Consider the following 57,671-nt stretch of genomic DNA (forward strand, 5'->3'; position numbering starts at 1 on the left):
TGACCGAAAATGGAGATCCATTGGAGAATGCATTGGCAGAACGGATAAATGGAATAATAAAAGAAGAATACCTGGACTGCTATCAAATAGAAACTATCCAGGAGGCTACTTTGCTCTTAGAAGAAGTTGTCAAGCTCTACAATCAGGAAAGACCACACATGAGCATTGGGAACCTGACACCGGAAGAAATCCATCAAACCAATCAAAAAACAGAAAGGCTATGGAGAAACTATTACCCTAAAAAACGTACTCTTGTAAATCCATTACAGGACTAAATGAAACTGTAAATCTATACCAGTATTTAAACTCTAACCTGTAAACTTTTTTTAGGACGAGTCACCATTCGGACGGGCCCGCCCGGCTGAAGCCATTCGGACAGGGATAGAACAAGCGTTTCCTAAACGCTAGATCTAAGTTCTCCGCCCGGATGACCCGGTCGGACGGGGATTCTTAGCGGGGCTACTTCGTAGGATAATTCTAAAAAATATTCGTCTTGTAGGTGACTAATGATTCGATAAAAAGTCTATCTGATAGGCTCTATAGTCATTTAATTTCTTATTTCATCGCCTCTCTAATTTCCTCCAAAAACAACTTCACTTTGACTTTAGGATCGCCCGCACCTAATGTTTCAAGAGGAATATATCCGCGATAGCCAGACTTCTTAATTAGCGCCATGACTTTGTCTACATCAGTTTTTTGTTCGATACCATTCACATATAGATTCTCTTTTAATTGCCAACTGACTGCGTATGGAATGGCCTTCTCTATTTCCTGATAGGCATCATTACGAAAACTGCCAATATCCAATATCAGTCCAAACCAATCTGAATTGACACGATTTATGATTTCGATAGTCTCATCGGCTGTTTTAAGAAAATCATGGTGGTTTTGTATTGCTACAATGACTCCATGAGCTTCCCCAAACTCAGCACATTCTTTAAGGTCAGCGACCATATAATCAACTACTTTTTCGCGAGGGATAGTACTAACATCAGCTGTTCCGGAGAAAACCCGGATAACAGGAGCTCCTAGCTTTTCGGCTGCTAAAATCCAACTCTTCACCAGCTCAACACTTGCTTTTCGTACGACAGGATCTGGATCAGAAAAATCATTGCGCACACCTGTTCCGCTAATTTCCAGCCCAAGCAAAAAAGCTTTTTGTTTGATGTGATATAAATATTCATCGGAAGGAACCTCAGGATAACCTGGAAAATAGTAAGCTGTAATATCTACCGCATCAAACTGATTGGTAGCACAGTAATCCAACAGATCATCCAAATTCATTTCGCCTTTCATCAACGGGCCATTAAAAGAAAAAGCATTCAAGCTGGTCTTTAATTTCGTTGGAAATCTTTGCTGTGACTCTCCTACCAAAGGGAAACTTGCAAACAAAATAAGAAGGATGGCAATTGTCCTAAGTTTCTCTTTCTGATTTAGTTTCATATTCTTATGATCTATAAATAAACGAGTTATAATTTACATGGATAAGATAAGTATCCTCTGCTAACAGTCTTCACCATAAACACATCTCCACTTAAAGGATATTCCTTCAATTGTTCTGAGCTCATATTTTCCTGAGCCGTAGTGATCAACAGCATATCAAGATTTTCACCTCCGAAAGTACATGAAGTAATGTGCGGTACTGGCAAGTCTATCTTTTCAACCAATTTTCCTGTGATCGGATTCCAGCGGTAAACTCCAGCCCCGCCATAATGTGCCACCCAGAGCATCCCTTCTTGGTCTATGCACATCCCATCAGGGAATCCCAACTCTTCTGGAATCTCGATAGCAATTCTATCAAATTCTATTTTACCTGATTCCAAGTCAAATTTATACGCCTTGATCTGTCTGGTCGGTGTATCGATAAAGTAAAAAGTCTGATTGTCCTCAGTCCAAGCCATTCCATTGGCAATGGTCAGTTCATCCAGTTGCTTCTCTGGCTTCAAATCTTTATCTACTCTATAGAGCGATCCTGATCCTTGCGTGAATTTTGTGCTGAGCGTGCCGATCCAAAGTCTGCCTATTGCATCGCACTTCCCATCGTTAAACCGGTTTAGCGGCAAATCTGACTCCACTTCTACTAGCCAATTAAGCTTTTCAGTATCCAGATCATAGGAGGCGATTTTACGATCCAGAGCAAGAATCATTTCGTTTCCCTTTCCTTCCAGAACTAGCGTCAGCCGATACGGGAAGGATTTGACCAGAGTTTTTTCAGTAGCTAAATGGTACTCAAACAATTTCCCGTTTTCGATATCAACCCAGAAGAAACTTCTACGTGTTGCATGCCAGTAAGGGCTTTCTCCGAGAAAACATTGCGCGGGGATAGTGGTATAGTTGTATCTGTCCAAGGTTGTTTTAATTGAAATAGTTGTAAATAATTTCTCTTCAAAATCATTTCATTCTCAAAGATTTCAAAGGTTCTAAACTGGCCCGTAAATCGGAATGCTGCAATCGTAAATCATGATTGCCAATATTGAGCAATTTTCTTTTTCAAAAATGCGACACTCCGCTGGAGTTGATCCATTCCATCCACGCCATCCTCTATGCTGATCCAATTGTCAAATCCTACGCGCTTCAACTCGGTGAAAATCGCATCATAATCATTTAAGCCTTTGCCAACTTCACCATGACTCAATCTTGCTGCATAGCCAGTCACTCCACTCTCCTCATTTTTCAAATCTTCGATAGTACCATACTTCAAGAAACGATCACTGGCATGCATGGTGACTACTCGCTCCGAAACGTCATACAATAAATCCAGTGGATCTTCTCCAGCCAAAAAAGCATTGCTGGGATCGTAATTCACTCCGAAATTGGGATGCTTTATGCTGTTGACTAGCTTGGTGAAAAGAGCTCTTTTCTGCGCGAACTCAGGATAATCCCAAAAATCGTCCTTGTAGTGATTCTCCAAAATCAAGGTGATTCCAAGTGATTTTGCATAGGGTAGACAGGCTTGGATAGACTCTGAGGCAAATTTTATCCCCTCATCAACGCTAAGTTCGGGACGATATTGACCGGAAAGCACTCGACAATACTTTCCTCCAAGTTCGTCGGTCATTTCTATCCAACGTCTTTGTTTTTGAATTTCTTTGTCTCGAAAAGCCTTATCTGGATGTGTGAAATCAGGGGAACAACACATCATAGGAATGACCATTCCTTTGTCTTCTACCATTCTTCGGAATAGGCGCCAGTTTTCTTCTTTTTCCATTTCCAGAAAACCTGCATACCATTCCAATCCGTCGATTTCGAGAGCGGAGGCAAGTTCTATCCATTCGGAAATTTTCATACTTCCGTCCTTGCAAAGTGCATGCATAAAGGCTTTGGGGAAGGCGGCTATTTGTGGCATTATGTATAGTTTTTCAGGGTTAAATTATTTGTTGGGAATTGTACTCGTGTCTTTAGGAGCGTTTCTTCCAATCATGGGATATTGCTCCAAATCAATGACTTGCCCGCTTATCGGGCCGCTTTCATCTGAAAGCCAGTAAATGGCTGCCGCTGCAATTTCCTCTGGCCAAAGGATTCTCCCCGCAGGTGCATAAAGTGCCGGTAAATCCTCGTACCAAGTGTCAGCCAGACCATGTTCTCTTTTGCGTTCAATTTCCTTCTCAGTAAGCACCCAGCCTGGATTAAGTTGATTTACTTTGACTCCATTTTCTCTAATCAAAGCATCGCCTAGATTTCTTGTCATCGTCATCAAAGCTCCCTTGGAGATGCTGTAGGCCAATAAATTGGGTTCACCACTCCAGGCATTTACCGAACCGATATTTAAAACAGCCCCGTGACTTTTGGTTAAAAAGGGAAGGGCGGCTTGAATCAGCTGAAATGGCGCAATGGTATTTACTTCCAACACTCTATTCAAAAATGCTTTGTCTGTGGTGGAAATATTAGAAGGAACAACAAGTGCGGCATTGTTCACAATTGCGTCCAAATGTCCCCAGGAATTGATGGCCAAATCCACTAATCGCTGAGTGGCGCCATCTACAGATATTTCTTCGATATGCAGTTTTGCATTTTCTCCCCCTAGTTCTTGGACTACTGCTAGCCCAAGGTCTTCTTCCAAACCATGAATGATGACTTTTGCACCTTCAGCAACAGCCTTTCTGGCAATGGCTTTGCCGATGCCCATTGTGCTACCTGTGACTATAATGACTTTATCTCTTAACCGCATCTTACACTGGTTTTAGCACGCTTTTCACGACTTCTCCACTATGCATTTTCTCAAAAGCCTCATGCCATTCTGTAATCGGCCAGACTCCTCCAATGATGGGCTTCACATCTAATATTCCGCTGGCTAACAGCCCAATGACTTTTTCCCAAATCGGCCAGTTGTGGCTGAAACTTCCCTGAAGACGAACATTTTTTTGCACTAAAGGATCCAGAGAAAAGTTGAATGGAGTTGGCCCCCAGCCTACCTTGGTAATTTGTCCATTGGGGCGCACAAGATCCATGGCGATTTTTAAAGTAGCACTATGTCCTGCAGCGTCAATTATCAAATCGGCCCCCAAGCCATCTGTTTTTCTAGCCCAGTCGGAAGCGTCGTTGATGATCGGAGTGATACCGTAGCTTCTTGCTATTTCCAGTCGTCCTCGGTCTTTTTCCAAACCTAAAATAGCGACATCTCCACCACAGATTTTCGCTACTGCTGCACAAAGAATTCCGATAGTTCCAGGGCCGATCACGATCACCCGATCTCCGGGTTTAATATGAGAATTGACCGCGACCGCATTGTAAGCTACCGAGCAAGGTTCGGTGAGACATGCCTCTTCAAATGACAATCCATCAGGCACACGGTGCAAACATCTAGCAGGAACTCTCACGAATCTCGTCATGGCACCATTTACTCCATATCCAAAACCCTTTCGTGTAGGATCTAGGTTATACAAGCCATTCTTGCTCATGGGATTTTGTGGGTCTATGACCGCCGCGGTTTCGCTAACTACTCGGTCTCCCACTTTCCAGCCAGTCACTCGATCTCCGACCACAGCTATTTTACCACCAAACTCGTGACCCAAAACCACTGGATAATTCACTGGCCACGAATGATCTGAAGTCCATTGATGAAGATCGCTACCGCAAACTCCCACATTTTCTACTTCCAAAAGAATATCGTCCTCCCCGATTTCTGGGACGGAAATTTCTCTGATTTCTACTGAGCCTTTTTTCTCTGAAAAATTAACTACCGCGGCTGATTTACCTGATATTGACATGAAATAATGGTTTTAAGAATTGTTGATGGTTTGAGAATGTATGGCAGCGCAAATTTTCCTCAAAGAGGCTTCAAGATCGCCGTCAGCAGTTTTGAAAGCGTCTGCGTCTATAGTCAGCGGCGCACCGAGTACAACAAGTGGCGCACCGAATTGTGGACATTGGATCGCTTGCTCTAAAGTAAGTCCACCTACGGCCTGAACAGGGACTTTTACCGCTTTTACCACTTCTCGTAATTGATCCAGCGGACTTGGCATTCTATGACCGGCAGCTGCAATTCCCCGGCGCTCATCGTAACCAATATGATGAATCACATAGTCACACCCCAGATCCTCTAAAAATCTCGCTCCCTCCACCATATCTGGGCAACCCAAATTGTCTCCCATCACTTTCACTCCATAATCTTTTCCTGCCTGCACCACGCATTTGATTGTTTCAGGATGTGCTCTTGCCATCACTACTACGTGCGTTGCACCAGCTTTTGCCATCATTTCTGCTTCCAAATATCCACCATCCATGGTCTTAAGATCGGCTACGATTGGTATTCCCGGGAAAGCTTCCCGCAATTTTCTGACGCCATGAAGACCTTCGGCGAGAATCAGCGGAGTGCCAGCTTCCAGCCAGTCTACTCCTGCACGAATTGCCAAAGCAGCTGTTTCCAGCGCTTCATCTATGTCAGTCAGATCTAATGAGATTTGTACTATAGGTTTCATTTTGGGTTGGGTTAAAAGTAAAGCAATGAAAAAAAGAGTCCCGATAGCTATCAGGATATGCTCAGATTTTTAAGATAAGGAAATTTGAAAAAGATACTTTCCTGTTTTGGGATGAATGGAAGATTATATTCTGTAAATCAGTGAAAAAATCATTCATGAGATTGTTTACCGCAAAATCGCGAAGGACTCAAAGTCTTTTTCGCAGAGACACTCTACTAATACGTATTGAATCAATCTTTGCGAAATTCTCTGTGATCTTGGCGGCTTTTAGGTAAGTAAAGTCATAAAAAAAAGCCCTATTCTGGAAAAGAAAAGGGCTTGTTGAATGATGTTGTGAAAATTATGACCAGGCTTTCCTGAGGAATTTCAGCCAGTTACCATGCATTACTTTGGTAATGTCTTTTTCGGTAAAACCTCTTTTGCGCAGTAATTCTGGTATAGTATTCAAATCGCTAATCGTATTTAGATCAGCTGGACACTGCTCGGTACCAAAAGCTCCATCCAAATCAGATCCAATTCCAATGTGATTAGAATTTCCAGCAATCTGGCAAATATGCTCCATGTGATCTATAACCGTATTCAATGTCACATTTCTTTCCTTGGGACTTGATTTCCCTCTTTCCCATCCTGAGCTAAGCATCCAGGCATCCATCGCTCCGCCGATCACAGCTCCGCGATCTATTAATGCTTTTATCATTTCATCAGAAAATTGGCGGTTGTGATCTACTAAGGCTCGGCAATTATTATGACTTGCCCAAACTGGGCCGTTGTAAATATCCAGAGCTTCCCAAAAAGCCAAATCGCACAAATGAGTTGCATCTAGGATAATTCCCAATTCATCCATTTTTCGGATAAGTGCTTTGCCTTGTTCGTTCAAAGGGGCAGAAGCATCTGTGCCATGAGCATAACGTCCAGGACCATAATGAGCTGGGCCAAGTGCTCGGAGCCCGTTTTCATAAGCATTTTCCAAATAGTCTACAGATACCATAGAATCGGCACCTTCGAGCGAAAGGATGAAACCAACAGGTTTGCTGGAATTATCCTCTCCATTTTCCCAAAGAGCCAGATGGGAATCCAACTCAGCAAGATTTCTGATTTGCGACATTTCTCCTTTATCCACCATCGCCTGATACCAAGCCAACTGACCTTTAGTCTGAGCCCAAGCTTGCTCTGGAGAATTCCAGCCTGGCAGTGAATTTCCTGGTGCTACATAGCGGGCGATTTGCGTAGCGACGACCAAACCTATATTTCCTTCACGAAGTGCAGGTAGAGAAACTACTGCATTACTACGATCTGGTTTATCAGTAAGACCTATTTCTCTGGCATTAATCTCTGAAACGGGAAGCTTAAGATCACGATTCCATTCCAGTGCATTCATACTCAGGTCTAGGTGGGCGTCTATTGTAAACATGGTTTAAAAGCTTTGAAGTACGAAAACAGTAGGGATTTTATGTAGATCGAGAGGGAATTGTTTCCATTCTTGAGCTGTTTTGGTCAGGATCATTTCGTCCGAACCTGTAATGTTTTTTGCGATGCAAAGCTTGGTCTGAGGAGAAAGAGTCTTTAATAAGTCTTCCAGCAATTGGTTATTTCGAAACGGTGTTTCCATAAAGATCTGTGCTCTTTTTTCTCGAAGAGACTCAGCTTCCAGCTTCTTGATTGCTGCCGTTTTATCCTTTTTGTCTATGGGCAAATAGCCATGAAAAGCGAATGACTGGCCTGAAAATCCAGACCCCATCAATGCCATAAACATGGAGCTAGGTCCCGAAAGCGGCACGACCTGTATGCCTTTTCTATGTGCATGCTCTACTGCCAAAGCACCTGGATCGGCGATGCCAGGACATCCAGCTTCGGAGATTATCCCTATATCTGCACCATTCATAAGCGGCTGCATCAGTCGATTGATAAACTCTGGAGAAGTCCCCTTGTCCAAAATCTCCATGTGAACTTGCTCTAAGTTTACGCCGAGTTTCAAGCTAGAGATGTATCGCCGTGCTGTACGCATGTTTTCCACTAGGTAGACTTTTGTATTTGCAATCACCTCTTTCACTTGGGGTGAAATAACTGCGTCTTGCGTGTTGTCCGCCAGTACATTCGGAATGAGGAAGAGTTTTCCTTTGGGCATTTTGAGGTTGGTTGTTTAAAAAAGAACGGAAAGTTAGGTGAAATGGGGTTTTTGGGATTGGAAACTTTTCTTAATTATGCTGGAAGTGGTGGAGAGCAAGTCTACTTCAAAAACCGTCTGATTTCCTCCACGACCGCATCGGGTTGTTCAGCGTGAAGCCAATGACCTGCATCTGCGATGAATTCCACTTCATTGTTTGGGAAAAACTTGTCGATGTCATCTAAGTCAGATTGCTGCACATAACTGGAATTTGATCCCGCCAAGAAAAGAGTGGGTCCAGTGAAACTTTTGCCATCTGGCAGAGCAGTTCCTACTTCGTTGATATTCTCAGTAATGACAGGGAGATTGATTTTCCACACAAATCCATCTGAATCTCTTCCCAGACTTTTTAGCAAAAACTGACGCACTCCGATTTCAGGGATGTACTTTGCTAGCTCGTCATCTGCATCCTTTCTGGATTGGATTTCTGTAAGATCCAGCGAATTCAATCCCTCCAAAATACTTTGATGATGCACTGCATAATAGCGTGGTGCTATGTCAGCTACGATCAATTTTTCTACTTTCTCGGGATATTTCAAGGCAAAATTCATTGCTGTTTTCCCACCCATAGAATGTCCCATTAGGAAAGCTTTTTTCAGACCTTCATGGTCCATCAGCTCTTTCAAGTCTTCCACCATCACATCGTAGTTCCACTCATCAGATTGGGGAGAATCCCCGTGATTTCGCTGATCTACTAAATAAAGCGTAAAGTTATCCTTAAGCTCTTTGGAAATACTAAACCAATTATCCGCCGAACCAAAAAGGCCGTGAAGTATAATTAATGGCTTTCCAGAGCCTAGTTTTTTAAAATTTAACTGCATTTTGGATTTACGATTTTTGATTTACGAGATCCTTTGAACCTCACACCTCTATTTTTCTATTCAAGCCTCTTTTATATGTGACATAACATCTGGCATCGGGCAACAAACACCAGACAATATTTACTCTAGTTTCCTTCTGTACATCTGAATTGTGTTTTCCAAGCCATAATAAAGCGCATCACAAACCAATGCATGGCCAATAGAAACTTCATCTAGGTAAGGAATGCTTTGTTTCAAAAAGGCTAAGTTTTGCAAGTCAAGATCGTGTCCGGCATTTAGTCCCATTCCCAATTCCCGCGCCAATTCCGCTACTTCTATGTAAGGTTTCACGGCTGCATCACGGTCTTTGTGATAATTGGCAGCGTAAGGCTCGGTGTAAAGCTCTACGCGATCTGTGCCCGTGAGTTTAGCAGGTTCGAAGTATTTAGTCTCCGGATTGATAAAAATCGAAACACGTACGCCAGACTCATGAAGTTCGGCGACGATGTCTTTTAACATGCTCTGATTGGCAATCGTATCCCAGCCATTATTTGAAGTAATCGCCGTCGGTGGATCGGGAACAAGCGTAGCTTGAGCAGGCTTAATCATACGAACCATCTCCATAAAACGCTTATCAGGATAACCTTCTATATTGAATTCAGTGGTTACTACTTTCGCCAGATCGATTACATCCTGATAGCGAATGTGGCGCTCATCCGGTCTTGGGTGTACGGTAATTCCCTGTGAACCAAAGCGCTCTGCGTCGAGTGCAACTTTCACTACATTTGGATTATCAGCTCCGCGTGCATTGCGAAGGGTGGCGATCTTGTTAATATTTACGCTTAGCTTGGTCATATCCGAGTCGAAAAAGGTATTTTTGTCAGTATTATTAGAAGTGTAACGCAAACTTAGGACTAATGAGTTTAAAGCAGAAAATAGAAAGTGAAATTAAATCAGCAATGATTGCTAGAGACAAAATCCGATTGGGAGCTTTGCGATCTATCAAGTCGCTGATACTTTTGGAAGAAACTAAAAGTGGAGCAAAAGCTGACATCACTGAAGAGGACGAGTTGAAACTTTTGACCAAAGCAGCTAAGCAGCGCAAGGATTCGGCAGATATCTATGAGCAGCAAGCACGTTTTGATTTATATGAGGTGGAAATGGCTGAGTTGAAAGTGCTTCAGGAATTCCTTCCAGTGGCGATGACAGACGAGGAAATTTCTGCTGCTATCAAGGAAATTATAGCTCAGACAGGTGCTACAAGTCCAAAAGACATGGGCAAAGTAATGGGTGTCGCTAGCAAGCAATTAGCTGGAAAAGCTGATGGTAAAGTGATCTCTGAGAAAGTGAAAGCTATACTGAACAGCTAGGTTGAGCGCAATAGATATAATCATAGTCGTCATTCTTGGTCTAGGAACCTATGAAGGATACCGTAAAGGTTTCCTTCTTGGTGTTCTGGGCCTTTTTGGTTTTGTGATCGCGGTGATCTTGGGACTATATTTTATGGCGCCTATGAATGACTGGCTCGCCGAAAATGTCACAGAATTCAATCTCGGGTTTCCCATTTTTGGCTTTATAGTCGTCTTTGTACTTACGCTGTTGTTCATCAAAATTGCTGGCTGGATATTGAAACAGGTCATGGATATGGTTCTACTTGGACCGTTAGACGCGATTGTCGGAGCACTTTTTGGAGCGGTGAAAGCAGCTTTTTTTATCAGTTTATTCTTTTGGCAGGCCAGTCTTTTCAAATTGGAGATGCCAAAGAAATGGACTAAGGATTCAGAAATGCTATACTTCATTGAGCCAATAGCACCAGCAATTGTCGCTGCCATTGAACCGTTTTTCCCAAGTATTGAAGAAAGCTTAAAGAAGTTGGAAGAGGTAGTGGAGAAAATCAAAGATGCTACTACTGATTGATAATTTTGATTCCTTCAGCCATATGTTGGCTGATTTGCTGAGACAGACGGGGGAGCAATTACTTGTGCTTCGCAATGATGTCTCGCTGGAGGAAATCAAAAGGTTGGAATTTAATGGCCTGGTCATATCTCCTGGACCAGGCATTCCTCAAAATGCTGGAAATCTCAATAAAATCTTCGCAGCGTATTACGATAAAGTCCCTGTGCTGGGAGTCTGCCTGGGACATCAGGCTATAGGCGAATTTTTTGGAGCAAGCCTGAAAAAGAATGCGGTTCCTACTCATGGGAAAGTGCATCAAGTCAGAAAGACTAATGCTCATCTATACACTATGGAACTACCTGAATCCTTCAAAGTAACCCGTTATCATTCTTTACAATTAGCCAATTTACCAGAGGAACTCGAAGTGCTTTTAGAGACTACGTCTGGAGAAGTAATGGGGATGGCACATAAAAGTTTACCGATTCTTGGGATTCAATATCACCCGGAAGCGCACTTGACTGAATATGGCTTGGCACTGGTGAAAAGCTGGGTTCAAGCTCTGAAAGCAGCTAGTTTGTAGATCTACTTATTTTTTGACAAGCCTACTTCTATAAAGCGTAAAATCTTCCTGCTCTTCCTCTCCCACGTATTTTTTCATCCACCAAATATCCTCTCCGATTACAGAGAAATTATACGGGTTCATTTCTGGCAATGCTAAGGGAATGATATCGCCGTCCTGTGTGAGTACTACTGTTCGCATTTTTGCTTCTTTGGATAGCTCCGCTCTTAACTCTTTTGATGCTTCTTTTGCAATTACTCGCGCTATATCATCTTTATTAGCCGGAGTAGGTTTGTAGCTGATCAACAAGTCATCCCCATATTTTTCAAGATTGAGTATTTGCGAAGGGTATGGAATGATCTTATAATCAAAAATTTGTGCGAAGCTCACCGCTCCCTTTTCGAATCCTTCGCCCGCTGCAAATCCCTCTAAGTTAAGCGCTGTCTTTTCCTTCAAGACAGGAGATTCTCCAGACCAATCATACGTATATAAAATTGGCTCATTTTGAAACATAAGATACAGCAACTGAGATTTTTCATCGTAGGAGAATACAGGTCTAAAATCAGCGAAGAAAAACACATTTCCATTTAAGAATTGAGAGCCCTCTGGGAATGGTAAAAAGGTTTTGGTTTCCTCTGTTTCCAGATCTGATAGAATCAAATTTCTCCTTGTTTGGAGGAATTCAGGGTCATAGTCGCCAGGTGCCTCTTCGATTATGTCCAGTGAATAAAGCAGGTATTCCTTTCCGCCTTTTTCTATGACTTGATAAGTTTTGAAATGCGAAAAAGGTCCTCCTAAACTCCATTGGTTCTGATAAATCCCAAAATTCTGGACTATTTCACCGTCTTTCTTGAAAACTTTCAGACCATTCATAATATCCAAAATCACCAGATTCCCTGCCTTATCTTGTGCGAAGTTTCCACCAGTCATAGAGAAAGCTCCCGGCACATCACCTGTCTTGTCCCATTTACCTGTTGGATTTCCATCCCTGTCGAATAGGTAAACATCAGAAGAAGCTCCATCTCTGAAAATAATACCATCCTCATCAGCCGTTTGAAAAAGAAAAACCCGTGTAAGTATATCATGCACCGTCACTGAATCTAAAACCTCCAGTTCATAGCTGGGCAATTCATTTGAACTGTTTTCAGATTGATTATCCTTTGTCTGACAAGAAAAAATCAGACATACTACTGAAGTAAAAAGCCATTGAATCTTCATAGAGGTAGTTTTAAGAATACTATTATAAGAAATTTAAGTTAGTTGAAGGTGCTGCGTTCTCATTTTTAAACACTTTTATTGTAGCTACTGAAAAATCAATTATTCAACTCCTGCGAAATTCTTACCTTTGTAGCTGATTATGAAATCGAGCAATATTCTGAAAGTGACAAAGAGAAATGATTAAGTGCGCTGCGAGATTCCATCTGACGATTGAAAAACAATTATAAACAGATGAAAAAGAAGCCATTCACAGTTGTCTATGAGGACAACCACCTTTTGATAGTAAATAAAGCCGCTGGTCTATTGGTGCAGGGAGATAAGACGGGGGACAAAACCTTGACGGATTACCTCAAAGAGTACATAGCAAAGAAATACAACAAACCAGGGGATGTTTTTTTACACCCGATTCACCGGCTGGATCGCCCAGTAAGTGGATTAGTTGCTTTTGCCCGTACATCGAAGGGGCTGGAGCGCATGATGGAGATTTTCCGAAAGCGAGAGATACATAAAGTTTATTGGGCACTCGTAAAGAGAAAGCCAAGGGAAGAAAGTGGGAAACTGACCCATTATCTTGTCAAAGACGAACAGAAAAATGTGGTGACTGCACACGATCGTGAAGTACCAGGATCTCAAAAAGCCGAGTTGAATTACAAGACGCTTGGATTTATGAATGACCACTGGCTATTAGAAGTTCGCCCTATATCTGGTCGTCCGCATCAGATCCGCGTTCAGTTGGCATCTATGGGTTGCCCGATTCGTGGAGATATTAAGTATGGCTTCGCAAAGCCAAATCCAGATGCGAGCATCAACTTGCATGCATTCAATTTGATTTTTGTACATCCGATCAAAAAGGAAAAACTCTACTTACGAGCCGCTGTGCCGGAGGAGGAATTCTGGGAGCAGTTCCTAGAATACGAAAGCATCAAGACGAAAGATCAGCACTTGGATAATTCGTTCAGTGGATAAAGAATTTAACCTTTGAGATTTATAAAATCTCAAAGGTTTTTTTATGGGAATTTACAGCAAAGAGCACAATGGTTCGGCAGGCTCACCAATCAAAGGTTTCGCAAAGAGGCTGAGAGATTAGCCCTTAGCTCTTATTTTTTAGGGATAATGACATATTATGGCTGGCTCTGTTTTTTATGGTTGGCTAAAAATCAATTTTAGAATTGTTTAACTTTTGCCTATGAAAAACATCTTACTTATTCTCATCGGTATCTTACTTTTTGCGGCATGCTCAAGCAAGCAAGAACCGAAAACCATCTACATCGTTCGTCATGCAGAAAAGCTGTTGACAGGAAATGATCCAGGGCTTTCTGTCGCAGGAAACGCCCGTGCAGTAAAGCTTTCCCAGATTTTAGCAGATAAGGACATTAAGCATATCTATAGCACTGATTACAAAAGAACCAAATTAACGGCGACACCTACAGCTAGCGAAGCTGGTATTGAGATAGAAACGTATGAGCCGGAAAATCACGATACTCTTATAGATCAACTTAGGAAGCTGGAAGGAAATGCATTAGTAGTTGGACACAGCAATACGGTGGGTCAAGTCGCCAATTATTTTGTAGGTGATGGTGATAATTACCAAGATCTGGAAGATTCAGAATACAATTTTATCTATGTGGTCACGCTAGATAAGGAGGGAAATTCATCTGTAATCACAAAAACATATAAGGATTATTAGGTCGATTCTTTAAACCGGAAAAACATGACTACTGGCTGCTCAAAATCTTCTATACTTCTTATAAAATCTTCAATTTCAACCGTGTAAATCCCCCTCTTTTTAAATCCTTCGATAAAAGAGTCAACCGTTTCTAAGGTCAATCCATGCAGCTTAATAACCGAAACACAATCATTTCCGTGACAATCCAATGGAAATGAGTAAAATGGAAGGCCTTCCTTATCAAAGATGATTTGCTCGCCAAATAGCAATTTATCGGCTTCTTTATTGTAAAATAAGTTGAACTCGCTTTTCCCTATTCTATTAAATTTTACACCCATCCAATCCTTGGTAACTATGTGTGAACCAAAGCCAAAGAATTTACCATCGTTTCTTCTCTCAGCTGTGAAGTCTATAGCAGTACCTTCTAAATCACTTTCTGAGAGACCTGCATCATTCAAATTGAATTCAGCTATTTTTTGAAGCTCACCTTTGGTTCCAGAAAACTTATAAATGGAATTCTCGAATCTTGGGAAATAATAAGTATCTCTATTGTTTTGAAAAAAGTAATCCCTCGATCTATAATCAGAAAAATCACTGGCGATTTTATCTGAAGAATAAACTGACTTAGGCATTAACAAAGAATCAGAGATACTTATATCACTTTGATTGATCGATGAAATATGATCATTTGATAATCCCTGAGTGTACCATAAATAGATGGAATCATTTAGATGTCGAAACTGAGTTGCTCTTATCGGGACTTTCATTTCATGCTGAAATCGGCCATGAAAATCATAAGCTAATAATTTTGACAACCGCCCATCATACAGGAATAGCTGCTCGCCATTGTCATCCAAAGCGATATCATAGACTTCCAAAAATTCACCTGGACCTTCTCCTTTTGGCTCTAAAAAAACCAGCTCATTCCCAGTTTCTCGGTCATATATGGAAACCGTTTTGGTAATATATGAATCAAGAACAAAAATCAGAGTATCATTGATTAACAGCTTATCTATATCCCCGAAAAAATGATTCGGAGCACTATTCAGTTCCAAATAATGAAACGAATCAATCAATTTATCCAAAGAAAGCTGACTTTTTTCAATTTCACTTTTACTAAGGTCAAACGCTACATATCCAGAATCCGTAACTGGTAAATTGCTGATGTTTAGTTCAGAATCATTAATCCAATTAAACTTGTTGTCGGACTTTTCTGGTCCTCGTTTTTGAGAACATGCCGAAATTATAAGAAGCGATAAAAAAAAGAGGCAGATAGAATATATCCGACCCTTCTTAAACTTTCTAAACGCAGTCTTCATTTAACCGCAATCACTACCCCAACACAGGTTACCACCATCTCTACATACATCCTTTATTCCATCCCAAGTTTGTGTATATGTCAATGGACCAGCCGTAACGGTGATTGTAGCCGTACAATTAACTTCATGCTTTTGCCAAAGCCAACCCCCGTTATCTTCTAAAGCTAGAACATTTCCTGAAAAAGCGACGATCATTAACATCGTCAACACGTAAAACAATGATTTTTTCATTTTTTTTAATTTAGGCAAACTATATGATTTAAAATGTAGTTGCAACATAACTAAATCTATTAATAAAAAAATTAATAGTTATTTTTTTTAAAAAAGTTCTATCCCTAAAAAAATGATGCTCTAACACACCTGGATGTTCTATATACTAAGCTTTTTGAGTAAATAAAAAGCTTATTTTAGTATTTTTGGTATAAGTCAAATTGGCATAACTTAAAGATTACAATTCTACTCATTTTTTTGAAGATACATTTTTAACTTATAACTACTCTTTAGCTTTCCCGTTTTTTCCCTACCTTAAAACGGTATTTTTATCGTCTATGAATAGAGAAGAAAACATAAGTCAGCTTCAAAACACAAGTAAAATTTGGGATATTGCCGTGATCGGCGGAGGTTCCTCCGGCTTAGGAGTGGCCTTAGATGCCATTTCAAGGGGCTTATCCGTGATTTTATTTGAAAAATCCGATTTTGCCAAAGGCACTTCCAGCCGTAGTACTAAGCTCGTCCATGGAGGAGTGAGGTATCTTGCCCAAGGAGATGTAGGGTTAGTTTTCGAGGCGCTTAAGGAGCGGGGAAAATTACTACAAAACGCTCCACATTTGGCTCATGATCAGCCCTTTATTATCCCGATTTTCACAGCTAAGGATCGGATAATGTACAGTGTTGGCCTGAAGATCTACGATTGGATGTCTGGTCGACTAAGTTTGGGTAAATCTGAATTCATCTCAAAAGAAGAAACGCTAAAACGACTTCCAGGCCTAAAATCTGAAGGCCTTTATGGCGGAGTAGTCTATCACGACGGTCAGTTTGACGATGCAAGACTTGCTTTGAATCTCGCCCAGTCAGCAGACGAAGCAGGCACCTGCGTGTTGAATTACGTCAGCGTGAATAATTTGGTGAAAAATGAAGCTGGTAAAATCACCGGTTTGCAGGTTTCGGATAAGCTATCCAGAAAAAAATATGAAGTGAACGCCAAAATGGTGGTCAATGCTACGGGTGTATTCGCGGATAAGATCCTGCAAATGGATAATCCGGAAGCACCTAAAATGATACAGCCAAGCCAAGGAATACATTTGGTTTTGGATCTTGACTTTTTGGGCGGAAAAGATGCTTTGATGATCCCGAAAACAAGAGATGGAAGAGTACTTTTTGCAGTGCCATGGCATGGGAAACTTGTAGTTGGCACTACCGATACACTTCGTGAAAAACCAAAATTAGAACCAGAAGCGCTGCAAAAAGAGATAGATTTTGTACTGGAAACTGCTGCCGGTTATTTGGCTAGAAATCCTACTAGAGCAGATGTAAAGTCAGTTTTTGCAGGTCTTAGACCTCTTGCCAGACCAAAAGAAGGTAGCACCAAAACCAAAGAAATTTCACGGTCTCATAAAGTGATCTTATCAGAAAGTGGCTTGGTCACTTTGACTGGTGGTAAGTGGACGACCTTCCGAAAAATGGGTGAGGACACAGTGGAGTATTTTACCAAAGTCACTGGAGAAAAGCTCAAGGACAGTAAGTCTCTGGATATGAAAATCCACGGAGCTACATCCCGTGTGCCGGATGGACACTGGGGTATTTATGGCTTTGATGCCCAACCTATTCAGGACCTAACAAAAGAGAACAAAGAATGGGGAGCACAACTGCACCCTGACTTCCCAAATATCGAAGCCGAAGTAATCTGGGCTGTCAGAGAAGAGATGGCGATGAAAGTAGAAGATGCTTTGGCGAGAAGAATCAGAATGCTCTTCCTAGATGCCCAAGCCGCTATAGATACAGCACCCAAAGTAGCAGCATTGATGGCCAAGGAAATGGGCAAAGATGAAAAATGGATTGAATCGGAATTGGCTGAATTCACCAAAACAGCTTCCAAATACTTGATAAAAAAATAACCCAAAATGAGCCAAAACAAACCTTATTTGATGGCTCTAGACCAAGGCACAACCAGTTCTAGAGCTATTATTTTTGATAAAAAGGGCAAAATCGTCTCTGTAGCCCAAAAGGATTTTAAGCAACATTTCCCCAAGCCCGGATGGGTAGAACATGATCCCGAAGAAATCTGGACTTCCCAGTCTTCAGTGATGATCGAATCTCTTATCAACAAAAGTATCCGAGCTAATCAAGTAGCTGCGATTGGGATTACGAATCAACGCGAGACGACTATTGTGTGGGACAGAAAAACAGGTGAAGCAGTTTACAATGCCATAGTTTGGCAGGATAGGAGAACAGCGGAGTATTGCAATCAACTCAAGGACCAAGGACATGCTGAATTGGTAGTATCCAAGACTGGATTGATTATCGATGCTTATTTCTCTGCTACCAAAATCCGATGGATTCTTGAAAATGTAGAAGGTGCGAGAGAGCGAGCTGAAGCTGGCGAACTTGCTTTTGGAACGGTTGATTCTTGGTTAGTTTGGAAACTGACGGCTGGCAAAACTCATATTACAGACATTACCAACGCAAGTCGAACCATGCTGTTCAATATCCATTCTCAGGAATGGGATCAGGAATTGTTGGATCTATTTGGTATTCCTGCATCGCTTTTACCTGAGGTAAAAAGCTGTAGTGAAGTTTACTGTGAGACGGCAGGAGATGTATTAAGCGTGAAAATTCCTATCGCTGGTATTGCTGGAGATCAGCAAGCGGCACTTTTTGGACAGCTTTGTACTAAGCCAGGGATGGCAAAAACAACTTACGGAACAGGCTGCTTTTTGGTAATGAATACAGGAAAAGAGGCTGTTAGATCAAAAAATCAATTGCTCACTACTGTTGCATGGAAAATTGGCGATGAGATTAATTACGCATTGGAAGGTTCGGTTTTTATTGGCGGAGCCGCAATTCAGTGGCTAAGAGATGGAATCGGCCTATTAGATCACGCAAAGGAAAGTGAGCGATTAGCGGAAAGTATCGAAGGAAATGACGGAGTTTACTTTGTCCCAGCCCTATCAGGGTTAGGCGCGCCACATTGGGATCAAAATGCAAGAGGAGCTTTTTTTGGGATCACTAGAGGAACAGAGAAAGCACATATGGCCAGAGCAGCGCTAGAGGCAATTGCCTATCAGGTTTACGATGTGCTGAAAGCGATGGAAAAAGATGCCGGAAAATCCACCCAAGAACTACGTGTAGATGGTGGAGCGACTGCGAATAATTTCCTTATGCAGTTTCAAGCAAACTTGCTCGATTGCGAAATCAAACGACCTGAGATTATAGAGACTACTGCAATTGGAGCCGCGTTTTTAGCTGGTTTAGCCGTAGGATTCTGGAAAGATCAAGAAGAGATCAAATCACTTTGGAATGCTGATAAAAGCTTTACTCCTAGAATGGAAAAAGGAGAACGAGATAAATTGATTCATTTTTGGCACAAAGCGGTGGAGCGCTCTAAAAACTGGGTAGAATAATGAATATATATCTAGCAGAATTAATAGGAACAGGCTTGTTGATACTATTGGGATCCGGTGTTGTTGCCAATATGCTTTTGTCAAAAACCAAGGGTTATGGCGGAGGAATCATGGAAATCAGTACCGCTTGGGCTTTGGCTGTTTTTGTCGGAGTAGTGGTGGCTGGCCCATATAGCGGCGCACATTTAAATCCGGCTGTTACGTTGGGATTAGCTTTGACAGGACAGTTTGACTGGGCTTTAGCACCAGGATATATTATTGCGCAGGTTTTAGGAGCAATGATAGGTGTTGGAATAGCTTGGTTGTTTTATAAGGATCACTACGATGCTACAGATGATGCCGGCTTGAAAGCCGCTCCATTTGGTACTTCACCAGCAATTAGAAACCTTCCCTTGAACTTCTTTTCTGAAGTAATCGGAACGTTCGTCTTGTTATTAGTCATACTTTACAACGATGGTGTTGAAATCGGAGACATGGACTCTACCCCTATTGGTATGGGCTCTCTTGGAGCAATTCCTGTCGCATTCTTGGTATGGGTTATTGGTTTGTCATTAGGAGGAACTACAGGTTATGCAATTAACCCAGCCCGTGATTTCGGACCAAGATTGATGCACGCAATTTTACCAATTAAGGGCAAAGGAAGTTCGGATTGGGGTTATGCATGGGTTCCGATTTTAGGTCCTTGCGTAGGGGCTGCTTTAGCAGCTGGATTGTTTTTGGTGGCCGGATCCTAATTAATTCTGGAAATTGTCTCCAAATAATTAATCCTCATTTTATTGCTAAAAAAGTAATTTCAGTGATCGTAATCACCATAAATACGTCTATTTGGCGATTGCGATCACCGCATATGCGTTTCTAATTGAAAAAGCCTGAAATCTTCACAGATTTCAGGCTTTTTCAATTTTCAGCTACTGTATTTTATTTCAATATCTCGCGAGCAATTACCATTTTCTGGATTTCCGACGTTCCTTCTCCAATGGTACAAAGCTTGGAATCACGATAGAATTTCTCCACTGGATAATCCTTCGTAAAGCCATAACCACCAAAGATTTGAACTGCATCATTAGAAACTGAAACTGCTACTTCAGAGGAAAAATACTTGGCTTGAGCTCCTGCCAAAGTCACTTTTTCTCCACGGTTTTTAAGATCTGCAGCTTTAAAAATTAACAAGCTTGATGCCTCCACTTGAGTCGCCATATCAGCTAGCTTAAAGGAAATACCTTGAAAAGAGCTAATTGGCTTGTTGAATTGATGTCTTTCTTTAGAATATTGAATAGATGCTTCTAGAGCCCCTTCAGCGATTCCTTGGCCTAGCGCAGCAATAGAGATTCTACCACCATCCAGCACTTTCATAGATTGGATAAAGCCATCGCCAACTTCTCCTAAAACCTGACTTTCGTGAATTTTACAATCCGTGAAGATCATTTCTGCAGTTTCAGACGCGCGCATTCCTAGCTTATCTTCCTTTCTGCCACCTTCAAATCCTGGCGTTCCGCGTTCTACAATGAATGCGGTCATACCATGCGAATCTCCTATCTCTCCAGTTCGTACGATCACAACAGCCACATCACCAGAAACACCGTGGGTGATGAAATTTTTTGCTCCATTGATAATCCAATGATCACCTTCTTTTTTGGCTACTGTACGCATATTCCCAGCATCCGAACCCGTATTAGGTTCTGTCAAGCCCCAAGCACCAAGCCATTCGCAGGAAGCGAGTTTAGGCAAATATTTCTTCTTCTGCTCCTCAGAGCCAAAAGCCATTATATGACCTGAACAAAGTGAATTGTGGGCAGCCATGGATAAACCCACAGAAGGATCCAATTTGGATAGCTCTACTATGGCGGTAACATACTCTGTATAACCAAATCCGGAGCCACCATATTCTGTAGGAATAAGAACTCCCATAAGGCCTAGTTCGCCGAGTTTCTTGAATACCTCCATTGGGAAAAACTGCTTGTCATCCCATTCCTTTCTAAAAGGTGTAATCTCTTTGGCGCCGAAATCACGGATCATCTGAGCGATCATCCGTTGATTTTCATTTTGGTTGAAGTCTAGCATTTCTATATTATTTGGGTTTATTTCCTTCTATAAGAACCCTAAGATTCAGAAATAGTTTGGATTCAACAAATCCTATAATTCCATAGCAAATTTTATTTTTAACTCTTTCTCAATCATATATATAAGCTTTTTGAGAAAAGATCTTTGTATTCTAGCTCGCTTTATATTTTCAACCACTTTTAATAGCATCTTGCGAGAGAAATATTTTTTGATTTATTTCCCATCAAATCAATTGTTTATGTATTCTTTTTGCCGATTCTTAGGTGTTTGTCTCTTCTTATTGTGTCCGCAGATGCTTTTTGCACAGACCAGTTCAGAACTGCTCGACAGCCTTAAAACCGAACTTTCCATAGCCTCCACAGCCAAAGCTCGTTCTTTAATTCTTTCAGAACTGACGTGGTATTATGTTCCTGTTTCTCACGATACGGCGATAAGCTATGGAATGAAAAATATAGAAGTAGCAAAATCACTTAAAGATGATGCTATACTGGGCCAAGCATTTAGCGACCTCGGTTATGCCTATATGGAAAAAGGGGAGTTGATAGAATCGAGAAAAAACTATCATGAGTCTCTGAAATTGCGATATCAAACGGGTGACTCTACCCAAATCTACGCGACAATCACGAATCTGGGCTCTGTATATCAACGGGATTTTCAGTCAGATTCAGCGATGGTAAATTACTTGAAAGCTCTTAGCTTTTTTGAGCGAACAGGGAATGATCGAAATGCTGATTTTGTGCGGAACAACATAGGTGTGATCTACCTAGACATGAGGAATTATCCTAAGGCGTTGGAGATTTTTCAAGTAGCAGCGGCATATAGAAAAGCCCAAAAAGATGACTATTTGTACGCTTCTACTCTTACCAACATCGGAAGTATTTATAAAAATTTGAAAGAATTTGAGAAATCCGAAGAGGTTTATTTGGAAGCACTTCGGATTTTCAAAGCAGAAGGTGACGATTTTTACACTTCCACCACCTACAACAATCTTGCAACCCTCTATAATGCTCAGCAAAAAAGTGATCTTGCTATTTCCCATGCAGAAATGGGGCTTGTGCTAGCAGAACAAGTCGGAGCTGATTATGACTATGCACTGATCGAATCGAATTTGGCTCAATCTTACCATGATTTAAAAGATTACCCAAAGTCTAGAGAGTTTTATCTCCGTGCATTGACACACTTCAAAGCGCAAAATGCTGAAGAAGATATCGCCTCCATGTATCTGCTGATGTCTCCCGTTTACGCTGCTTTAGGCATGCCAGATAGCTCGGCTTATTATACTACGTCCTATGTCGATTTGAACAAGAGACTGACTGAGCAGGAAATCCAGCAACTCACTTCCGATCTAGAAGCAAGGTATCAATCCGAGCAAAAGGATGCAGCCATCGCCCGCCAGCAACTTGAGCTTCGAAATAAGAATTTTCAGCTCTATGGCTCTTTGGTTTTAGCAGTGGTTCTTGGCATCGTGGGGTATTTGCTTTACAGTCAGCAAAAGCTAAAAAACCAGCAGTTGAGGCAAGAAGGGAAGTTGAAAGCTGCTTTGGGCCAAATAGAAACTCAGAATAAACTGCAAGAACAACGCATGCTTATATCACGCGACCTTCATGACAATATAGGAGCTCAGCTTACTTTTATAATTTCAGCGATAGAAAACCTCAAGTATTTTGACCCAATCAAGGATACACTGACACATCGATATGATTCGATTGCGAATTTCACGAAGCAAACCATAACAGAGCTTCGAGACACGATCTGGGCAATGAATTCTGGGCAAATCACATGGGAGCAACTTTCTGCTAGAATTTCGGATTACCTGCAGCAAGCGGGGATTTCTACGCTAGGGATCAATTTTGAATTTGAAGTGGAAAAAAGCTTAGATCCAAACTTCCATCTGGTCTCATCCGAAGGGATACAGATCTATAGAATAGTGCAGGAAGCGATTCAAAATTCGCTAAAATATGCCTATCCAAGCCAGATACTTGTAAGCGTCTCACAAGTTGATAACCTACTTCAACTCATCATTAAAGATGATGGAACTGGGTTTGTAGAGTCTGAAATCAAAGCTGGAAATGGATTGTTCAATATGCGAAAACGAGCTGAGGAACTTGGTGGCAAACTAGAAGTACTATCTCAAGCGGGAAAAGGCACCTCAATAACACTTTTGCTTCCAAAGAAGTAACATGAACTCTGAATATTGCAAGCGAAGGAGAGACTGAAATAGTCCATTTGCCGTATTACCTCGGTGTTTACATATGCCTAGTTTTGGTAAGCTTCTCCTTTTTAACTTTCAATGGTCTTATCCATTTTTGAAAATCATCTACTTGGCATTTTAGTCCTATTAGTTTTAGGCAGTATTGCACTGCTGCATTACTTGCTATTTCGAGAATATATTCATCAGGATAAACTCCAAAGTAAACGCCTGAAGGATATGGAAGGCTTAGTACAAACCGAAATCAAACGTTCTCTAAGCTTAAGTAATCAAGTAGGAGAACTCTCCCAAATCAAACAAAAAACACAAGAGCAGCTTGATTTGATCAAACTTCAGGTGGAGGCGGTGAAGAAAGGATCAAAAAAATAGGTGCCTTCTAGTGCTATCAAACTAGCCAACAGCTTTGCTATCTAGTGCTTTTGCCGTATTCCCAGAAGAGGAATTTTAGTTGATTTTTGAGTATTCAAAATCAACTTATTTATATGAAAAATTCTAGACTATTTTTAATCTTAATCCTATTTGTTGCAATCAATACCTCTTGTTCAAAAGATGACGATGATCCAAAAGTTGGCGATTGTGGAACTGTATGCACTGGAACCATAGCAAGCGGCGAAACAGCAGGTATGGTAGCATCTTCGGTGGTAGGGAAGTATACATTAACCATGCAATACGCAACTGCCAATAGCCCTTTTCCTAATGGTACTGTGGGAGAATTTGAGGTCTACGCGGACAACACACTTTACGCAAAGATTGACGGTAAATGTGTGACGATCAGCAACCCCAAGCAAAGTGGAACTGCCGAAGTTGTTTTTAAGGACACTTGTGTATTTAATCTATTTTTTGGGGTGTCGGAAAAAAATTCAGGTGGACTCAATGAAATCAATATCGGAAGTAGTACTGAGTTTTTAGGGCAATTTCACTTGTAGACTTTCTATTAAAAAATGACTGGTATGATAAAGGCAGATGCTTACTTACTGCATCTGCCTTTTTTAATGTATGTCGTTTCAACTTACCAATTAATCGGTCCTTTTCCCAAGTACTTCTCAGCAATTGGCAAATAGTAATCCTTTACATCATCCAGGTCGTAGATTTTTGGCGACTTGGTATACAGATCATATCGATTAAAATCCAGAATCCATTCCTTGTATTGTGCATCTTGTGGAGCTTCAAACTGCGAATAACTTCCACCATTGTGCCAAGGATAAAAAGAGTGATAGCGTACCATCACCATTCCAGCTTCAGGAATCGTATTTTCAGAATGATTTTTCAAGACTTGGTAAAAATACTCATCATGACCCCAGGCTAACTGTAAATTGTCTAGCCCACAGCCTTTTTCATAAACGCCCAACTCTGTATTATACCGAGGATCTTTCATGTCGGGATTCAGCTCATTGAACTCGGAATAAACACAGGTGTCAGGCAATTTTGCTCCGACAACAAATACATCCCCAACCAGTCCCCACTGCTCAGCTTGGCTAGTTCCGTCTTCATCAGACCCGAATAAATACATCACCTTACCGAGGTCGTGAATCAAACCAACCAATTGCATCCAGTCAGGGCGATTGTCAGCACGTAAAGCTTCGGCTGATTGAATCAAGTGTTGCACATTTGGCAAATCAAGATCCGGATCACTCACATCTATCAGTGCGTTGAGCTTTTCCATCGCATCCCAAAGACTCATTGGTTTGTCAAATGTGAGGTACTTAGATTTCATTTGATGCACGTAATCGTAGGTTTGATACATGCGCATTTTTCTGTAATGCTCTTTCACGGCCGCCTTTATGTCGACGTGATTATAATTTCTGAATTCCTTTTCTGTAGTCTCCATAGTATTAAGCGATTGTGCCTAAAATTACATAAATAATTACTGTGATTGCAATCAAAACCCAACCCAGAGTTTTGGCATATTTCCAAGGGACTATACTTAACTTACCTGAATCTGCCATTACAAATGGAATTGCGACTGGGTATTTTGCTGACACCAGATGCATCACGATCAGATTGAGGATAAATTCAATGCCCCAAATGTGAACAAAATGGATGTTGACTTTGAGCACCAAATCCATAAGAATATAGAATCCCAATCCGAAAATCAATCCAGCTTTGGCTCCTGCTGCGGATACCTTAGGGAAAAAGAATCCCGCAATAATCACCGTTGCCATCGGAATAAAGAAGATCCCGTTCAGCTGCTGCAAAAGTTGGTAAAGTCCTGCAGGTGCATTTGCCACATAGGGCGCTACCAGTATAGAAACTACAGCCAAAATTGCTGAAACCCACTTTCCTACTCGAACGAGTTGGCCTTCTTTGGCTGCTTTCTTAATATAAACTTTGAAAATATCCAGACTGAAAATCGTTGCAGCGCTATTCAGAGCACTATTGAACGTACTCAAAATCGCTCCCATAATGACAGCTACAAAGAAGCCAGTCATCCAAGAGGGCAGTACTCGCTTTACTAACTCCGGATACACACTGTCCTGAGAATCGAAAAGCGTATCACCGAAATAGTAAAAACCGATAATTCCTGGAAGGACTATCACCAGAGGAATCAGGATTTTCAAAACCCCCGTAAACAATAAGCCCTTTTGTGCTTCTTTTAAACTCACCGCTCCAAGTGCTCGCTGAACGATGGATTGGTGCATTGTCCAGAAGTAAAGTTGGTTGATGATCAATCCTGTGAAGAGCACCTCAAAAGGCAAAATAGAATCTCTCGATCCTAGACCAATCGAAGGTTCCTTACTGATCACATTGAATTTCTCCGGCGCGTTGTTAAAAACCTTTACTAGGCCATCGATCACATTTCCATCTCCGATATCCCAAAGTGCAAAAATGGGAACCAACAATCCCGCAATCAGCAATCCAAAACCATTAATAGTATCCGTGTAAGCAACCATTTTCAATCCTCCAAAAATCGCGTAAACAGCTCCTATTACTCCCACCACGACGACTGTGAGCCAAATCCCTTCGGACTGGGTAATCCCCAGCGTTTCTGAAATCCCGAAAATTGATTCAATATTAATCGCTCCCGTGTAGAGTACGATAGGTAAAAGCGTCACCACAAATGAGATAATAAGTAACAGGGAAATCAGCGCCTGGGTCATTTTATCAAACCTTTTCTCCAAAAACTCAGGAATGGTAGTGAGCCCCATTCTCAGGTATTTGGGAATAAAATACAATGCGCCGATCACCAGCGCGATGGCTGAGGTAACCTCCCAAGCAATTATAATCGCACCGTTTTTATAAGCTGAACCGTTCATTCCCACGAGGTGCTCCGTGGAAATATTGGTTAACAACATGGAACCAGCGATGACCACGCCTGTCAAGCTGCGGCCCCCTAGGAAATATCCGTCTTGGGTTTGAAGGTTTTGTTTGCGAAGCATCCACGTAGAGTAGATCGCTACAAAGCCTGTGAAAGCTAAGAAACTGAAAAGTGTAAGCAATTATTTTGGATTGAGAGGGTTTATCAAAATTGTATTCTGGAAAAATAGGAAATTAGAATTGCTGTGGCAATAAAAGATTAAGCTTACAGCAGCATTCTTCTCTGAGTGATTCATATGGTAAACTATAGACTACAGATTTTTCCTTAATTTCCATTCTGAATTCCTATTAGAGAATTTCTATTGCTACCAGCTAACCAATTTTAACTATGAAGGCTTTTTTCTTAGTACTACTCAGTGTTGTATTCTCGTTTTCCAGTTTTGCTCAAGAGATCACCGGCCAATGGAACGGTGTCTTGAAAGTGCAGGGCGTGCAATTAAGACTAGTCTTTAATATTTCGAAAACAGCAAGTGGCTTCAGTTCTACCATGGATAGTCCTGATCAAGGAGCATTCGGAATTCCTGTCTCCTCCACCAGTTTTGAGAATGGCACTTTGAAGATCGCCATCTCCAACGCGAATATTAAATACGAAGGAAGTCTCGGCGATGACCAAGTGATTATCGGTGTTTTCACCCAAGCTGGGCAGTCTTTTCCAATGAATCTTTCTCGTGAAGAAATTAAAAAACAAGAATCGAAAAGACCTCAGGAACCGGTAAAGCCTTATCCTTATGAGGCTGAAAATGTAACTTTTGACAATGAGCAAGCTGGAATAACACTTGCCGGGACACTTACCTTACCTCAGACATCCGGCAATTTTCCTGCGGTAGTCTTGATCTCTGGATCTGGTCCTCAAAACCGTGACGAAGAATTAATGGGGCATAAGCCATTTCTGGTATTGTCAGATTATTTGACCAAAAATGGAATTGCAGTACTACGCTTTGATGACCGCGGAACTGCAGCATCCCAAGGTGATTTCAGTACGGCAACAAGCGCAGACTTTGCTACTGATGTAGCTGCTGCAGTAAAATATCTGAAAACAAGAACTGAAATAGATCACAGTCATATAGGATTGATTGGTCATAGTGAAGGCGGGCTGATTGCTCCTATGGTGGCAAATCAAAGTGAAGATGTTGACTTCCTTGTACTTCTTGCTGGCACAGGAATTCGGGGTGACCAATTGCTTTTGGCGCAGCAAGCTCTGATTGGGAAAGCTTCTGGAATGAGCCCAAATCAACTGGCAGAAAACGACATGATCAGCAGAAAGGCATTTGAGATCATGGTCAAAGACCAAAGTTCAGAAGACTTAAAAACCGAAATGTCGGCATATATGACTCAGGTTTTCCGCCAAATACCTGCAGAAAATATCCCTGGTGGAATGAGTGAGGAAGAATTTGTAAAAGCCCAAATAGATCAGTTGACGAGTCCATGGATGGAGTATTTTATCAAATATGATCCGGTTCCAGCATTGGAAAAAGTCACTTCTCCAGTATTGGCAATCAATGGAGAAAAGGATCTGCAAGTGCCACCAAAGGAAAATCTAGGAGCAATAAAAGCCGCATTGGAAAAAGGCGGAAATAAAGACATAACCACAGTGGAATTGCAAGGTTTGAATCACTTATTTCAAGAAGCTCAAACCGGCGCACCAAGTGAATATGGGACGATTGAGCAGACTTTTTCTCCTGTGGCTATGGAGGTAGTTTTAAATTGGATTAAAGAACGGGTGAAGTAAATGGAGTCCTTTGATGAAATACGTTGTAATGGTAAAAATTGTGAGTTGTAAGTTGTACTACACCTAAATAAACTGGATGGAAACTACTTACTACTCACCACTTACAAAAATCATGTGCCGTGGCGGGAGATACTCTACCAGCTCGTCGGCTTATAATCCTTCAGAAACTTCCCGTTCCAATGCTTGCCTGTATTGATCCCATCAAATAGCGGATCCATTACCCGTGCTGCCCCATCGACGATATCCAGTGGAGGTTGGAAGTCATGCAGATCCTGCTTGCGCTTAGCCAGTTCAGCAGGATCCTCATCCGTCACCCAGCCTGTGTCCACAGCATTGGTGTAAATCCCGAATTTTGGCAATTCCGCAGCCGAAGTAAGTGTCATCATGTTCAGCGCTGCCTTAGCCATATTGGTATGTGGATGGCGGGCTTCTTTGTGAAACTGATGGAATTTACCTTCCATGGCAGACACATTGATGATATGTTTTTTGCCTGTATTATCCTTCTTCATGATATTCACAAGACGGTTACACAGCACAAAAGGTGCAACAGAATTCACCAACTGCACTTCCAGCATTTCATTGGTATGGATTTCACCAAGCTTCAGTCTCCAGCTATTTGTCTTTCTTAGGTCCACTTGCTGCAGATCTGCATCGAGTTTGCCGATAGGAAAAATCTCCTCCGAACTCAAAGAATCATCTATGCTATAGGGAATTTGTGTCAGTTGAGCAGAAGAAGTAAGACCAATTCCAAGCTGTTTTCCATGCCAGGATACTGGTAGGTTTTTGTTTTCGCCTTCGGCAAATTCCTGACTGAGAATTCGTATTTCTTGCAAGCAAGCATGATGGTCTGAAAGCAATTTTTGCGTAGCTGGAGCAAGATCTGTCCAAGCCAAGGATTCATTTTCCATCAAGTGCTGATAAAAACCACTTGGTCTGCGCACTGTCTGCGCAGCATTGTTGATCAGCACATCTAGGCGATCGTATTGCTGCTCGATGTAATTGCAAAAAATCTCAACACTTGGAATATGTCTCAAATCCAAACCATGAATATGAAGACGACCTCCCCATTCTTTGAAATCAGGCTCTTTGGCATAGCGCAATGCAGAATCTATAGGGAATCTGGTGGTGGCAATCACCGTCGCTCCTGCACGTAGCATCATTAAGGTGATATGGTAACCGATTTTCAACCTAGAGCCTGTCACCAAAGCCACTTGACCTTGCAGATCGGCGGTCTGGAAACGCTTAGCGTAATTGAAATCACCACAACTCGTACACATGGTATCGTAGAAATGATGAAGTCTGTCAAAAGAATTCTTACAGACGTAGCATTCACGAGGTGTTTCAAGCAGGATGGCCTCGTCGGCCTCCTTACCTGTCAAAGCCAGCATGCTTGGAGCTATGAAAATCGAGGCTTCACGCGCAGAACGAATGCCTGTTGTCTTTCGAGCTGTTTTGTCTTTATCAGCAATTTTCTTTCGATGGATCTTTTTCGCACCCTTTTTTCGCTCAGCAAGCTCCTCTTTGCTTGGTCGGGAAAATTGCCCCGCAGCCATGAGCAATGCAAGTCTATTCTCGGTCGGAATAGCGAAAATCTGATCTGTATCTGCGTTCAACCCCTCCAAAACGGCGATGCATTGTGCAATTTGTTCGGGGGTGATTTTCACTGGGTTTACAGATTCTGTTTCCTTTTCCATGGTAGTGTTCTTACAAGGGCGCAAAAGTAAAGATTTAAAAAATGGGATTACAGGTTTGGCCTGCGATTGAGCTTGAGAAAACTGCTGAACATGGTGACTTTCACTGAATAGCGTGAATTTTCAGGATCAACATTTAACATATAAAATGCTATTTAAACCCATCCTAAAAAGATAATTTATTACTTTTGCGCAGCAATGATCCAAAAACTCTTTCCATTAGACAAAAATTATATCCTCCGTCAGGCGCAGTCTGTGCTGGAAGAGGAGCTAATTGATCGAATGATTTTTGAATTGAAACGATCCTATACTTCTCTGTATAATCCGCTTCAACTCATGGATACTACCTACGCTCAGATTCTTGATACCTTTGAGTTTCCCCGCGAACGTGCTCGCCTTATCTATCGCCAACTTAGCGGTATCTATCGCTACAAGCATGGTGACAATCAGCTAGAGATGCTTTTTGATGGAAGAACACATTTAGAAAAATTCCAAGAGGATTGGTCTGCAGCATTTATTGCCTATGTCAGCGAATTAGGTATTTACGAGCAGTATGTAAAAACCATGCTGAGAATGACATTACTTTTTGATACCGAGTCACGTGCCGAATGGGCAGAAAATCACTGCAAGGCTTTCATCAATCAACACTTTGAGTTGAAGGTTGTGAAAAGACATGGTGAACTTCGACTGAAAGTCGGTTGAGCTGAAGAAAAGTTATAAAGCTTCATTTTATACCCTACTTCCAATTAATCATTTTATACTGATCTTCTTTCTGAAATCGCTCTGGTATTGAAAGCAGAATAGATTTGCGGATCGCATGAATCAATACGTTTTTAGTGAAGTTTTTGGCAACCACCAGACTTATTTCCCTCACTGGTTCAGGTGCATCAAACCTTCTTATCAAGCCAGATTCTTTTTTATCCAACACTGCCATTTCGGGCACGAGTGTATAGCCCACACCCTTATCTACCAATCGCATGAGAGACTCGATGGAGCCACTTTGAAATTCAAATCCAAAGTTGTTTTTGGAAGCTTTGCTGTTACAAATTGAAAGAATCTGATCTCGAAAACAATGGCCTTCATCCAATACCAAGATTTGATTTGGATCCAGCATCGCAGGAATGATGTGGTTTCTCTTTAGGAAAGGATGATCATCAGGAAGATACAAGAGAAACGGCTCGTAGAAAAGAGGTATCTCTCGGATAGTTTTTTCCTCCAAAGGAGTTGCCAGCAAACCGACATCCAAGGTTCCACGCTGTAATTCCAGGATGATTTCAGCGGTCTGCATTTCCCGTATAACCAATTTGGTTTGTGGATTTGACTTCACAAACTCAGGTAAAAATAGCGGCAGTAAATAGGGAGAAATAGTAGGTATCACGCCAAGGGTAAATTCCCCTTCTAAAGATTCCTTTTCAGTGAGCACAAACTCCCTTAATTCTGAAATTTCCTTCAAAATTTTTCTAGCCTTTAGGAGGATCAAATTACCTGCAACTGTCGGCTGAAGTGGTTTTGTATCACGATCGAAAATTTTGACACCAATCTCTTCCTCCAACTTTTTCACCTGCGTAGTGAGATTTGGCTGAGAGACATTACAGCTTTCTGCCGCTGTTACAAAATGTCTGAAATTATCTAAAGCTACGATATACTCAAGTTGGGCTATTGTCATATAACCTAAAGTTATGAATAGATAAGAAATATTAATTTGATTTATGAGAAAATGTGAGACAACTTTGTGTAACAATTTTGAAAACTAAAAACATATATCATATGAGCAATCGCATATTAGGCTTGGGTGCTGAATTCCCAGCTTTCGAAAAAACCGCAGTAGTATCTAGAGAAAAAGGACAAGAATTCCAGACTATCAGCAACGATATCCACACTGCCGATGGCAAATGGATGGTGATGTTCTGGTGGCCAAAGGATTTCACTTTTGTATGTCCTACTGAGATCGCTGAATTCAACAAAAACGCAGGTGAATTTGCAGACAGAGATACTGTATTGGTAGGTGCTTCTACTGATTCTGAATTCGTTCACTTGGCTTGGAGAAACAACCACGAAGATCTTCGTGACCTTAAATTCCCTATGCTAGCGGATACTTCTAAGTCTCTTGCAGAAGAACTTGGTATCCTGGAAGCAACTGAGAAAATCGCTTACAGAGCTACTTTCATCATCGATCCTCAAGGAATCGTTCGTTGGGTATCTGCTTATGATCTTTCTGTAGGAAGAAATGTAGAGGAAGTATTGAGAGTGCTTGATGCACTTCAGACTGACGAGCTTTGCCCATGTAACTGGGAAAAAGGAGAAGAAACTTTGAACCTGAACTAATTCAGATCTCAAATCTAATTTAAGCAAAGGAGGTCTCAGGATCTCCTTTGCTTGCTTAAATCCAGTTTCAAACCTAACTCTAACACCATGGAAGTATTAAACATTAATCAGTCAGTAGCCGAACTTTTGGAAGTAGTAGGACTGAATGAAGAATTTACCAACGAATCTTTGAGAAATCTGGGCGATGCTGATTCCAGATATGTGAAAGATTTGAAACTCAATTTCAAGACTATCCTCAAAGGAGATAAGCTAAACCAAAAGGAAGTTGCCTTGATGGGCTTGGCACTTGCAGCTAACGCGGCAAACAATCCTCTTCAGAGATTTTTTAGAAAATTAGCAGAAGAAAACGAAGCTACTATTGCCGAGATCGGTGAAGCGGTTGCATGTGCTTCTTTGCTAAGCAGCAATAACGTGTTGTACAGATTCCGCCACTTTGTGGAAAAGGAAAAGTATGCACAAATCCCAGCTAGACTTCGTATGAACATCATGATGAATCCGGTATTGGGTAAAGAGTTTTTCGAATTGATCTCTACGGCAGTTTCTGCAGTGAATGGTTGCCAGATGTGCGTAGCCTCTCACGAGAATCACCTGATCGAATTGGGAACTACTGAAGAAAGAATCTTCGAATCCATCCGTATGGCATCTGTCATCACCAGCATGGTAAAAGTGATCTATTAAGAATTATAGTCCGGTATATAAATGCAAAAACCTCCTGAGCGATCGGGAGGTTTTTTGTTGTTTGGAATTTTAACCGCTGAGTGCTCGGAGTCCCAATGGCTGTCGGGATCGCAGAGAGCAGAAGGAGAAATTTTGTTGCTGTTGTCCTGCTTCTCCAGAAGCTGGACTCACCCAACTGTTTAACAACAAAAGCTCGCCAATATTCTTAGCGAGCTTTTATGTTATTGATACTAGTAGTTTTTGAGACTGTGACTAAAAACTGACCACTGCCTACTACTATTTCCCCCATTCAGTATGGAAAATCCCCTCACGATCAGTACGCTCGTAGGTATGTGAACCGAAGTGGTCACGCTGAGCTTGGATCAGGTTTAGCGGAAGTTTGGTAGAAGTGTAAGCATCGAAGTAACTCAATGCACTGGAAAGTCCCGGAACAGGAATTCCGTTTTTTGCAGCAAATGCAACTACCTCACGAACAGCTGGCAATGTGCCTTGAACCTTAGGAACAAAGGACGGTGATAACAACAAGTTTGGAATGGAACTATCCGCAGTATACGCTTCTGCGATATCCGCCAACAATCCCGCACGGATAATACAACCCGCTCTCCAGATCTTAGCAATCGTAGACATATCTAGATCATAACCGTATTCCTTGGAAGCGTACATCAGCTGATGCAAACCTTGAGAATAAGCGATGATGAATGAGAAGAACAATGCTTGCTCAGCTTGAGCGATCAATTCTTCTTTGGCGATATCAGCCACTTCAGGTCGAGAATACAATTCGTCCGCTTGAACTCGTTCATCTTTCAAAGCAGAAATCTCACGCATGCTTACCGCCATATCGATGGTAGGAACAGGAATACCCAAGTCCATTGCATTCTGAGAAGTCCATTTACCAGTTCCTTTTTGCTTGGCTTTGTCCTGAATCATATCAACCAAATCTCCTGATGTCAAGTCATCTTTTTGGGTGAAAATTTCAGCAGTGATTTCTACCAAAAATGATTGCAAACGGCCTTTGTTCCAAGTATCGTAAACTTGGTGAAGTTCTTCATTGGATAGGTCACAGGATTTTTTCAACAAGTCATAGATCTCGGAAGTCAGCTGCATCATGGCGTACTCAATGCCATTGTGCACCATCTTCACATAATTTCCAGCTGATTTTGGGCCTAGGTAAGCGACACACGGCTCGCCTTTATATTTTGCAGAAACTGCTTCGAAAATTGGCTTTACATATTCGTATGCTTCTTTGTCGCCACCGGGCATGATGCTCGGGCCTTTTCTCGCGCCCTCTGCTCCACCAGAAACTCCAGAACCAAAGAAGTGAATTCCTTTTTCTTTAAGATAAGCTTCTCTTCTATCAGTGTCGGTGAAAAATGAATTTCCACCATCTATAATAATATCTCCTTTGTCCAGAAGTGGCAAAAGGCTTTCAATTGCTTGATCAACAATCTTCCCGGCAGGCACGAGGAGCATGATTTTACGAGGAGAAGACAAGGCTTCCACAAAAGTCTTGATATCAGTGGATGCACTCACCTTTTCTAGATTTCCTCCTTCTTCTTTCAATGCATCAACTTTCTCCTGATCCAGATCGTAGCCAAAAGCTTTGAAATTATTGTCGGCGACATTCAAAATAAAATTTCGCCCCATTACCCCAAGGCCAACTAATCCAAAATCATAATTTGTGTACTCCATCGTTTCTAATTGTTATTTTTCAAATTTGCTTCTATGCCTTACCGCTTGCAAGGTTAGAAATAAATATGGGTTATTTTTGCGTCTCTTAAGTCCAAAATTAATGGATTGAAGGTTGGCTTTCTAGTAAGATTGATAAATTTGTGATCGCCCAAAGAAGGGTTTTGATACAAAAAATATAAAAATACGCCCTAACTGATGAAAAAAACACAAAACCAGATGCTAATAATTTTTGGTGCGTCAGGTGATTTGACTGCCAGAAAACTGGTTCCGGCAATATATAACCTGTACAAAGGCAAGCATCTTCCCGAAAATTTTGTGGTTTTGGGAGCTAGCCGAAGTGCGATGACAGATGAGGAATTCCGTCAAAAGGTGGTTCAGGAGAGCGAGTTTTTGAAGGATAAAATCAGCAAAGAAGGCAAAGACTTTATAGCTGATTTTGCTGAGAAAATTTTTTATGAGGACTTGGGCGACAATTACGATACTAAGTACACTGGACTGTCGAAGAGAATTCAGCAGCTGAATGAAGAAAAGGGCTGTGAGGAAAATTATATTTTCTATCTCTCTACACCTCCTAGTCTATATGAAGTAATCGCTAAGAACCTTTGCGAAGCAGGATTGACTCAGGAAGAAAAGGGTTGGAAACGCATCATTGTGGAGAAACCTTTTGGCTATAGCTTGGCTACTGCAAAAGAGCTAAACGAAGGTTTGCACAAGTACTTTAAGGAACCTCAGGTCTATAGAATTGATCATTATTTAGGTAAAGAAACGGTTCAAAACCTACTTGTAACACGTTTTTCCAATTCTATATTCGAACCGACTTGGAATCGGCGATACATCCATCATGTGGAAATCACTAATGCAGAAACTGTAGGTGTAGAAAAGCGTGGCGGATACTATGACAAGTCTGGTGCGCTTCGCGATATGTTCCAAAGTCACTTACTTCAGGTCGTTTCACTGATCGTGATGGAGCCACCAATCAATTCCAGCGCTGAGGAAATCCGTGATGAGAAGGTCAAAGCTTTGAAATCACTTCGAATAATGACTAGCGATGAAGAACTTGCTAATCATACCATGAAAGGCCAATATGTGGCATCAACCATCAATGGTAAAAAGGTGAAAGGATATCGTGAGGAAGAGGGCGTAAATCCTGATTCTAAAACCGAAACTTTCGCTGCTGTGAAATTTTTTGTTGACAACTGGCGCTGGAAAGATGTGCCGTTCTACGTACGTACAGCCAAATATATGCCTACTAAAGTGACTGAAGTGGTGATTCACTTTAAGTCCCCAGCGCACGAGGTTTTCAAAAGTCAGGATGTCTATAAAAAGGACAACAAGCTTATCATCCGTATTCAGCCCGACGAAGGTATTCTAATCAAATTTGGTGTCAAGGTGCCAGGATTAGGTTTTAATGTTGAGCAGGCCAATATGGATTTCTATTACTCTGACCTCGACTCAGCCGAGATAATGGATGCTTACGAAAGATTGCTGTTGGATGCCATGCAAGGCGATGCAACTCTTTATGCGAGAGCAGATGAAGTGGAAGCTGCTTGGAAATTTGTGGATCCAATCCTAAAGTATTGGGAAAATGAGGATGTACCTACTTATGGTTATGCTGCCGGAACTTGGGGACCAAGAAATTCTGATGACATGTTCGAAGGTCATTTTGGCTGGAGAAACCCAGGCAATCGTCTGACTGACGAAACAGGCTTCTGTATTCTGTAATCTTTTGAAACTCCCCAACCACCAAATTCACAGAGAGCACAGTTTATAATAAACCTTAAGATTAAAGGGGCTGAAAGCCCTAGATAACATAGCCCAGCCTGAAGGGCTGGGTAGATGATAAATTTACTATCTCAAAGCTCTGAAGGAGCGAAATAGTAATTCAAACCATAATAATAAAATCCCAAATGATGCATATTTAGGGATTTAATAAATCTACTAGACCAATGACACTTAATATTTACGATACCAAAGATCAGGTTGCAAAGGAGTTTTCTGAATACTTCAGAGACTTGGCAATGAGCGATCAAACCATCCACATTGCACTTTCTGGAGGTAGCACTCCTAAGATTATTTTCGATTATTTGGCTGAACACTTTGGAAGTGAAATTGACTGGTCAAAAATCAACTTCTACTGGGGAGATGAGCGATGCGTGGCACCGACCGATTCTGAAAGCAATTACAAGATGACAGTAGATCACCTTCTATCGAAGATTGAAATTCCTGAGTCCAATATTCATCGAGTTTTGGGAGAAAATGATCCAGAAGGAGAAGCCGTTCGCTATGGTCAAGTTTTGGAAACTAAATTGCCAAATTTGAATGATATTCCTCAGTTTGACCTAGTCATGCTTGGAATGGGGGATGATGGGCACACGGTTTCTATTTTCCCTGACTCTATTTCACTTTGGGATTCTCCAGAAAACTGTGTCGTAGCTACACATCCTGATTCTGGCCAAAAGAGAGTGACTATCACTGGTAAAATTGTAAATAATTCTAAAGCGGTGGCCTTCTTAGTAACTGGAGCCGGTAAAGCTGAGAAAGTCCAAGAAATCCTTAAAAAGGAAAAAGATTTTGCGAGCTACCCTGCTCACTTGGTGCAACCATTACATGGAGAATTGATCTGGTTTTTGGATCAGGATGCTGCAAAAGGAATCCAATAGCAACGTTTTACAACTTGAACTTCAATCCTGCGGACTCAAACCGCAGGATTTTTTTTTGCTTTTCCCCCCAGTATTCAGGTCTGCCAAAACTTAATCCCTTAGCAACTTGTTGTGAGCTCATAAGAAAACTATTAACCAAGCATTATAATGACACAAGTAAAATCATACGCAGCGCAGAAAGCTGATCAACCACTTGCACCTTTTGATCTAGAAAGACGTACTCCAGGCCCAACTGATATAGAAATCGAAATCTTGTATTGCGGAGTATGCCACTCCGATATCCATACGGCTCGAGATGAATGGGGAGGAACCATGTACCCAGTAGTACCTGGACATGAAATCGTAGGTAAAGTATCTTCAGTAGGATCTGAAGTCACCAAACACAAAATTGGTGATACAGTAGGCGTGGGCTGCTTCGTGGATTCCTGTGGCCATTGTAACAATTGCGCAGAGGATCTTGAGCAATACTGCGAAAATGGAAGTTCTATGACCTACAACTCTATGTTGCAGGATAAGAAAACCATTACTTATGGAGGTTATTCCACTCATATCGTCGTGACGGAGAAGTTTGTTTTGAGCGTTTCAGACAAATTGCCTCTTGAAGCTGTAGCTCCACTTCTTTGCGCCGGGATTACTACCTATTCACCTTTGAAGCATTGGAATGTGAAAGCTGGCGATAAAGTAGCTGTCGTTGGACTTGGCGGCTTGGGACACATGGCTGTGAAAATTGCCGCGGCAATGGGCGCAGAAGTGACCATGCTAAGCAGATCTCCAGAGAAAGCAAAAGATGCCGATGCACTAGGAGCTCATCATTTCGAGTTGACAACTGATCCCGAAAATATGAAGAAAATGACTGGGAGATTTGATATCATAATCGATACAGTATCTGCACAGCATGATTACAATTCCTATTTGAAATTACTGAAAACCGATGGGACGATGGTGCTTCTTGGCGTTCCTCCACAGATGGAGAAGATTCACGCTGGCTCATTGATTTTTGGGCGAAAAAGCCTCGTTGGATCACTAGTAGGCGGTATTAAAGAAACTCAGGAAATGCTGGACTTCTGTGCTGAGCACAATATTGTATCTGATGTAGAAGTGATCTCTATCGATAAAATCAATGAAGCGTACGAGCGCACCATCGCTGGTGATGTTCACTACCGATTTGTGATCGATATGGCTTCTTTGAAAAATTAAGAACATAAAAAAACGGCAATGAAATCAATCATTGCCGTTTTTGTTTTTATGGAGTAATTACTCTCTAATCCAAGCTACTTTTTCATCCATAGACTCTCTTTTGCCTTCCGGCCAATTATCCGTCGCTGGTTTGGCTATATAGAAAAAGCCCATTAGAGCATCTTCCCCTTCAAGACCGTAGTCTTCTCTAGCTTCTTGCCAAAATGTAGGTCCACCAGTTCCCCAGTATGCCGCGAGTCCGTGAGCAGAAGCTGTTAAGTACATATTTTGCACGGCCATAGAAACTGCTGCAATCTCTTCCATCAATGGAATGCCTTCAGATCTTTTCAAGATGATGGCAATCATATGCGATGCTTTCAATGGGCCTTGCTTAAACTTCTGATAAGTTGCTTCCAAAAATGGCGTACCATTCTTCTCTGCACGAAGCTTATACATGTCTGCCTGATAGTCAGCGAACTTCTTCAGTCCATCTCCAGTGTACACGATAAATCTCCATGGTTGAGTCAATTTATGCGTAGGAGCCCAACGAGCATTTTCTAATAACTCCTCGATGACAGCATCATCTACTGGATCATTTTCTTTGAACTGAGCCGCAAACATGGATCTACGTCCACGGATAATTTTATTTACTTCTTCGATGTTGAAATCAGGCTTTTGCATATAATATGGTAATAGTTAATTCTAGTATTGAATGTGATTAAGGTTTATTAATCGACAAAAGTTTCCTTGATCACAGATTTACATTTTCTTATTTCTTGTGGTTTTAGCTTATCAAAGACTTTGATTATTCTTGATCTATCAATCGTCCGAACTTGATCTATAGCTATCATCCCTTTTTTGCTTTCATGATATACAGCAACTCGGGTAGGGTATTTCTTTAGGTTAGTTGTCATCGGAGCGATCACAATTGTCTGGAGATGACGGTTCATTTCATCTGGTGAAATAACGACACAGGGCCTGGTCTTCCTTATTTCACTTCCTACTGTAGGATCCAGATTGACCAATACAATGAGATACTGAATTATTTCCATTCCTCCAGATTTTCATCTTCCAACACATCATCGATCAACAGGTGATCATCACCTTGGGCATGCATTTCAGCAAAAGAATCTCCCCATCCCTCACGAACATTTTTTATGGGTTTCAAAACAATCTGATCCTCTTCAAGTATGATTTCAACTTTATCGATTAAGCCATACTTTTCAATAATCGTTTTAGATAATCTGAGACCTTTAGAATTACCGATTTGAATAATTGATACTTCCATAATTTCCTAATTTGTAATTACAAAGTTATAACATATTTTCTATGTTGCCTATTCCCTCATTAGTAATAAGATTAATCAGTTCAACTTTCCAGTCAATAGCTGTTTTCTCAATTCTGGATCAAATTTCTCAATCGCATACCTCAAAGCAGTCCGAGGCATGGTCGTATAATGCTTTCTTAAAAACCCCATTTCCACTTCGAAATCCTTGTTTCCGATTTCTCGAAGCATCCAGCCTACAGCTTTATGAATCAGGTCGTGTGGGTGATACAATAGCTTCTCCGCCAGAGCCAATGCATCATCAAAATAACCTCTCTTAATCCAAAACAGAGAGCTTATCATCGCCACTCGTTCACGCCACAAATGACCTGAATCGGCTAATTCATAGAATATTGATTTTTCTTTGTGCAAGTAATAATGCCCCAAAATCTTGTAGCAAGAACTGTCAACCAAGTCCCAATTATTCACTGAATCTAGTTGGGACAAGTAGAAATCTACCAACTGTTTTCTATCAGAATCAGTCTTTAATTTCTGGTAACGGTAAACAAGAATAAAGATAGCAGTGAGCCTAACTTCATGATAGACATCATGGAGAAGTTCTTCGATCTCAGCAAAACTTATCTCCTTGAAAACTGCCTTGGCTACTTTCCGTTGCTCAGGAACTATCACTCCCAGAAACTGATCTCCTTCACCATATTCTCCTGGCCCAGACTTGAAGAAGCGCGGGAAAAAAGCTGCTTTTTCAGGAATGGCCTTATCCGAAAGTGAAGCTTTGATTTGTTCTGTTAAAAGGCTCATGGGCAAAAGTAGGAAACCTTATCTTTTTCTAAAAATCATCACCACCATCTCCTCCTTCTCTACTGCTCCTGTTTTCGCCAGCCTTCTCTTTGAATCCTCCAAATCTATAGGTAAATGCAAGAGTCCCAACACGAGTTTCACGCTGGAATACCCGCTTCTCATCAAATCGAGGATTGGTAGTAGTGATTCTAAAATTCCGAGTATTGAAGATATCACTGACATTGGCAGAGATAGTTGCTTTACCATTAAAAATGTCTTTGCGTAAGCCCATATTCAAGCTGTACTGCGGCTCGATCTGGCCTTGAGCCAATACGATCGGGCCTCGGTAATTCCCCTGCGCCTGCACACTAAACCAGTTTGGGATTAACCAATTTGCCAGCAAATTCAAGGTCCAACTGAAATTCTCATTGCTGAAATCTTGCTCTATGTTCTCAGCATTGATTTTGGAATAGAATAAGTTTCCAGTCAAAGTTGCATCAAGGTTGTTGAAGACTTGAATCTGATTGATCAGTTCAAAACCGGTACTGGATCTCGTATCTGCATTTTGTCGACTTTGAATAGCGACGTTATCATCAGTCAGAATCGTGATTCGAGTTTCCACATCCGTACTGAAACGATGGTATACTGTCGCATTCAGCAAGTACTTATCCCAGCCTTTCATGTAGCCTACTTCATAGCTATCAGTGAATTCTGGCTTCAAATATGGATTACCAACGCTAAAATTGTATTGATCCCGCACTCTATAAATCGGTGCCAAATCCCAAATGCTCGGTCTGGAAATTCTTCGCGTGTAATTCAGTGTTAGCTCATTCTCTGGCGCGAGGGTATAGCTCAAAAAAGCACTTGGAAAGACATTGAAGTAATCATTAGGAATACTTTCATTCTTCCTCACAGTTTCACCCAAGGTCTCCGTGTATTCTGCTCTTAGACCGAGCTGGTAACCAAATTTTCCTTTGGTGTTTTTATAAGTAAAATAGGCTGCGTAGACATGCTCGTCAAAATCAAATGTATCAGTTAAAGAATCCACGACGACAGGTTCAAAGTCTGAGAACTCATCGCCCTGAGCAAATCGCTGGCTCCATTGCCAGTTTCCAACTGTAGCTTTCAAGCCAGTTTCTATCGAAGCTCCATTGGTAAAAGGCTTCTCGTAGTCCAGCTGAGCTACGTATAGATTACTTGTTCTTGGCCTGTCATTCGTTTGGGTCAATCGTTTTGCAGGTTCAGAATTGCCATCTGCATTAAAGAACTCCTGATTATAAAATTCGGTTTGCTCTCGGTTGTCATAAGAATACGAAAGAGATGAGTATAACTTTTGACCCAGTGAATCGATGTTCCAGGTGTAATTTATACCGCCTTCATAATTCCCACTTTTACTTAATTCGTCATTGATACGAACAAAACTAGAATCCAGCATACCGCTTTCACTCAAGTTACGCTGTGTGATGTCTGCGTATTCTATTTCATCGTCGAAATTCCCCTGAAAATAAACTCCTAACAATGCTCTATCTGAAACATTGTAATCTACTCCTGCTCTGATTAAGTGAGTCTTTTCGATCTCATACCCGTCCTGAACTTGCTCCAGTCGTGGAGAAAAACCATCCAGGTAATTATTTCTACTTCCTTCACCATTTTCCCGCTGCCGTCTATTCTGCCAATTGTAAGAAGTATAGAAATTGGCTTTATCTGTACCATAATTCAAGTTGACACCTGCTTGATATTTTTCGCGTGTTCCGATAGAAGCATTTACCTGCCCATTGAAACCCGTTTTTTCATTTTTCTTTAAAACAATATTGATAATCCCACCCACGCCTGTGGCATCGTATCGAGAAGATGGATTTGTGATCAATTCTACAGACTTAATGCTATTGGCAGGAAATTGCGACAAAATACTCTCAGCATCATCGCCCGAAAGATTAGAAGGACGGCCATTTATATAGATCAGAATATTACCGCTCCCACGCATCGTGATTCCTCCTTCGTCATCCACTTGAATCGATGGCAAAGTACTTAGCAATTGGGAAGCAGTTTGGCCTTCTGCTACGATACTGTTTTCCACATTGTATATACGCTTATCTATATCTGACTCAAACATTGACGTAACTCCCTCCACTACTACTTCTTGTAGATTTTGCGCATCTTCCTCCAGTGTTATCGTCCCGAGATTGACCGAGTTTTTGTTTGTGCCAAGTGTAATCTTTTCATAAAACTCCAAGTAACCAATAAATCCAACCCGCAAAATATAATCTCCAGGGTTCGTTACAAACTCAAAACTCCCATCTAAATCACTCATTCCCCCAGTGACAACAGCAGAATCATTAGGTGACAATAGGGCGATATTCGCAAACTCAAGAGCCGCTTCGCGTTTACCATCCATCACTTTTCCTTTTACTCGAATCTCTTGAGCAAAGGCATCAAAGGATGACATCAGAAAAAATAAAAGAATTGATAGAGGGGAAAATTTATTCATAACAACAGATCGAAGCAGTTTAGGGAATGAAGGAAAATCTGAAATGGATTTTAAACAATTAATTATCAATTATTTACAACCAAATCTCACAATAGTAACCTGTAATTCACATGAAGGTTTCGCTTTTCTAGCAAAACTTGTTCTATGGAAAAATGTCTGGATAACATGAAATTTATCAGTTCAAGCGGTAGTCTATTTCTCTTGCATAAAGCAGAGCACTCTGTATAAATAGAGATAAATAGCCTGTAGATTGTTGATTTACTTATCTTTAAAAATGATTCGATTGATCTATTCATTGGGCTGTTTGCTAATCACTACCCTTAGCAGCATAAGTTCCTTTGCCCAAACTACAAGAGACAATATTCAGAAAAATAATCTCAAAGAATTAACCACTCTTTTAGAAGCTACAAAGCCTAGTGACTCATTGGCAGGAATATATTTAACGAGGATGATTAACCTTACTGAAAAAGAAGGGAATTATGATTTGATGGCTGATCTGGCCATTCAATTTTTTCATCACCCATCACCTTCTATTCAAACTCCCAAGCTGAAAAAAGAGGTCCTTAAAAGAGCAATTACCCATGAACTAAAAGTAAGTGATTCTAAAAATAGAGGAACTCTACACCTGAAATTAGCCGGATCCTATTTCAACCTAGAGCAATTTGACTCGGCCATAGTGGAGTATGGAATAGCAATAGAAAGATTCGCAAAAAAGGATTCCATTTTGATAGCAGATTCTTACTTCTTTCGTGGACAAGCAAGAGATTATAAAGGAGACCTACTTGGAGGTATGCAGGATTATCAAACCGCCAAAGATATCTACCATGCACTTGAAGACGAAGAATATGTTAACTATGTAGATGGTGGGATGGCTATTTTGTTTAGCAAATTTGCCATTTATAATGAGGCAGAAAAAATCAGAAATTCTCTTATCTCGATTTATAAAAAAAGTGAAAACACCTTCGATGCTGCGATTCAACTTTACAATCAATCTGAGGATTTTGGGAGACAAGGAAGATTCGACGATCAGCTAAGCTATCTCACAAGTGCTGATTCGCTGACGCCATTTGACCCACAGGATTATTATACCGAAAGCATGATTAAGCTTTCACTAAGCAACTTCTTTGGAGAGCATGGGGATTTGACAAAGCAGAAAGAGTACTTCGCTCAGGCGCAAGAAATGATTTCATTTGTGCCAGAAGTAGCTAGTACCAGTCCCGTTTATCTCAATGCCAAAGCTCAGTTAGAATATTCACAAGGAAATTTATTAGCTGCCAACAAGCTTGTTCAAGAGTCCTTAAGCGCGGCCAAAGAATCCAAAAACATGGATCATTTAATCAAAGCCTACCGTCTACTAGGAGAAACGTACCAAGATCTGGGTCAGTCGGCCAAAGCATATGAAATCCGAGAAGAATTGACCCGCTATACTGATTCAATATTCGCAGCTAATCAAGCGACTACTTTCTCCTATTACCAGACACTTTATGAGACAGAAAGAAAAGAGAGAGAGATCCTGACGAAAACTCAGGAGATAGAATCAATCAATCAGAGTAACGAAGCCAAACTTAGAATTATAGCAGTCATCGTATTTGTGCTGATTATTTCAGCTGTCTTAATTTTCCTCTGGAAAAACTTGCAGCACGAAAAGAAGAAGAAACAAATGCAATCAAGATTTTCTCAAGAACTCCTTAAAAACCAGGAAGCAGAGCGAGTAAGAATATCCAAAGATCTCCACGATGGCTTAGGGCAAAGCCTACTTTTGATCAAAAACAAAGTTGCCCTGTCTAAGGACAATACTACCGGTGAATTATTGGATACGGCCATAAGCGAATTACGATCAATTGCCAGATCGCTTCACCCCATGCAACTAGAAAAACTCGGCCTGAGTAAAGCCGCTGAACACTTACTAGATCAAATAGATCGCGAAACGGAAATATTTGTTTCCTCTGAGATCGAGGAGCTAAAAGGAGTTTTGAAAAAAGAAGAGGAATTACAACTATATAGAATCCTTCAAGAATCAATCAATAATGTCCTAAAACACTCCGAGGCAAGCGCATTGCGGGTTTTATTCCAAAGAATTGAAAAAGGAGTAGAACTGAAGATCGAAGACAATGGCAAAGGGTTTGATTTTTCGGAAAAATTGAATGACTTTCAAAGCCTCGGGTTGAAAACGCTAAAGGAACGGATTGCCTCCATGCAAGGAAGTATGAAAGTTACTAGTGAAAAAGGCTCAGGAACCAGCTTAAGTTTTGTCGTTTATGTCTAGTCAAAAGCCAACAGTAATCATTGCGGATGATCATCCCATTCTTTTGAAAGGATTGTACGATTTCTTAAGCGACATGGGATTGGACATCATAGGTATGGCCAATGAGGGGCAGAGCGCACTAGATCTTATTATCAAATTCAATCCTCAGCTTGCTATTTTAGACATGGAAATGCCTAAAAAAACTGGGCTTGAGATTGCTGCCGACTGCAAGAAACTTGGCCTCTCCACTAAAGTGATCCTACTTACACTTCATAAAGAAATTTACCTCTACCATCAGGCCAAGGAATTGAACCTGTCAGGTTATATTTTGAAGGAATTTGCGCTCGATGACTTATCAAAAGCTGTATCTAAAGTTTTAGCTGGAGGACAATTTTTCAGCGAGAAAATTTTCGAAGGTCTCAAAGAAAATAAGTATCAATCAGGTGAAAATCCCTTAACACCTTCAGAAGTAAAAATCCTTAGATTATTAGCGGACGGACTTTCTACCAAGGAAATTGCCAACAAACTTTTTATATCCGAGCGGACTGTAGACAAGCACAGGAGCAATATGATTGTAAAGCTTCAACTAGAAAAAAAGCATAACTCTCTGTTAATCTGGGCTCAAAAGAACCGTGATATTATAGATTGAGCGTATTTTGTCCTAAGTGAAATCAAAATATACGTGTTTATACGTATTGAGTCGTCTCTTAATTTTGGCTAGGTTTGGTTTAAGATTTCAGCACAAACCAACTTTTTTTCCAAAATGAAAATATCTAGCCTACAGGGGGATTTTAAAGTAATCCAAACTATAAAAAATCATGACGAGTTACTTGTCTTAGGATCTTGGCAGGATTTGGTTAGAATGTTTGATAGTAGCAGAACTTTTCTGGTGAACAGAAGTGAATCGCTTTTTGGCATCTACCTCTGCAAACAAGAATGTGCTGAGTTCATGAATAAAATAATTCAGGATATTGATTACAATGAGTGGGAAAACTTTAAGATAGAGGCGCCTACTTACCACAAACAATTCCAAGCATAAGGGTGATATTTTTTCAGCAGTAAACTTCAAGAGCTGCGCGGATCATATGATCAACGGTTTTTTCAGCTTTTTTATCAAACTCTCCAGTAGGCCTATTCGCCACAATTGCATTAAGACTAAGAACACGATGATTAAGTAGTTGCCCCATAGCATAATAGCCGGCGGTTTCCATCTCAAAGTTTGTCATCTTCAAACCCGAAACTTCCAACGAAGCCAATCGCTCGATCATATTATCCATTTTTGGTTTCAGCCTGATTTCTCTTCCTTGTGGAGCATAGAAACCTGGAGCCGTAAGCGTGACTCCTCGGAAAAATTCATTAGGCAATTTTTGCAATAATTCAGGTGAAGCTGAGGCTTGGTATGGCAAAAAAGTAAGGTCAAGTGTTCTCTGAACCAACCTCGACCAGTCCTGACTTCCTTCCAATTTTGGATAAAACTGCATCAACGTATCTACACCCACTGCAATCTCTGAAGCCAACAAACTACCAACAGGTAAGTCTGCCTGCATGCTCCCAGAAGTTCCTAATCGGATAATTTCCAAACTAGTTTCTGAGGGCTTTACTGTATGCGTTTTGAGATCCACATTTACTAAGGAGTCCAATTCAGTCATCAGAATCTCTACATTATCCGTCCCCATACCCGTACTCATCACGGTAACTCGCTTGCCTCTCAATCTTCCTGTATGAGTGACAAATTCACGCTTATTCCCCTTGAAATCAATTTGGTCAAAGTATTTAGATACCAAAGCAACCCGGTCTGGATCTCCCACGGTAAAAACAAGAGAAGCCAGGTTCTCTGGCTTCAAATGCAAATGATAAATGCTTCCATCAGCATTCAGTATCAGTTCGGATTCTGGAATTTGTCTACTCACACTACAAGTTAAACAATTGATTTTTCTTTGCCTTTACGGACAAGGCCTTTATACGGATTATAACCGTTAGTATTTTTCTGATAGTAACCTGTACCATCGTATTTTCTCTTTTCAGGATTCTCCTTGCACTCGGAGGAACAAGTTCCTTCCATTTCCCAACCACATTCTTCGCACATGGCAACATGCGCGTTACAGGTTTGATTAGCACAGTTCACCATACGATCTGAAGGTGTACCGCACACGTGGCAAGTAGATACAATCTTCGGATTAACAGTATTCACATCCACCGCGATTCTATTGTCAAATACGTAACACTTGCCTTCGAAATCTTCTCCTCCAGCTTCCATTCCGTATTTGATGATACCTCCGTGTAGTTGGTATACATCTTCAAAACCCTGCTCCAAAAGGAATGCAGATGCTTTTTCACATTTGATTCCGCCAGTGCAATAGGTTAAAACCTTCTTGTTTTTCAGATGCTCCAGTTCTTTTACTTTTTCAGGGAAATCGCGGAAGTTGTCAATATCAAGCGTTAACGCATTTTTGAAACGCCCCAACTCATGTTCGTAATTAGAACGAACATCTAGGATGACAACATCTTCTTGATCCTTCAAGGCTTTGAATTGCTCAGGATCGAGATGCTTACCTGTTTTTACGTTAGGATCGAGATGTCTCAGTGCACTGTGGACAATCTCAGGCTTGTATCGCACGTGAGTTTTGGTAAATGCGTGCTTGTCATGCGAATCTATTTTAAATTCAGTTTTAGCAAACCTCGAATCAGCATGGATATAGGCCATGTATTTCTCGCAGTCTCCCACTAAACCAGAAACAGTTCCGTTCAGTCCCTCATCAGAAATGATGACTCTTCCACGGATGTTATTCTCAACACAAAACAGGTGATGCTGCTCGCGATATTCTTCAGGATTATCAATCTTGGCGTAGCAGTAATAAAGGAGGATTTGGTAATTGGTGTTTTCCATAACTTGAGCCCTGTTGCGGCAGGGTGTTTAAGAATTTTAGATTTGAAATTTCAAATTTCAAATTAGTACGTACTATTTAACTTTTGCGGCAGGGTTTCCAAAGACTGTTTCATTTGACCCAACTGAAGAGATCACCACTGATCCGGCACCTACTCGAGCATTTTTGCCGATAGTTAGGCCAGATATAATAGTCGCTCCAGAACCAATGAAAGCACCTTCTTCAATCGTCACTTCGGAATTGATCACTGAGCCAGCTCCGATTTGGACGAAATCTCCCAACTTAGCCTTGTGCTCTATGATCGCTGCGGAATTGATAATACAATGACTTCCGATCTCTGCTCCAGCACCTATATTCACATTGGCATTGATGAAATTACCATGACCGATAGTAGCGTCAGTAGAAATAAATGATCGTCTATGAATAGCATTCACAGGCTGTACCTTGCGACGATCGTTCAATAGTTCTACCAAGAATTTACGATACTTCGGATTCTCTTCTGCTACAAAAGCCTCTGTCTTTTGACCGATTAGCTTCAAGAAACCGTCGTCCTCAGGATTTCCTAGTACGGAAACTGTGTTAATCTCAGTTCCATGAATTTTTTCATCCTCATCCAAAAACCCAAATACAACGACATTGTTGCTATTGAATATCTCTAGCGCGGGATGGGCGATGCCTTTTGCCCCAAAAATAATAACTGGTTTTTCCATAGTTTTCTGCAATTCAGGCTGCAAAAATACAGGAATTCACTGGCTTACCCAAGAATCACTTGGATTCAGTTTTGATCAGCGTTTGGGCAATTTTGCATTGGAGACATTTTTTCGGTTGGCAATAATTCTTAAATAAGCCGATCATTCCTTGTGAGTCGAAGGCATTCTCTGCAGTCCATCCGTGAGATTTAAATCGTCGGATGATATAATTATTCTCCGCTGAAACTTCCTGTAAAAGATCGAAACACCGTTCTTGCCAGTCTGGCTCCTCAAAATATCGCCCGTAGGCAAACCAAAGCGGAATGACATAATTGATAACAAGTAGCTCTAGCGCAGTAGTGGAAATCCCCGAGCTCGTCTGTCGCTCTGATGGTTTCCCAAAATTGAAATGATACTGCCAATAATCACTAGGCTTCACTCTCAGTAATTTCTTCATTCCTGCAAAATCTCTGGAATCCTGCAACACTGACTGGAGTAAACTCGGTGCATTGGATAAAATAGCCGCTAATTGAGCAATTCTTAACGTAGGAAAATTACTAGGGCGCACACTCATAAACGTCCAATGTTGCCGCTTCATGGTGGCATCCCAATCGTATTTCTTGCGATAAAAATCATGCTCCCGAATCAAATGCTGCACATACGGTTCCTCAGATTCTGACGGTAATAAGCCTGCTTGACCCATGAGGATTGCTTCCAAAACAGGCAATTGATCTCTGTGTTTTTGGAGGGTTTTGTAGGGCACCAAAGTAGCCAATTCGCCCATGGCCTGGCTATTGGTTTTAAAGCCGAAACAAACAAAAAGCCAACGATAAGCCGTTTCTTCCCAGTTGTCTGTGGTTTCTTTGAGCAAATTTAGAATCAAGGAAGATTTTTCATGCAGTCTCTCGACGAGAGATTTCTCCATAGCAGAAAAGCGAACAATCTCAGGCACATCCTTCAGTCCATGTGCGCAAGGTAATTCAGATTTGTAATCAAGCATTTGCTCATAATTCCGCCAGATGTCCAGAAAAATCAATCCTTTCAGTTCCAAGGTTGGCATAGAAGTCCCGTCATTTCTCAGGACTTCCTGATCATTTTCCCAAACCACATGTAGCACCACAGAATTATAGGCAGGATTACCGCCGTGTGCGTGCTGCTTCCATTCGCTAGCTAATCGATGTACTTCTACATGACCGTGGAGGATAACATTATCGATCACTACGACAGAGTCGCGAAAATCTGGCCCTTCACTTAGATTATGAAATCCAACTTGAATTATTTTCAGAACCTCATGATCTGTTGTTCGAAGTTCTTTCTTGTCGAAGTATTGATACTTCCATACTAGCTGTAAAAAATCCTCTTTGAAATTCATAAAAGTTCAGGCTAAAAATCAAATGAATTTAGCAAAAAGCTGAAAAATAAAAAAGTCAGGAAACCCTGACTTTCAAAATATTACCTGATAAAAATTCAGATTAAAGGTACTGCTCAAGCAAACTTGTCATCTCCACCTGCAATTTCTTCGCTTCGCTGCGGGCTACCTTAGCAAAATCCCTTTCAGAAGAAGCGTAAATAATCCCACGGCTGGAATTGACCAAAAGCCCACAGCTGGAATTCATACCATATTTGGCTACTTCGGCTAAGCTTCCACCTTGTGCTCCAACTCCCGGTACGAGGAAGAAATTATCAGGAACTAGCTTTCTCACTTCACCGATCAATTCGCCACGCGTTGCACCTACCACATACATTAGATTTTCAGGCGAACCCCATTCCTGGCTTTTCTCCAAAACAGACTGATAGAGGGGTTTACCATTTTCATCCTTGATCAATTGAAAATCCATCGAGCCGGCATTTGAAGTTAAGGCAAGGAGTATCACCCATTTGTTCTCAAATTCTAAAAAAGGTGTCACACTATCTGCTCCCATGTACGGAGCGACGGTCACAGAATCAAAGTTCATTTGCTCAAAAAATGCCTTTGCGTAAAGTTTGGATGTGTTTCCTATATCTCCGCGTTTTGCGTCAGCGATGGTGAATATATCTTTTGGGATAAATTCCAGAACTTTTTGAAGTGTCTCCCAACCTTTTGGACCCAAAGCCTCGAAGAAAGCGATATTTGGTTTGTAGGCTACTGCATAATCCGCTGTTTCCTCGATAATCTCCTTGCAAAAGCTGTAGATCGGATCTGCTTCACTTTTCAGATGAGTCGGGATTTTAGCGAGATCAGCATCGAGGCCAACACATAGAAAAGATGATTTTTGCTGGATTTGGGAGAAAAGTTCTGCTCGGGTCATGGATTGTAGGATTTTGACAAAGGTAGGAAAAATGAGTTTTTATAAGGTATTCATACCTAAGTCTTCTTCCGTGCACTTTTAAAGTAGCATTTTAAATTTGCAAGGATGAGTATTTATTATTTTATTGATTTACAGCGAATTATAATTTTTAAGTCAAAATAAATTTTAAATTCAATTTTGGTTGAATCTTACTATTTATATGAGTTGACCAACTTCTTAGACATAAAAAAAGCTCCCAAGTTGGGAGCTTTTAATTCTTATATAAAGAACTTCAATCGAATCACTTCTTGCTCAGAAAGGAATCGGTAGTGTCCGCGTTTCAAATCTTTTTTATCTAATTTGGCATAGACCACACGATCCAAGGCAGTAACATCGTATCCCAAGTGTGCAAATATTCTTCTTACGATACGGTTTCTTCCAATATGAATTTCCAGACCAAGAATAGATCGATCGAGAGACAATACCTGCAAATCATCCACGTCAGCTTTTCCATCTTCCAAGGTCAAACCTTCGATGATAGCTTCCTCGTCCTTCTTGGTTAGTGGTTTATCCAACGTCACCTGATATATCTTTTTAATCTCATTCGAGGGATGAGAAAGCTTCGCTGCTAATTCTCCATCATTCGTGAATAACAGAAGTCCAGTGGTATTTCTATCCAATCTACCGACAGGGAATATTCGCTCTTCACAGGCATTTCCTACCAGATTCATCACAGTTTTGCGATCCATAGGATCATCAGTAGTGGTGATGAAGTCCTTTGGTTTGTTCAAAAGCACATACACAGGCTTCTCTGGATTTATTTTACGTCCTTGATAGACTACTCTATCCGTACGCTTCACTTGCTTGCCCATCTCAGTGCATACAAGTCCATTTACTGTCACCAAACCTTGAGAAATCAATGAATCAGCTTCTCTTCGGCTGCATATACCTGAGTTGGCAATGTATTTATTCAGACGCAGAAGTGTCTCGTCGTTTGTAAGTTTTGCTTTCTTCTGAGGAAGCGAATCAAAATTATAATCAGGTCTTTCTACATTGGTATCCTGATCTACAAAGCGGCTCTTTCCGAATCCTTTACGATCAGGCTTATCTGACTTGTAGGTAGGCTTGCCTTCGGCAAAAACTGGTTTTTGATCTCTGCCACGACCTTTGTATATCAATCCGCCTGGCTTTTCAGATGATGCTGGCTTGCCAGATTTAGCATCTCTGTTATAAGGCTTTGGAGCATCTGAATCATCTTTTTTGGCAAAAAATTGCTTTTTCGAAGTGCTAGGTTTTTGAGAATCCTCAAAAGTAGATCCTTGCTCTTTTTTAGGACCGAAATTGGGCTTGGAGGCAAACTTGGATTTAGAACCAAATTTCTTTTCTCCTAACGTTTTGAAGCCGTCTTTTTTCTGTCTCGGTTTTTTGTTGAAGTCGGAGAAATCATCTTCACTTTTGCTAAAAGGCTTTTTCCCTGCGCCTGACTTCGAAAATCCTGAATCTTTGGATTTATTAAATCCTTCTGATTTTCCTTTGTAACCACCTCTTTGTCCTGAATTGGAAGAGTTGGAATCTTTTTTACCTTCGCCGAAAAACGGCTTTTTTGAATTATTATCTTTCATAGAATTGCAGCATCCCTGCTGGATTGATTGTAAATTATTAAGCGATTGAAAACCAATCCCTTAATCGGGCTGCAAAGATACGTCCTATCTAGATATTTCTAATCATCAACTTCAAAATTTTTCCTGAAGCACTATTTCTGGTTTTTGTAAAAATATTCAGTTGCCTTTCTAACAGAGCCTTCACTGATTAGCAATCCTTTGGCTGTTTCTTCATCCAGTCCCGTTGCTTCCCTGATCATCTTGGTACCACGATCCACCAATTTCGCATTGGAAAGCTGCATATCTACCATTTTATTGCCCTTCACTTTACCCAGTTTGATCATAACCGAAGTGGAGATCATATTGAGAATTAGCTTCTGAGCTGTACCAGCCTTCATTCTTGTACTTCCTGTGATAAATTCCGGGCCTACCACTGCCTCAATAGGATGATCAACTTCCATGGAAAGCGGCGATGCAGGATTGCATGTAATACTTCCTGTCAAAAGCCCTGATGAGCGAGCTGACTTTACGCCGCCGATCACATAAGGTGTAGTACCAGAAGCTGCGATTCCTATTACGGTATCTTCAGTATTGAATCCATATTCTAAAATATCTTTCCAAGCTTGATCTGGATTGTCCTCGGCATTCTCTACTGCTTTTCTGATCGCTTTGTCGCCACCGGCAATTAATCCTAATACAACATCAAAAGGAACGCCATAAGTAGGAGGGCACTCAGATGCATCTAACACTCCTAGTCGCCCGCTTGTACCTGCACCTATATAAATCAATCTGCCTCCTTTTTCCATCCGTGGAACTATCTTTTCCACTAAAGCGCTTATTTCCGGAATCACTTTCTCTACTGCCAGTGGGACTTTCTTGTCCTCTGTATTGATATTATGCAGCAAATCCAACAAATCCATTTGCTCTAAATTGTCATAATGAGAGGTGCTTTCAGTTACTTTCATATTCATAAGGCTTCTAGGTGGTAAAGTGTCAAACCTGCAATAGGGCTTTCTATTATTAAATTCACATTGATCTGCACGTCTGAGGCAGCTTTGCGAAGAATATCAGAATTGTAAAAAGCAATTGATCCTACAAAATTCACAGGCTTTTCCTTGTAATCTTTGTACTTCATCACATGCTGCTTGAAAAACTCCTGAAAGGAATTGTAATAGAGCATGTAGCAGTATGGATTGGACTTGTGCTCAGTAATGAATCTACAAAAACTTGCCATGTATCGATTCGGAAATGGCTTTTGATAAACATTTTCCTGAATCGTTATGGTAGAAAGATTAAAGCTGTCAATTAAGTCTTGCTTGATCTGGGCTGGCATTTCGTCATTGATAAAATCTTTCAACAACTTCCTTCCAATGTAGCCTCCTCCTCCTTCATCACCAAAAATATATCCTGGAGCAGGTCGTCTGTCTACGATTTCCTTTCCATCGTAATCACAGCTATTCGATCCAGTTCCCAAAATACAGGCAATTCCAGCCTGATGACCACAGGTCGATTTGGCAGCAGCAGCTAGGTCATGATCTATTGTTATTATTGCCTTTGGAAAAACAGTTTTCAATGCTGAAGAAACCTCGCTTTTCCGATCTGGACTAGAGCAGCCGGCACCATAGAAATATATCTCTTCTATTTCGCTTTCTAGATTTATCAGGAAATCATCCTGCATCTGAATAGCCATTTCTTCAGAGTTTTGATAATAAGGATTAAACCCCATCCCTCGATGCTGACTAATTCTTCGATCGGAATGAATTACTCTCCAGTCCGTCTTACTTGAACCACTATCTGCGATTAAAATCATCTATGCTAATTGCCCAATGGCTTGAAATTTTTCAAATACTTTTTCGGTATGGGGAGCATCAGGAAGCTCCTCTGTGAGATCCTGACCTGCCCAATGTTCGTAATGCATGCCCTTTTTCCAAAGTCTAGAACTACTTACATCATAAATCACGCCTTGGTAGGCTACCCATATTTCCGGTTTGTCCTGACCATTCCGCAAGGCTAACTGCTGCTTAGTATATATTTTCATATGGTCATTATTTGATTTTTAAAGGCCATATGGAATCTCGCATGACGGATATGCACCTTACTAAGTGAGGCTTGAAACATGCTCGATTTCATTAAAGCAACTTGATCTGAGCATTGATCCAACGCTCTGGTATCTCACCTTTCTGAGCCATCTGATAGTCAGCATAGCTGCAAGGAACGGTACTCACGCGGTCAAATTTCTCAGTTTCATTATGAGGAATTTCCATCCACCATTTGCCACTTCTCTTGCTTTTATAGAACACCAAGGTATTTGGTTTGGCGTCCAATGACACAGTGTATTTAGTATAATCGCTGCTTTTGAAAGAAAGGCTGTCCTTACGAGAATAAAATCCTTCCAAGAAATACCAAATCATTACAGACACCACCTTCGCAGTCTTATTTGCCGCATCGTCATAATATGGTTCGTAACCATATATTCCTATAGAACTCAATTTCTCATTGGTTCCAGCAAACCAGCAAATCTGACAAGCTTCTTCGGCGGTCAAACCGAAAGGTTCGGCATTTACTGCCCCCGGAGCATCCGCAGACTGTATCGCGCATAAGTCAAAGCTCAACAAATCCGCATTTCGGATCAAAGGCTCTACTTCTTTGAACTCATTTCTCAATTCTCCCAAGCGTACATGCTCGAAGTAAAGTTTTTCTACCACATTGATCAAAGACGGATCCACTAAGAAGCTTTGGTAAGCTAAATGTGCAGAAGAAAAGAGAAAATTAGGCTGATGAAGGATGATTTCCTGTGTATGCTGATCAGCAAGAGGCCCGTCTTCTTCCATATCCAATTTGGCATCCACGGTCAAAAGACTAACCAGCTTTTTCATTTTCTGGTAGGACAAATACTGTCCATAATCCAGATCATGCGATCCTCCAAAATAGATAGGCAAAATCTGATTCTTCATCAGGTAGTCTCCTACTTCCTGGATTCTTTGGTAGGTATCACTTAGCTTTTCTCCAGAAATCAAATCTCCCAAATCAGCAACTCGATAAGCACCAAAGCCTTTTTTCAATTCATAGAGCTTCTCACGAATCTCACTACTTCCTCGATCTGCACTTTCGACTCTAGCCAAACCTCGATTTTCTTTGATCCCAACTAAAGCAATTTGTACTCCTTTGAGATCTGGGAACTCCTCTCCGAAAAAGTGTATTTGCTTGAAGAATGAATTGTCTGGGTATTTTTTCTGCCAAAGGTATTCGGCTACGGGATCAAAATAGGATTGGATATTCATAAAGGGCGATAGTCTAAAGTAAAAATAATCAAAAAAGGCTCTTAAATAAAAAATCCCGCCTAAGCGGGATCTTTTGTTTCTTATTACCCTCCGAAGTCATCAAATCGGATGTTTTCTTCAGGAATTCCTAGATCATCCAGCAACTTCAATACTGCTGAGTTCATCAAAGGAGGACCACATAGGTAATATTCTACCTCATCTGGCTCAGGGTGATTTTTCAAGTAATTGTCATATAATACCTGGTGAATGAAACCAACGTATCCGTCACCTTCTTTATCTTCTTCTGATGTTTTGATCTTCCAATTGTCTTCTGGAAGTGGCTCCGAAAGACCAATGTTGAACTGGAAATTAGGGAAGTCTTTTTCGATATCTCTGAATTGAGGAACATAGAAAAGCTCCTTTTTAGATCTACCTCCGTACCAGTAAGATACTTTTCTACCAGTCTTCTCCGTATGGAAAAGGTGGAAAATCTGTGCTCTCAATGGAGCCATACCTGCACCACCACCGATGTAAACCATCTCACGCTGTGTAGGATTAATATGGAATTCACCGTAAGGACCAGAAATCGTAACCTTGTCACCAGGAACTCTAGAGAATACATACGAAGAACAAACACCAGGATTCACATCCATCCATTTGTTATTAGCTCTATCCCAAGGTGGCGTAGCGATACGAATAGTTAGCATCACGATGTTACCTTCTGCTGGGTGATTCGCCATGGAGTAAGCTCTGAATAGCTCCTCATCATTTTTCATCGTCAAGTCCCAAAGACCGAACTTATCCCAATCACTTTGATATACATCAGCTGGGTGACCTAGATCAGGGTGAGGAGTGATATCCATTCCTTTGAAGTTCACCGTCACTATTGGCACATCGATTTGGATGTATCCACCAGCTTCGAAATCAAGAGTTTCACCTTCAGGAAGTTTCACTTTGAATTCTTTGATGAAAGTAGAAACGTTGTAGTTAGAGATAACCTCACATTCCCACTTCTTGATACCAAAGATCTCTTCAGGAACTCTGATCTTCATATCATTTTTCACTTTCACCTGACATGCTAGACGGACGTTACCTTGCTGCTCTGCTCTGCTCAAGTGGCCTACTTCAGTTGGAAGAACTTCTCCTCCACCTTCTTCGACCACGCATTTACACATTGCGCAAGTTCCGCCACCACCGCAAGCGGATGGAAGGAAGATTTTTTGGCCTCCAAGTGTAGAAAGCAAGGTAGTCCCTGCTGCTGTTACAATCGGAGAGCTCTCGTCACCATTGATAATAATGCTGACATCACCTGAATTGACCAGTTTAGACTGGGCAAAAAGGAGAATAAATACCAGTAGCAGTATAATTATTGTAAAAGCTACGATGGATGTAATAATTACTGAACCCATGAAATTTCGGTTTAATTTTTCTTATGGATTGGCCCAATACGGGAGCACAAATATATTTATTAATCACTAAAA

At 41.0% G+C, this 57,671-nt stretch carries 57 protein-coding genes; 22 read left to right on the forward strand and 35 right to left on the reverse strand.

The features are described from left to right. A partial coding sequence (locus BM291_RS00005) for an integrase core domain-containing protein (RefSeq protein WP_139229015.1) occupies positions 1–275 on the forward strand: 275 nt, incomplete at its 5' end. A 280-nt stretch (positions 276–555) separates the two neighbouring features. Here BM291_RS00005 and BM291_RS00010 read toward each other — a convergent pair. From BM291_RS00010 to BM291_RS00055, 10 genes are all read right to left on the reverse strand, one after another. Continuing rightward, positions 556–1,443, reverse strand: a complete 888-nt coding sequence (locus tag BM291_RS00010; RefSeq protein ID WP_092894121.1) for a sugar phosphate isomerase/epimerase family protein — start codon at positions 1,441–1,443, stop codon at positions 556–558. A 26-nt stretch (positions 1,444–1,469) separates the two neighbouring features. Then, positions 1,470–2,348, reverse strand: coding sequence for an SMP-30/gluconolactonase/LRE family protein (locus BM291_RS00015; protein WP_092894122.1), 879 nt, complete (start codon positions 2,346–2,348; stop codon positions 1,470–1,472). A gap of 110 nt (positions 2,349–2,458) precedes the next feature. Continuing rightward, a complete protein-coding gene (locus BM291_RS00020) occupies positions 2,459–3,346 on the reverse strand; it encodes a sugar phosphate isomerase/epimerase family protein (RefSeq protein ID WP_092894123.1) in 888 nt (295 codons plus the stop codon). A gap of 24 nt (positions 3,347–3,370) precedes the next feature. Further along, positions 3,371–4,168: an SDR family NAD(P)-dependent oxidoreductase gene (locus tag BM291_RS00025; RefSeq protein WP_092894124.1), complete on the reverse strand. Its 798-nt coding sequence runs from the start codon at positions 4,166–4,168 to the stop codon at positions 3,371–3,373. Between the two features lies 1 nt (position 4,169). Continuing rightward, on the reverse strand, positions 4,170–5,207 hold the full coding sequence (locus tag BM291_RS00030; protein ID WP_092894125.1) for a zinc-binding dehydrogenase: 1,038 nt from the start codon (positions 5,205–5,207) through the stop codon (positions 4,170–4,172). A gap of 12 nt (positions 5,208–5,219) precedes the next feature. Beyond that, positions 5,220–5,918 (reverse strand): orotidine 5'-phosphate decarboxylase / HUMPS family protein, encoded by a 699-nt coding sequence (locus BM291_RS00035; RefSeq protein ID WP_092894126.1) that lies wholly within the window; start codon positions 5,916–5,918, stop codon positions 5,220–5,222. Positions 5,919–6,258: 340 nt separating this feature from the next. Continuing rightward, positions 6,259–7,329: a dipeptidase gene (locus BM291_RS00040; RefSeq protein WP_092894127.1), complete on the reverse strand. Its 1,071-nt coding sequence runs from the start codon at positions 7,327–7,329 to the stop codon at positions 6,259–6,261. Positions 7,330–7,332: 3 nt separating this feature from the next. After that, on the reverse strand, positions 7,333–8,043 hold the full coding sequence (locus BM291_RS00045) for an SAM-dependent methyltransferase (protein WP_092894128.1): 711 nt from the start codon (positions 8,041–8,043) through the stop codon (positions 7,333–7,335). 101 nt (positions 8,044–8,144) lie between these two features. Continuing rightward, positions 8,145–8,903 (reverse strand): alpha/beta fold hydrolase, encoded by a 759-nt coding sequence (locus BM291_RS00050; RefSeq protein ID WP_092894129.1) that lies wholly within the window; start codon positions 8,901–8,903, stop codon positions 8,145–8,147. A gap of 120 nt (positions 8,904–9,023) precedes the next feature. Further along, positions 9,024–9,737, reverse strand: coding sequence for a pyridoxine 5'-phosphate synthase (locus tag BM291_RS00055; protein WP_092894130.1), 714 nt, complete (start codon positions 9,735–9,737; stop codon positions 9,024–9,026). A gap of 62 nt (positions 9,738–9,799) precedes the next feature. Here BM291_RS00055 and BM291_RS00060 point away from each other — a divergent pair, with 62 nt between their 5' ends. From BM291_RS00060 to BM291_RS00070, 3 genes are read left to right on the forward strand one after another with little or no spacing between them, the layout of a single operon-like run. Next, positions 9,800–10,252, forward strand: a complete 453-nt coding sequence (locus tag BM291_RS00060; RefSeq protein WP_092894131.1) for a GatB/YqeY domain-containing protein — start codon at positions 9,800–9,802, stop codon at positions 10,250–10,252. A gap of 1 nt (position 10,253) precedes the next feature. Continuing rightward, positions 10,254–10,799 carry a CvpA family protein gene (locus BM291_RS00065; RefSeq protein ID WP_092894132.1) on the forward strand — a complete coding sequence of 182 codons (546 nt, stop codon included), beginning with the start codon at positions 10,254–10,256 and terminating at the stop codon, positions 10,797–10,799. Further along, the gene (locus tag BM291_RS00070) at positions 10,783–11,358 is read left to right on the forward strand and encodes an anthranilate synthase component II (RefSeq protein ID WP_092894133.1); all 576 of its coding nucleotides are present in this window, start codon (positions 10,783–10,785) and stop codon (positions 11,356–11,358) included. Before BM291_RS00065 ends, BM291_RS00070 begins: the two co-directional genes overlap by 17 nt. A 6-nt stretch (positions 11,359–11,364) precedes the next feature. On the opposite strand, the gene BM291_RS00075 is transcribed toward BM291_RS00070, so the two are convergent. Further along, entirely contained in the window at positions 11,365–12,555 is a 1,191-nt protein-coding gene (locus tag BM291_RS00075; RefSeq protein ID WP_092894134.1) for an NHL repeat-containing protein, read from the reverse strand. Positions 12,556–12,786: 231 nt separating this feature from the next. Here BM291_RS00075 and BM291_RS00080 point away from each other — a divergent pair, with 231 nt between their 5' ends. Beyond that, complete coding sequence (locus tag BM291_RS00080; protein WP_092894135.1) at positions 12,787–13,521, forward strand: RluA family pseudouridine synthase; 735 nt, start codon at positions 12,787–12,789, stop codon at positions 13,519–13,521. 220 nt (positions 13,522–13,741) lie between these two features. Further along, positions 13,742–14,242, forward strand: a complete 501-nt coding sequence (locus tag BM291_RS00085; protein ID WP_092894136.1) for a SixA phosphatase family protein — start codon at positions 13,742–13,744, stop codon at positions 14,240–14,242. Here the strand turns inward: BM291_RS00085 and BM291_RS00090 are convergent. Both BM291_RS00090 and BM291_RS00095 read right to left on the reverse strand, forming a co-directional pair. Then, positions 14,239–15,540, reverse strand: coding sequence for a 6-bladed beta-propeller (locus BM291_RS00090; protein ID WP_092894137.1), 1,302 nt, complete (start codon positions 15,538–15,540; stop codon positions 14,239–14,241). The two genes, BM291_RS00085 and BM291_RS00090, sit on opposite strands and share 4 nt — an antisense overlap. Then, positions 15,541–15,771 carry a hypothetical protein gene (locus tag BM291_RS00095; protein ID WP_139229016.1) on the reverse strand — a complete coding sequence of 77 codons (231 nt, stop codon included), beginning with the start codon at positions 15,769–15,771 and terminating at the stop codon, positions 15,541–15,543. A 317-nt stretch (positions 15,772–16,088) separates the two neighbouring features. Here BM291_RS00095 and BM291_RS00100 point away from each other — a divergent pair, with 317 nt between their 5' ends. From BM291_RS00100 to BM291_RS00110, 3 genes are read left to right on the forward strand one after another with little or no spacing between them, the layout of a single operon-like run. Beyond that, entirely contained in the window at positions 16,089–17,654 is a 1,566-nt protein-coding gene (locus BM291_RS00100; RefSeq protein ID WP_092894139.1) for a glycerol-3-phosphate dehydrogenase/oxidase, read from the forward strand. A 6-nt stretch (positions 17,655–17,660) separates the two neighbouring features. After that, a complete protein-coding gene (glpK, locus tag BM291_RS00105; RefSeq protein ID WP_092894140.1) occupies positions 17,661–19,160 on the forward strand; it encodes a glycerol kinase GlpK in 1,500 nt (499 codons plus the stop codon). After that, entirely contained in the window at positions 19,160–19,894 is a 735-nt protein-coding gene (locus tag BM291_RS00110; RefSeq protein ID WP_092894141.1) for an MIP/aquaporin family protein, read from the forward strand. The genes glpK and BM291_RS00110 overlap by 1 nt, the downstream gene beginning before the upstream one ends. Before the next feature lie 184 nt (positions 19,895–20,078). Here BM291_RS00110 and BM291_RS00115 read toward each other — a convergent pair whose 3' ends face one another. Continuing rightward, positions 20,079–21,221 (reverse strand): acyl-CoA dehydrogenase family protein, encoded by a 1,143-nt coding sequence (locus BM291_RS00115; RefSeq protein ID WP_092894142.1) that lies wholly within the window; start codon positions 21,219–21,221, stop codon positions 20,079–20,081. 238 nt (positions 21,222–21,459) lie between these two features. Here BM291_RS00115 and BM291_RS00120 point away from each other — a divergent pair, with 238 nt between their 5' ends. The 3 genes from BM291_RS00120 (at position 21,460) to BM291_RS00130 (ending at position 24,356) form a co-directional block, all read left to right on the forward strand. Continuing rightward, entirely contained in the window at positions 21,460–23,400 is a 1,941-nt protein-coding gene (locus tag BM291_RS00120; protein WP_092894143.1) for an ATP-binding protein, read from the forward strand. Between the two features lie 249 nt (positions 23,401–23,649). After that, complete coding sequence (locus BM291_RS22140; protein ID WP_217647275.1) at positions 23,650–23,799, forward strand: hypothetical protein; 150 nt, start codon at positions 23,650–23,652, stop codon at positions 23,797–23,799. A gap of 113 nt (positions 23,800–23,912) precedes the next feature. After that, positions 23,913–24,356: a hypothetical protein gene (locus tag BM291_RS00130; protein WP_092894145.1), complete on the forward strand. Its 444-nt coding sequence runs from the start codon at positions 23,913–23,915 to the stop codon at positions 24,354–24,356. A gap of 83 nt (positions 24,357–24,439) precedes the next feature. On the opposite strand, the gene BM291_RS00135 is transcribed toward BM291_RS00130, so the two are convergent. Together BM291_RS00135 and BM291_RS00140 are read right to left on the reverse strand one after the other, a co-directional pair. After that, the gene (locus BM291_RS00135) at positions 24,440–25,258 is read right to left on the reverse strand and encodes an inositol oxygenase family protein (RefSeq protein ID WP_092894146.1); all 819 of its coding nucleotides are present in this window, start codon (positions 25,256–25,258) and stop codon (positions 24,440–24,442) included. Between the two features lie 4 nt (positions 25,259–25,262). Next, a complete protein-coding gene (locus BM291_RS00140) occupies positions 25,263–26,867 on the reverse strand; it encodes a solute:sodium symporter family transporter (RefSeq protein WP_092894147.1) in 1,605 nt (534 codons plus the stop codon). Positions 26,868–27,073: 206 nt separating this feature from the next. On the opposite strand from BM291_RS00140, the gene BM291_RS00145 reads away from it, so the two are divergent. Then, positions 27,074–28,474 (forward strand): alpha/beta hydrolase family protein, encoded by a 1,401-nt coding sequence (locus BM291_RS00145; RefSeq protein ID WP_092894148.1) that lies wholly within the window; start codon positions 27,074–27,076, stop codon positions 28,472–28,474. A gap of 134 nt (positions 28,475–28,608) precedes the next feature. Here BM291_RS00145 and BM291_RS00150 read toward each other — a convergent pair whose 3' ends face one another. Beyond that, entirely contained in the window at positions 28,609–30,168 is a 1,560-nt protein-coding gene (locus tag BM291_RS00150) for an SDR family NAD(P)-dependent oxidoreductase (RefSeq protein ID WP_092894149.1), read from the reverse strand. Positions 30,169–30,363: 195 nt separating this feature from the next. Between BM291_RS00150 and BM291_RS00155 the strand changes: the two genes are divergently transcribed. Further along, entirely contained in the window at positions 30,364–30,867 is a 504-nt protein-coding gene (locus tag BM291_RS00155) for a hypothetical protein (protein WP_092894150.1), read from the forward strand. A gap of 34 nt (positions 30,868–30,901) precedes the next feature. Here BM291_RS00155 and BM291_RS00160 read toward each other — a convergent pair whose 3' ends face one another. Beyond that, a complete protein-coding gene (locus tag BM291_RS00160) occupies positions 30,902–31,831 on the reverse strand; it encodes a hydrogen peroxide-inducible genes activator (RefSeq protein ID WP_092894151.1) in 930 nt (309 codons plus the stop codon). A 101-nt stretch (positions 31,832–31,932) separates the two neighbouring features. Here BM291_RS00160 and BM291_RS00165 point away from each other — a divergent pair, with 101 nt between their 5' ends. Further along, the gene (locus BM291_RS00165; RefSeq protein WP_092894152.1) at positions 31,933–32,490 is read left to right on the forward strand and encodes a peroxiredoxin; all 558 of its coding nucleotides are present in this window, start codon (positions 31,933–31,935) and stop codon (positions 32,488–32,490) included. 87 nt (positions 32,491–32,577) lie between these two features. After that, positions 32,578–33,168, forward strand: a complete 591-nt coding sequence (locus BM291_RS00170) for a carboxymuconolactone decarboxylase family protein (RefSeq protein WP_092894153.1) — start codon at positions 32,578–32,580, stop codon at positions 33,166–33,168. Between the two features lie 276 nt (positions 33,169–33,444). Here BM291_RS00170 and gndA read toward each other — a convergent pair whose 3' ends face one another. After that, on the reverse strand, positions 33,445–34,857 hold the full coding sequence (gndA, locus tag BM291_RS00175) for an NADP-dependent phosphogluconate dehydrogenase (RefSeq protein ID WP_092894154.1): 1,413 nt from the start codon (positions 34,855–34,857) through the stop codon (positions 33,445–33,447). Positions 34,858–35,052: 195 nt separating this feature from the next. Between gndA and zwf the strand changes: the two genes are divergently transcribed. From zwf to BM291_RS00190, 3 genes are all read left to right on the forward strand, one after another. Continuing rightward, positions 35,053–36,579 (forward strand): glucose-6-phosphate dehydrogenase, encoded by a 1,527-nt coding sequence (gene zwf, locus BM291_RS00180; protein WP_092894155.1) that lies wholly within the window; start codon positions 35,053–35,055, stop codon positions 36,577–36,579. Between the two features lie 224 nt (positions 36,580–36,803). Continuing rightward, a complete protein-coding gene (pgl, locus tag BM291_RS00185) occupies positions 36,804–37,517 on the forward strand; it encodes a 6-phosphogluconolactonase (protein ID WP_092894156.1) in 714 nt (237 codons plus the stop codon). 147 nt (positions 37,518–37,664) lie between these two features. Further along, a complete protein-coding gene (locus BM291_RS00190; RefSeq protein WP_092894157.1) occupies positions 37,665–38,714 on the forward strand; it encodes an NAD(P)-dependent alcohol dehydrogenase in 1,050 nt (349 codons plus the stop codon). A 57-nt stretch (positions 38,715–38,771) separates the two neighbouring features. On the opposite strand, the gene BM291_RS00195 is transcribed toward BM291_RS00190, so the two are convergent. The 5 genes from BM291_RS00195 to BM291_RS00215 form a co-directional block, all read right to left on the reverse strand. Beyond that, on the reverse strand, positions 38,772–39,374 hold the full coding sequence (locus tag BM291_RS00195) for a nitroreductase family protein (RefSeq protein ID WP_092894158.1): 603 nt from the start codon (positions 39,372–39,374) through the stop codon (positions 38,772–38,774). A gap of 47 nt (positions 39,375–39,421) precedes the next feature. Continuing rightward, positions 39,422–39,745, reverse strand: coding sequence for a type II toxin-antitoxin system PemK/MazF family toxin (locus tag BM291_RS00200; RefSeq protein WP_092894159.1), 324 nt, complete (start codon positions 39,743–39,745; stop codon positions 39,422–39,424). After that, complete coding sequence (locus tag BM291_RS00205) at positions 39,736–39,981, reverse strand: AbrB/MazE/SpoVT family DNA-binding domain-containing protein (RefSeq protein WP_092894160.1); 246 nt, start codon at positions 39,979–39,981, stop codon at positions 39,736–39,738. Before BM291_RS00205 ends, BM291_RS00200 begins: the two co-directional genes overlap by 10 nt. 75 nt (positions 39,982–40,056) lie before the next feature. Beyond that, the gene (locus tag BM291_RS00210; protein WP_092894161.1) at positions 40,057–40,776 is read right to left on the reverse strand and encodes a DNA alkylation repair protein; all 720 of its coding nucleotides are present in this window, start codon (positions 40,774–40,776) and stop codon (positions 40,057–40,059) included. Positions 40,777–40,804: 28 nt separating this feature from the next. Further along, positions 40,805–43,243 carry a TonB-dependent receptor gene (locus BM291_RS00215; protein ID WP_092894162.1) on the reverse strand — a complete coding sequence of 813 codons (2,439 nt, stop codon included), beginning with the start codon at positions 43,241–43,243 and terminating at the stop codon, positions 40,805–40,807. A gap of 448 nt (positions 43,244–43,691) precedes the next feature. Between BM291_RS00215 and BM291_RS00220 the strand changes: the two genes are divergently transcribed. The 3 genes from BM291_RS00220 to BM291_RS00230 all read left to right on the forward strand — a co-directional run bounded on the left by BM291_RS00220 (position 43,692) and on the right by BM291_RS00230 (position 46,527). After that, on the forward strand, positions 43,692–45,509 hold the full coding sequence (locus tag BM291_RS00220; protein ID WP_175499624.1) for a tetratricopeptide repeat-containing sensor histidine kinase: 1,818 nt from the start codon (positions 43,692–43,694) through the stop codon (positions 45,507–45,509). After that, positions 45,502–46,137 carry a response regulator transcription factor gene (locus BM291_RS00225; RefSeq protein WP_092894164.1) on the forward strand — a complete coding sequence of 212 codons (636 nt, stop codon included), beginning with the start codon at positions 45,502–45,504 and terminating at the stop codon, positions 46,135–46,137. Before BM291_RS00220 ends, BM291_RS00225 begins: the two co-directional genes overlap by 8 nt. Positions 46,138–46,251: 114 nt before the next feature. Further along, positions 46,252–46,527 carry a hypothetical protein gene (locus tag BM291_RS00230; RefSeq protein WP_092894165.1) on the forward strand — a complete coding sequence of 92 codons (276 nt, stop codon included), beginning with the start codon at positions 46,252–46,254 and terminating at the stop codon, positions 46,525–46,527. A 13-nt stretch (positions 46,528–46,540) separates the two neighbouring features. Here the strand turns inward: BM291_RS00230 and BM291_RS00235 are convergent, their stop codons facing one another. The 11 genes from BM291_RS00235 to nqrF all read right to left on the reverse strand — a co-directional run bounded on the left by BM291_RS00235 (position 46,541) and on the right by nqrF (position 57,599). After that, positions 46,541–47,398 carry a nucleoside phosphorylase gene (locus BM291_RS00235; protein WP_092894166.1) on the reverse strand — a complete coding sequence of 286 codons (858 nt, stop codon included), beginning with the start codon at positions 47,396–47,398 and terminating at the stop codon, positions 46,541–46,543. 8 nt (positions 47,399–47,406) lie between these two features. Beyond that, entirely contained in the window at positions 47,407–48,375 is a 969-nt protein-coding gene (gene trhO, locus BM291_RS00240) for an oxygen-dependent tRNA uridine(34) hydroxylase TrhO (RefSeq protein WP_092894167.1), read from the reverse strand. Between the two features lie 72 nt (positions 48,376–48,447). Next, on the reverse strand, positions 48,448–49,083 hold the full coding sequence (locus tag BM291_RS00245; RefSeq protein WP_092894168.1) for an acetyltransferase: 636 nt from the start codon (positions 49,081–49,083) through the stop codon (positions 48,448–48,450). A 55-nt stretch (positions 49,084–49,138) separates the two neighbouring features. After that, positions 49,139–50,434, reverse strand: coding sequence for a DUF2851 family protein (locus BM291_RS00250; RefSeq protein ID WP_092894169.1), 1,296 nt, complete (start codon positions 50,432–50,434; stop codon positions 49,139–49,141). A 100-nt stretch (positions 50,435–50,534) separates the two neighbouring features. Next, the gene (pyrF, locus tag BM291_RS00255; protein ID WP_092894170.1) at positions 50,535–51,350 is read right to left on the reverse strand and encodes an orotidine-5'-phosphate decarboxylase; all 816 of its coding nucleotides are present in this window, start codon (positions 51,348–51,350) and stop codon (positions 50,535–50,537) included. Between the two features lie 257 nt (positions 51,351–51,607). Then, positions 51,608–52,951: a pseudouridine synthase gene (locus tag BM291_RS00260; RefSeq protein WP_092894171.1), complete on the reverse strand. Its 1,344-nt coding sequence runs from the start codon at positions 52,949–52,951 to the stop codon at positions 51,608–51,610. 131 nt (positions 52,952–53,082) lie between these two features. Then, positions 53,083–53,895 carry an N-acetylmuramic acid 6-phosphate etherase gene (murQ, locus tag BM291_RS00265; RefSeq protein ID WP_092894554.1) on the reverse strand — a complete coding sequence of 271 codons (813 nt, stop codon included), beginning with the start codon at positions 53,893–53,895 and terminating at the stop codon, positions 53,083–53,085. 2 nt (positions 53,896–53,897) lie between these two features. Then, positions 53,898–54,740, reverse strand: a complete 843-nt coding sequence (locus tag BM291_RS00270) for an N-acetylglucosamine kinase (RefSeq protein WP_092894172.1) — start codon at positions 54,738–54,740, stop codon at positions 53,898–53,900. Continuing rightward, positions 54,741–54,968, reverse strand: coding sequence for a cytochrome b5 domain-containing protein (locus BM291_RS00275; protein ID WP_092894173.1), 228 nt, complete (start codon positions 54,966–54,968; stop codon positions 54,741–54,743). A gap of 91 nt (positions 54,969–55,059) precedes the next feature. After that, complete coding sequence (locus BM291_RS00280) at positions 55,060–56,211, reverse strand: formimidoylglutamase (RefSeq protein WP_092894174.1); 1,152 nt, start codon at positions 56,209–56,211, stop codon at positions 55,060–55,062. An 83-nt stretch (positions 56,212–56,294) separates the two neighbouring features. Next, the gene (nqrF, locus tag BM291_RS00285; protein ID WP_092894175.1) at positions 56,295–57,599 is read right to left on the reverse strand and encodes an NADH:ubiquinone reductase (Na(+)-transporting) subunit F; all 1,305 of its coding nucleotides are present in this window, start codon (positions 57,597–57,599) and stop codon (positions 56,295–56,297) included. Between the last annotated feature and the right edge of the window lie 72 nt (positions 57,600–57,671).

Origin of the sequence: Algoriphagus aquimarinus (assembly GCF_900112005.1) — a bacterium.
Taxonomy (GTDB): domain Bacteria; phylum Bacteroidota; class Bacteroidia; order Cytophagales; family Cyclobacteriaceae; genus Algoriphagus; species Algoriphagus aquimarinus.

What these genes read in the sequence shown, in the direction of transcription:
- BM291_RS00150 (WP_092894149.1), bottom strand. Translation starts at nt 30,168, where the DNA reads ATGGAAAAGGAAACAGAATCTGTAAACCCAGTGAAAATCACCCCCGAA.
- BM291_RS00145 (WP_092894148.1), top strand. Translation starts at nt 27,074, where the DNA reads ATGAAGGCTTTTTTCTTAGTACTACTCAGTGTTGTATTCTCGTTTTCC.
- BM291_RS00210 (WP_092894161.1), bottom strand. Translation starts at nt 40,776, where the DNA reads ATGAGCCTTTTAACAGAACAAATCAAAGCTTCACTTTCGGATAAGGCC.
- BM291_RS00215 (WP_092894162.1), bottom strand. Translation starts at nt 43,243, where the DNA reads ATGAATAAATTTTCCCCTCTATCAATTCTTTTATTTTTTCTGATGTCA.
- BM291_RS22140 (WP_217647275.1), top strand. Translation starts at nt 23,650, where the DNA reads ATGGAAGGCTTAGTACAAACCGAAATCAAACGTTCTCTAAGCTTAAGT.
- BM291_RS00060 (WP_092894131.1), top strand. Translation starts at nt 9,800, where the DNA reads ATGAGTTTAAAGCAGAAAATAGAAAGTGAAATTAAATCAGCAATGATT.
- trhO (WP_092894167.1), bottom strand. Translation starts at nt 48,375, where the DNA reads ATGGAAAACACCAATTACCAAATCCTCCTTTATTACTGCTACGCCAAG.
- BM291_RS00070 (WP_092894133.1), top strand. Translation starts at nt 10,783, where the DNA reads ATGCTACTACTGATTGATAATTTTGATTCCTTCAGCCATATGTTGGCT.
- BM291_RS00075 (WP_092894134.1), bottom strand. Translation starts at nt 12,555, where the DNA reads ATGAAGATTCAATGGCTTTTTACTTCAGTAGTATGTCTGATTTTTTCT.
- BM291_RS00280 (WP_092894174.1), bottom strand. Translation starts at nt 56,211, where the DNA reads ATGAATATCCAATCCTATTTTGATCCCGTAGCCGAATACCTTTGGCAG.
- BM291_RS00135 (WP_092894146.1), bottom strand. Translation starts at nt 25,258, where the DNA reads ATGGAGACTACAGAAAAGGAATTCAGAAATTATAATCACGTCGACATA.
- BM291_RS00085 (WP_092894136.1), top strand. Translation starts at nt 13,742, where the DNA reads ATGAAAAACATCTTACTTATTCTCATCGGTATCTTACTTTTTGCGGCA.
- BM291_RS00245 (WP_092894168.1), bottom strand. Translation starts at nt 49,083, where the DNA reads ATGGAAAAACCAGTTATTATTTTTGGGGCAAAAGGCATCGCCCATCCC.
- zwf (WP_092894155.1), top strand. Translation starts at nt 35,053, where the DNA reads ATGAAAAAAACACAAAACCAGATGCTAATAATTTTTGGTGCGTCAGGT.
- pyrF (WP_092894170.1), bottom strand. Translation starts at nt 51,350, where the DNA reads ATGACCCGAGCAGAACTTTTCTCCCAAATCCAGCAAAAATCATCTTTT.
- BM291_RS00115 (WP_092894142.1), bottom strand. Translation starts at nt 21,221, where the DNA reads ATGCTAGACTTCAACCAAAATGAAAATCAACGGATGATCGCTCAGATG.
- BM291_RS00230 (WP_092894165.1), top strand. Translation starts at nt 46,252, where the DNA reads ATGAAAATATCTAGCCTACAGGGGGATTTTAAAGTAATCCAAACTATA.
- BM291_RS00220 (WP_175499624.1), top strand. Translation starts at nt 43,692, where the DNA reads ATGATTAACCTTACTGAAAAAGAAGGGAATTATGATTTGATGGCTGAT.
- BM291_RS00270 (WP_092894172.1), bottom strand. Translation starts at nt 54,740, where the DNA reads ATGATTTTAATCGCAGATAGTGGTTCAAGTAAGACGGACTGGAGAGTA.
- BM291_RS00195 (WP_092894158.1), bottom strand. Translation starts at nt 39,374, where the DNA reads ATGCAAAAGCCTGATTTCAACATCGAAGAAGTAAATAAAATTATCCGT.
- BM291_RS00260 (WP_092894171.1), bottom strand. Translation starts at nt 52,951, where the DNA reads ATGAAAGATAATAATTCAAAAAAGCCGTTTTTCGGCGAAGGTAAAAAA.
- BM291_RS00120 (WP_092894143.1), top strand. Translation starts at nt 21,460, where the DNA reads ATGTATTCTTTTTGCCGATTCTTAGGTGTTTGTCTCTTCTTATTGTGT.
- BM291_RS00160 (WP_092894151.1), bottom strand. Translation starts at nt 31,831, where the DNA reads ATGACAATAGCCCAACTTGAGTATATCGTAGCTTTAGATAATTTCAGA.
- BM291_RS00045 (WP_092894128.1), bottom strand. Translation starts at nt 8,043, where the DNA reads ATGCCCAAAGGAAAACTCTTCCTCATTCCGAATGTACTGGCGGACAAC.
- BM291_RS00200 (WP_092894159.1), bottom strand. Translation starts at nt 39,745, where the DNA reads ATGGAAATAATTCAGTATCTCATTGTATTGGTCAATCTGGATCCTACA.
- gndA (WP_092894154.1), bottom strand. Translation starts at nt 34,857, where the DNA reads ATGGAGTACACAAATTATGATTTTGGATTAGTTGGCCTTGGGGTAATG.
- BM291_RS00020 (WP_092894123.1), bottom strand. Translation starts at nt 3,346, where the DNA reads ATGCCACAAATAGCCGCCTTCCCCAAAGCCTTTATGCATGCACTTTGC.
- BM291_RS00190 (WP_092894157.1), top strand. Translation starts at nt 37,665, where the DNA reads ATGACACAAGTAAAATCATACGCAGCGCAGAAAGCTGATCAACCACTT.
- BM291_RS00055 (WP_092894130.1), bottom strand. Translation starts at nt 9,737, where the DNA reads ATGACCAAGCTAAGCGTAAATATTAACAAGATCGCCACCCTTCGCAAT.
- BM291_RS00025 (WP_092894124.1), bottom strand. Translation starts at nt 4,168, where the DNA reads ATGCGGTTAAGAGATAAAGTCATTATAGTCACAGGTAGCACAATGGGC.
- pgl (WP_092894156.1), top strand. Translation starts at nt 36,804, where the DNA reads ATGACACTTAATATTTACGATACCAAAGATCAGGTTGCAAAGGAGTTT.
- BM291_RS00165 (WP_092894152.1), top strand. Translation starts at nt 31,933, where the DNA reads ATGAGCAATCGCATATTAGGCTTGGGTGCTGAATTCCCAGCTTTCGAA.
- BM291_RS00205 (WP_092894160.1), bottom strand. Translation starts at nt 39,981, where the DNA reads ATGGAAGTATCAATTATTCAAATCGGTAATTCTAAAGGTCTCAGATTA.
- BM291_RS00110 (WP_092894141.1), top strand. Translation starts at nt 19,160, where the DNA reads ATGAATATATATCTAGCAGAATTAATAGGAACAGGCTTGTTGATACTA.
- BM291_RS00225 (WP_092894164.1), top strand. Translation starts at nt 45,502, where the DNA reads ATGTCTAGTCAAAAGCCAACAGTAATCATTGCGGATGATCATCCCATT.
- BM291_RS00170 (WP_092894153.1), top strand. Translation starts at nt 32,578, where the DNA reads ATGGAAGTATTAAACATTAATCAGTCAGTAGCCGAACTTTTGGAAGTA.
- BM291_RS00275 (WP_092894173.1), bottom strand. Translation starts at nt 54,968, where the DNA reads ATGAAAATATATACTAAGCAGCAGTTAGCCTTGCGGAATGGTCAGGAC.
- BM291_RS00050 (WP_092894129.1), bottom strand. Translation starts at nt 8,903, where the DNA reads ATGCAGTTAAATTTTAAAAAACTAGGCTCTGGAAAGCCATTAATTATA.
- BM291_RS00090 (WP_092894137.1), bottom strand. Translation starts at nt 15,540, where the DNA reads ATGAAGACTGCGTTTAGAAAGTTTAAGAAGGGTCGGATATATTCTATC.
- BM291_RS00155 (WP_092894150.1), top strand. Translation starts at nt 30,364, where the DNA reads ATGATCCAAAAACTCTTTCCATTAGACAAAAATTATATCCTCCGTCAG.
- BM291_RS00010 (WP_092894121.1), bottom strand. Translation starts at nt 1,443, where the DNA reads ATGAAACTAAATCAGAAAGAGAAACTTAGGACAATTGCCATCCTTCTT.
- murQ (WP_092894554.1), bottom strand. Translation starts at nt 53,895, where the DNA reads ATGAAAGTAACTGAAAGCACCTCTCATTATGACAATTTAGAGCAAATG.
- BM291_RS00095 (WP_139229016.1), bottom strand. Translation starts at nt 15,771, where the DNA reads ATGAAAAAATCATTGTTTTACGTGTTGACGATGTTAATGATCGTCGCT.
- BM291_RS00080 (WP_092894135.1), top strand. Translation starts at nt 12,787, where the DNA reads ATGAAAAAGAAGCCATTCACAGTTGTCTATGAGGACAACCACCTTTTG.
- BM291_RS00030 (WP_092894125.1), bottom strand. Translation starts at nt 5,207, where the DNA reads ATGTCAATATCAGGTAAATCAGCCGCGGTAGTTAATTTTTCAGAGAAA.
- BM291_RS00100 (WP_092894139.1), top strand. Translation starts at nt 16,089, where the DNA reads ATGAATAGAGAAGAAAACATAAGTCAGCTTCAAAACACAAGTAAAATT.
- nqrF (WP_092894175.1), bottom strand. Translation starts at nt 57,599, where the DNA reads ATGGGTTCAGTAATTATTACATCCATCGTAGCTTTTACAATAATTATA.
- BM291_RS00040 (WP_092894127.1), bottom strand. Translation starts at nt 7,329, where the DNA reads ATGTTTACAATAGACGCCCACCTAGACCTGAGTATGAATGCACTGGAA.
- BM291_RS00130 (WP_092894145.1), top strand. Translation starts at nt 23,913, where the DNA reads ATGAAAAATTCTAGACTATTTTTAATCTTAATCCTATTTGTTGCAATC.
- glpK (WP_092894140.1), top strand. Translation starts at nt 17,661, where the DNA reads ATGAGCCAAAACAAACCTTATTTGATGGCTCTAGACCAAGGCACAACC.
- BM291_RS00250 (WP_092894169.1), bottom strand. Translation starts at nt 50,434, where the DNA reads ATGAATTTCAAAGAGGATTTTTTACAGCTAGTATGGAAGTATCAATAC.
- BM291_RS00035 (WP_092894126.1), bottom strand. Translation starts at nt 5,918, where the DNA reads ATGAAACCTATAGTACAAATCTCATTAGATCTGACTGACATAGATGAA.